This window comes from Pseudomonas piscis (genome assembly GCF_009380155.1).
Classification (GTDB): Bacteria; Pseudomonadota; Gammaproteobacteria; order Pseudomonadales; family Pseudomonadaceae; genus Aquipseudomonas; species Aquipseudomonas piscis.
This window is the reverse complement of sequence record NZ_WHUV01000009.1, coordinates 1-53,131: the sequence shown is the minus strand read 5'-3', so window position 1 is coordinate 53,131 and position 53,131 is coordinate 1. Positions and strand designations below refer to the sequence as shown.

Genomic DNA, 53,131 nt, shown 5'->3' with positions numbered 1-53,131 from the left:
GGGCCCAACCGGTGGAAAAACAGTACAACCTGTACCAGATGTCACCGACCCTGTATCGCAGCGCCCTGCCGGACCAAGACGCCGTGCCGTTGCTGGAAAAGCTCAAGGTGGGAACGGTGATCAACTTCCTGCCCGAATCGGACAGCAGTTGGCTGGCGGCGCCAGGCATCCATCAGGTACAGCTGCCTTATCGCACCAACCACGTGGATGACGCCGATGTGCTCAAGGCCTTGCGCGCGATCCAGAGCGCCGAAGCCCAGGGCCCGGTGCTGATGCACTGCAAGCATGGCTCGGACCGCACCGGGCTGATGTCGGCGATGTACCGGGTGGTGGTCCAGGGCTGGAGCAAAGAGGAAGCCTTGAGCGAAATGACCCAGGGCGGATTCGGCGACAGCGCCCATTTCAAGGACGGCATTCGCTACATGATGCAGGCCGATGTGGAGAAGCTGCGCACGGCACTGGCCAACGGCGACTGCAGCACCAGCGTGTTCGCCACCTGTTCGGTGAAGAGTTGGTTCGAGACGGTCAGCGCCGGCAAGCCGGCGAACTGATTGCGACGCGGGAGAAGGCTTTCCCGTAGGAGCCAAGCTTGTGCGCCGCGATGTGTCTGACACACCGCTATCGCGCGCAAGCTGCACTCCTACAGGGGTTCCCGGTTACTGGGGTTCGTCGGTTTTCTTCTTCAACTTGGGGTTGGGGAAGAACTGCACCGACTGCACCTTGGCATCCGCCACCTTGAGGGCCGCGGTGTTCACCCGCGTGCTCAATTCCTTGGGTACCGACAGTCCCTGCTCGTTCAAGGTGTCGGAGTAACCGCAGGCCACGCATTCGCGATGGGGCACGTCGTCTTCGCTCCACATCATCAGCTTGTCCTGCTCACTGCACGCCGGGCAAACCGCGCCGGCGATAAAGCGTTTCTTGGTCTTCACGGGGGCTTCACTCATGCTGCCGCGTCCTCGCTGAGGCCGCTGTGGCGCAAGAGTGCGTCAATCGACGGGGCCCGTCCGCGGAAATCGACGAACAGCACCATCGGCTCCTGGGAACCGCCACGGGCCAGGATCGCCTCGCGGAAAGCACGACCGGTCGCGGCGTTGAGCACACCCTCTTCCTCGAAACGCGAGAAGGCGTCGGCCGACAGCACTTCGGCCCACTTGTAGCTGTAGTAACCGGCGGCATAACCACCAGCGAAGATGTGGGCGAAGCTGTTGGCGAAGCGGTTGTAGGCCGGCGGACGCATCACCGAGACCTCGTCGCGCACGGACTCCAGCACCTGCAGCACGCTGCGGCCATCACCGTGGGTGGCGTGCAGTTCGAAGTCGAACAGCGAGAACTCCAGCTGGCGCACCATCATCATCCCGGACTGGAAGTTCTTGGCCGCCAGCATCTTGTCCAGCAGGTCCTGGGGCAGGGCTTCGCCGGTTTCGTAGTGACCGGAGATCAGCGCCAGGCCCTCGGGCTCCCAGCACCAGTTCTCCATGAACTGGCTCGGCAGCTCCACGGCATCCCAGGCCACGCCGTTGATCCCGGAGACGCCGGCATGCTCGATGCGGGTCAGCAAATGGTGCAGGCCGTGGCCGAACTCGTGGAACAAGGTGGTGACTTCATCGTGGGTCAGCAGCGCAGGCTTGCCAGGCGCGGCCGGAGTGAAGTTGCACACCAGGTTGGCCACCGGGCTCTGCAGGGTACCGCCGGCGGTGCGCCGACGGTCGCGGGCGCCATCCATCCAGGCACCGCCACGCTTGTTGGCGCGGGCGTAGAGGTCGAAGAAGAAACGCCCGACGTGCTGGCCGTTCTCCTTGATCTCGAACAGGCGGACATCCGGGTGCCAGGCATCGAAGCCCTTCTGCTCGGCGATCTCGATGCCGTACAGGCGCTGGACGATGGCGAACAGGCCGGACAGCACCTTGTCGATGGGGAAGTAGGCGCGCAGGGCTTCCTGGGACACGCTGTAGCGCTGCTCACGCAGCTTCTCGCCGTAGAAACCGCTGTCCCAGCTTTGCAGGTCAGGGCAACCTTGCTCGGCGGCATAGGCCTTGAGCTGTACCAGGTCCTGGGCGGCGAACGGCTTGCTGCGCTTGGCCAGGTCCCGCAGGAAACCCAGCACCTGGTCGCTGGACTCGGCCATCTTGGTGGCCAGGCTCAGCTCGGCGAAGCTGGCGAAACCCAGCAGCTTGGCCAGTTCCTGGCGCAAGTCGAGGATCTCCTGCATCACCGGGCCGTTGTCGTGCTGGCCGGCGTTGGGGCCCTGGTCGGAGGCCCGGGTGCAGTAGGCGGCGTAGACCTCTTCACGCAGGGCGCGGTCCTGGGCGTAGGTCATGACTGCGTAGTAGCTGGGGAACTCCAGGGTGATCAGCCAGCCGTCCAGGTCCTTGGCCTGGGCCGCGGCGGCCATCTGCGCCTTGGCCGAGTCGGTCAGGCCGGCCAGCGCCGCTTCGTCGGTGATGTGCTTGGTCCAGGCCTGGGTGGCATCGAGCAACTGGTTGGAGAAGCGACTGCCCAGCTCGGACAGCTTGCTCTGCACTTGCGCGTAGCGCTTCTGCTGCTCCGGCGGCAGGTCGATGCCCGACAGGCGGAAATCGCGCAGGGAGTGTTCGAGGATAGTCTTTTGCGCCACGTCGAAACCGGCCGCCTCCGGGCTCTTGGCCAGGGCGTCGAAGGCCTGGAACAGCTCGCGGTTCTGGCCCATTTCGGTGGAGTAGGCGCTCAATGCCGGCAGGCAGGCCTCATAGGCCTCGCGCAGGTCGGCGCTGTTGCACACGGCATTGAGATGGCTGACCGGGCTCCAGGCGGCGCCCAGGCGATCGTTGAGCTCGTCCATGGCCAGCACCAGGCCGGCCCAGGTCGGCGCAGTGGCCTGGGTCTTGAGGATCTCGGCGATGGCGGCGCGGTTGTCAGCCAGGATCTGTTCGATGGCCGGCTGTACGTGTTCGGCACGGATCGCCGAGAACGGCGGCAGGTCATAGGGCTGCAGAAGAGGGTTGTTCACACTCACGGTGGGCACCTTGGCTGGAAGAAACATGCTTGGGAAACGTAGCACCATCTTAATTACAATCGACAGCCATGGCAGCTATAGCCCCTATTAATAATCCTAGAGAGGGACCCGCACTTGGCCATCCGCACCTATCAGGACCACAGGCCGAAACTCGGCGAACGGGCCTTCGTCGACCATTCGGCGGTGGTCATCGGCGACGTCGAGATCGGCGCCGACAGCTCGGTCTGGCCCCTGACCGTGATCCGCGGCGACATGCACCGCATCCGCATCGGCGCCCGCACCAGCGTGCAAGATGCCAGCGTGCTGCACATCACCCACGCCGGCCCCTTCAACCCCGAGGGTTTCCCGCTGTTGATCGGCGATGACGTGACCATCGCCCACAAGGTCATGCTCCATGGTTGCAGCATCGGCAGCCGGGTCCTGATCGGCATGGGTAGCATCGTCATGGACGGCGCGGTGGTGGAGGATGACGTGATGGTCGGCGCCGGCAGCCTGGTGCCGCCGGGCAAGCGCCTGGCCAGCGGCTTCCTCTATGTCGGCAGCCCGGTGAAGCAGGTGCGCGCCCTGACCGACAAGGAACGTGCATTCTTCACTTACAGCGCCGGCAACTACGTGAAGCTCAAGGACCAGCACCTGGCCGAAGGCTACGACCGGCCCTGATCAACCGTTGCACAGCCCAGGAATTCCCATGCATTACCAAACCGTATTGTTCGACCTCGACGGCACTCTCACCGACCCTCGCGAAGGCATCACCCGCTCGATCCAGTTCGCCCTGGGCAAGCTGGGCATCGACGAACCGGACCTTGCCAAGCTCGAACACTTCATCGGCCCGCCGCTGCTGCAGGCCTTCATGCAGTTCTATGGCTTCGACGAAGCCCGGGCCTGGGACGCGGTGAATTTCTATCGCGAACGCTTCAAGGTCACCGGCCTGTACGAGAACCGTGTCTTCGACGGCGTCATGCCGCTGCTCGAGACCCTCGGCGGCCAGGGCCGGCAGCTGTACATCGCCACCTCCAAGCCCTGGGTGTTCGCCCGGGAGATCGCCCGCCACTTCGACTTCGCCAAGCACTTCAAGGTGATCTACGGCAGCGAGCTGGATGGCACCCGTACCGACAAGGTGGAGTTGATTGCCCACCTGCTGGAACAGGAACGCCTGGATCCGGCCGACACCCTGATGATCGGCGACCGCAAGCACGACCTGATCGGCGCGAGGCGCAATGGCCTGGACGCAGCGGCGGTGGGTTACGGCTTCGGCAGCCACGAGGAACTGAGCGCCGAAGCACCGGCCTATCACTTCCAGACCCTGGAGCAACTGCACCAGGCCTTCCTGCCGCGCTGAACCGAGCGCATCGCGGGCCAGCACGCCTACCCGTGGCCAACCCGTTACACGCGGGGCTGGTGAAGCGGGTTGGCGACTACACGCTTTGGGATGCGATCTGGATTTGACGATCCGGCCTCATCGCGGGCGAGCCTCGCTCCTACGAAAGCAAGCGTATTCCTTGGCGTGCTTCTAGAGGCCACCCATCAAGGCTGTCAGCGCCGCCTTGCGTTTTTCGACCGGCTGGCGGCCGAGCTTTTCAACCGCCCCATAGAAGGCCGGCCAGTCGCCGTGCACTTGCTTGAACAACGCGGCGAAGGCCGGCACCCACTGGTCGTACAGGCCGAAGGGCAAGAGCCGGGCGTTGTTCAAAGGGGTGTTGATCCAGGCGTCGTAGCGATTGGAGCCGGCCCACTGGCTGTCCCGTAGCTGGCGGTAGTCCTGGCGCATGCGCTCGAACTCCTGGGCCTTGCGCTGGCGCATCTGCTCAGCGGGCAAGGGCAGGGCATAGAGCTGTTCCAGGCGCTTGCGAGTGTCGAGCACCAGCTGGGTGAACTGGTCGCGCTGACGCAGCTGGCCATCGGTAGCCGGCGGCAAGCCGCGATAGGCCCGCCATTGCCGGGTGCCTTCCTGCTCGACGAAGGTGGCGAAGGACTCGTTGAACTCGGTGTCGTCCTTCACGTAGAAGCGCTGGTGGGCCAGTTCATGGAAGATCAGGGTCGCCAGGCGCTCATCGCCCCAGTGCAGCATCGAACTGATGATCGGATCATCGAACCAGCCCAGGGTCGAATAGGCCTCCACCCCGCCAACGGCCACGTCCAGGCCCTTTAGCTGCAACAGTGCGGCCTCGCCCCGGGCCGCGCCCTGGCTGTAGTAGCCGCGATAGGCCACGCAACCGGCGATGGGAAAGCAATGGGTTTGCGGGGCCAGGGAAAACTCCGGGGTAGCGAACACGTTCCATACCACGTAAGGCCGGCCGATATCGACGTACAACCGATAGCTGCGGTTGTCCGGCAGGTGCAGGTGCTCGCTGGCGAAGGTCCGGGCACGCTGCGACTGGGCCAGGTGGGCACGCAGGGTGGCATCACGGGATGGATCGGCCAGCACCTGGGTTACCGGTGTACGAGCCCGCAACAACTGTAATTGGCCACTGGCCAGCTGGCTGTAATAGCCGGCGCTGCTGCAACCGTTGAGCAGCAAAAGCACCAGGATCGGAAACCAAACGCGCAAAACGCGATCAAGTACCCCATGGCTTGGACACGGCCTAGTCAAATCGAATCATCCACAGAGAGTCTGCCCGCAAGACTATCTCGCCTGCCTGGAGTTTCGCCATGCGCGTGTTGCTGCTGACCACCGGATTGCTGGCCCTAAATGGCTGCGCCAGCCTGCCCGATCCCGACCCGGCGCAAGCCTGGATCGACCTCGCCCCACCCCAGGACACCACCTTGCAAGCCGTGGAAGTGGACGCCAAGGGCGCCGGGGACCCGCGCTACTTCCAGGTCCAGCCCGGTACCCATGAATTGACCCTGCGCTACCAGTTCGCCGTGGCCCCGGGCAACATCGGCGCCGATGTGGAGGAGCCGCTGTGGCGCGATTGCCAGTTGAACGTGAAATTCACCGGCTTCAGCGCTGGCCAGCGCTACCAGGTACGGGCCGGCAACATCGGCTTCCATCCCTGGGCCAGGCTCTACGACGAACAGCACACCCTGCTGGGCAAGGCGCAACCGGCAGGCTGCCAGCGCAGTTGATCGGCGCTATGCTGGAGCCCCTTCGCTGACCTGGCCCCTTGTTCATGCGCCTGCCACTGCTGATCCTCGCCCTTGCCACCCTCACTGCCTGCAGCACGCCACTGCCCAGCGTCGACCCGCAACAGGCCTGGATCGACCTGGCCACCCCAGCGCCAGGAGGCCGGCTGCTGATGGCCGAGCGCCTGGACAACCAGCGCCTGGGCGATGGCCGGTTCTTCCAGGTCACACCCGGCAGTCACGAGCTGATGGTGCGTTTTGACTTCGAGGTGTTCGCCGGCGGCATGGGCATGACCACCGACCCACAGGAGCGGCTGTGCTACCTGAGCCTGCGCTACGACCACTTCCAGGCCGGCCAGCGCTACCGGCTGGAAGCCCGCAACCTGGGGTTCACCCCCAGCGCCAGGCTGTACAACGCCCAGCGCGAGATCGTCGCCGAAGAGCGGATGATCAACTGCGTACCCTGAGCCGGTTCAGCGATCGTTCTTCTGGTAGATGATCTTCTTGGTGCCGTTCTCGCAGCTGCCGACCACCATGTTGTCGTCGTGGACCTCGTCATTGGTGACGATTTCCAGGGTGTAGGAGGAGACGCCCCGGGCCTGGATCTTGGCTTCGATCTCGGCCTTGAGTTCCTCGCAGGGCTTGGGCGCGGCCAGGGCCGATGTGGCCAGCGCACAACTTGCTACCGCCAAGGCAAAACGTTTCATGATTGCAAACTCCCTTGTTGCGGCGCGTGCGAACGCACACTCAAGCCGCAGTCAGGTATTCGACCACATTTTCCATGACCCGGTTCTGAACTGGCGCACAGCCTGGGCCCGCCGGCTCCCGATGCGGAAGCCGGCGGCCATGTTCAACCGACCAGGGTCGCGTCCAGCGTGATGCTGGCCTTGAGCACCTTGGATACCGGGCAACCTTCCTTGGCCTTGCGGCTCAGTTCGTCGAACTGCTGCTGGCTGGCCCCCGGGATCCTGGCCTTGAGGACCAGGTGCACGGCAGTGATGGCGAAGCCGCCGTCGACCTGGTCCAGGGTCACTTCGGCCTGGGTATCGATGCTTTCGGCCTTGAGCCCGGCCTCGCCGAGGATCATGGAAAATGCCATGGAGAAGCAGCCGGCATGGGCCGCACCGATCAACTCCTCGGGGTTGGTGCCCTTGCCGCCTTCGAAGCGCGCCGTGAAGCCGTAGGGGGCGTCGCGCAGGACTCCGGTTTCGGTGGAGATCGACCCCACGCCGGTTTTCAGGTCGCCTTGCCAATGGGCCGAAGCCTTCTTCTTGATAGCCATGTATCTCTCCTCGAGGAAGCGGTGCAGGGGAATTCCCGGACCTCAAGGGTTCTGAGGACAGATCCGCAAGCAAAGTTCAGCTGGTCTGCTGCGACCATTTACCCCAAAAATTTACTCTGGCTATTGAAACTCGGGTATATGCCCACATTGCATAGACCTGACTGACAGATTTCGGCAGGTTTTGCGCGTGTAAAAAGCCTGCACACCCCAAGGAGAAGCAGGCTTATGCAATCGCTGTCCGCTGTGAAATTCTCGACCCTCGACCTGGTGCCCGTGCGTGAAGACGCCAGCCCGGCCCAATCCCTGCGCAATTCCCTGGACCTGGCCCAGCACGTGGAGAAGCTCGGCTATACCCGGTTCTGGGTCGCCGAGCACCACAACATGGACGGCATCGCCAGCTCCGCCACCTCGGTGCTCATCGGCTACCTGGCCGGCGGCACCTCGACCATTCGCATCGGCTCTGGCGGGGTGATGCTGCCCAACCACGCACCACTGGTGATCGCCGAGCAGTTCGGCACCCTGGAGAGCCTGTATCCGGGACGCATCGACCTGGGCCTGGGCCGGGCTCCGGGCTCGGACCAGATGACCGCGCGAGCCCTGCGCCGGGAACGTTCCGGCAGCGCCGACGACTTCCCCGAGGATGTGGCCGAGCTGATGGCCTACCTGGGCCCACGTTCCCCGGAACAGCGGGTGATCGCGATGCCCGGCACCGGCAGCAACGTGCCGGTGTGGCTACTGGGTTCCAGCCTGTTTAGCGCGCAGCTGGCCGGGGAGCGGGGCCTGCCCTACGCCTTCGCCTCGCACTTCGCACCGCGCTACATGCATGAGGCGATCCGCGTGTATCGCAATCACTTCAAGCCTTCGGCGGTACTCGACAAACCCTACGTGATGCTCGGCGTACCGCTGGTGGCCGCCGATACCGACGAACAGGCCGATTACCTGGCGACCTCGGTGTACCAGCGCATCCTCGCCCTGATGCGCGGCCAGAGCCTGGTCCAGCGCAAGCCGGTCACAAGCATGGATGGACTGTGGCTGCCCCATGAGAAGGAAGCGGTGGGGAGTTTCCTCGGCCTGGCGATGATCGGCAGCCCGGCGAAGATCCGCGCCAAGCTGGAAGTGCTGGTGGATCAGACCGGCGCCGACGAACTGATCTTCACCTGCGACCTCTATGAGCACGCCGACCGCCTGCACTCCTACGAGCTGCTGTCCCAGTTGATGAAGGGCTGAACGAGCCTGGATCCCGGGCACAAAAAAGCCGACGCCTGGCGTCGGCTTGGTTCTTTCCGGAGGCTACAAGGGATCAACCGCGCTTGTAGACGATCTCCTTGGTACCGGCTTCGCAGGAGCCGACCACCTTGCCATCCGCCGCGGCGCCCTTGTCGACCACTTCCAGCGAGTAGTGGGCGACGCCCTTGGCATCGAGCTTCGCGGCGATTTCGCCCTTGAGCTCCTCGCATGGCTTGCCGGCGGCAAGGGCAGTTCCCGCAAGACTGAACAAAGCAGCAGCTAAAACTAGTTTTTTCATCGGTCACATTCCCTGGTCGGATCAAAAGAGGCGGCGTGGACGCCAGCCTGACAGAGGCTCAAGACAGTTGTAGCGCTTTGCCATTTCCTATGGCACTCGGCCAGCGCACAAGTTCCAGAGCCTAGCTCAAGCCCTCAACTATTGGCAATGCGGAAGCCGACCTTGAGGGTGACCTGGAAATGCGCCGCCTTGCCGTCCTTGATATGGCCACGGGTTTCAGTCACTTCGAACCACTCCAGATGCTTGATGCTCTTGTGCGCCTCGGCCAGCGCGTTGTTGATCGCGTCTTCGATGCTGTTGGGCGAAGAACCGACCAGTTCGACCTTCTTGTAGGTGTGATGATCACTCATGGCACTCTCCTTTTCCGGTGATGAACTAAAGCCTAGCAGTGATTGCCCGCTGCACTTGTGGCGCCTTGTCTCAGGGGGAAGTTCAGATTTTCTGCACTTTCCCAAGGCCGTGCAGTCGGAACCTACACACTTCATCACCACGTTGCAGGAGAGCCCACATGGCCAATTCGTCGTTACGCAAAGCCTCGCTGGAAAGTATGGAAGCCGAGATCGAGAGCCTGCTCAAATCCCTGGAAAGCCTCAAGGATGATGCTTCCGAGGAGTCGCGCAAAACCCTCAAGACGCTCAAGAGCAATGCCGAAAGCGCGCTGAAACATTCGCGCAGCCTGCTCAGCGATGCCTATGAAGAGGTCAAGGTTAAAACCCGCGAAACCGGGATCGCCACCCGTGACTACGCCCAGGAACACCCCTGGACCACCGCCGGCGTCGCCGTCGGGGCCATCGGCCTGCTGGCCGCCTACCTGCTGTGCAAGCGCAACAACTGAGTCCGGCTCTTCACAGCAGAACTCAAGCCGGCTGGCGCAGCTCGGTCTTCAGCCACTGCGCCAGCTGCCGGGCGCGCCCGTCGGCGGCGCGCTTGGGCGACCATAACGCCAGCTGCCCCGGGGTATCGCAAAAGCCCCACGGCGCCACCAGCCGCCCCGCCAGCAAGTCCTCGGCCACCAAGGGTTCCGGGGCGATCGCCACTCCCAGCCCCGCCACCGCCGCCTCCAATAAGTAATACAGATGCTCGAACCCCTGGCCGTATTTCAATGCCTCGGGAGCGATGCCGTTGCGCCGTGCCCAACTGGGCCAGGCCTGGGGCCGCGAGGTGGTATGCAGCAACGGCTCGGCCACCAGCGCCGTCGCCGGCGCCTGGTGCAGGCGCGGATAACCGGCGTAGCGCGGGCTGAGCACCGGGCCGATGCGTTCGTTGGCCAGCTCATGTACCTGCATATCCGCCGGCCATGGCGGCTCGGCGAATACCAGCAGGGCATCCAGCCCCGGCCGCCGTGGGTCCAGATCGCCTTCGCCGGCGGACAGGTGCAGGCGCAGGTCCGGCAGGTCGGCATTCAGCCGCCCCAGGCGCGGAATCAACCAGCGCGCCAACAGGCTGCCGGAGCAACCGAGGACGAAAGGTGCATCGGCGCTGCCTTGAGTGAGCTCGGCACAGACATCCCGCAAGCGTTCGAAGGCCTCGCTGCTGGCATCCCGCAGACGCACCCCGGCATCTGTGAGTTTAATGCCTCGTCCATCCTTGCTGAAAAGGCTCAGCCCCAAGTGTTCCTCAAGCACCTTCAATTGCCGGCTGACCGCGCCATGGGTGACATGCAGCTGCTCGGCGGCCTGGCTGACGCTGTTCAACCGGGCGGTGGCTTCGAAGGCCCGCAGGGCATTCAGGGGGGGCAGGTCGCGGCTCATTTGACTTGTGAGTTTTCCTGACAGGTTGCGGCGATCTTATCGGTTTTCAGGGCCCGGTGGCAGGGGTAGAGTGAGGTCCATTGTTTCCACGCTTTCTTCCACGAATCCATCCGGGAGCGCTCCAATGACCCAGTCCCAATTGCGTAATGGTCCTGACGAAAACGGCCTGTTCGGCGGGTTCGGCGGCCGTTATGTCGCAGAAACCCTGATGCCGCTGATCCTCGACCTGGCCCGTGAATACGAAAAGGCCAAGCAGGACCCCAAGTTCCTCGAAGAGCTGGCCTATTTCCAGCGCGACTACGTGGGCCGTCCCAGCCCGCTGTACTTCGCCGAGCGCCTGACCGAACACTGCGGCGGCGCCAAGATCTACCTCAAGCGTGAAGAGCTCAACCACACCGGCGCGCACAAGATCAACAACTGCATCGGCCAGATCCTCCTGGCCAAGCGCATGGGCAAGCAGCGCATCATCGCCGAGACCGGCGCCGGCATGCACGGCGTGGCCACCGCCACCGTGGCCGCGCGCTTCGGCCTGCAATGCGTGATCTACATGGGCACCACCGACATCGAGCGCCAGCAGGCCAACGTGTTTCGCATGAAGCTGCTGGGCGCCGAGGTGATCCCGGTCGTGGCCGGCACCGGCACCCTCAAGGATGCGATGAACGAAGCCCTGCGCGACTGGGTGACCAATGTCGACAACACCTTCTACCTGATCGGCACCGTGGCCGGCCCCCACCCGTACCCCGCCATGGTCCGCGACTTCCAGGCAGTGATCGGCAAGGAAACCCGCGAGCAGATGCAGGCCCACGAAGGGCGCCTGCCGGACAGCCTGGTGGCGTGCATCGGCGGCGGCTCCAACGCCATGGGCCTGTTCCATCCGTTCCTCGATGACCAGGGCGTGCAGATCATCGGCGTCGAGGCCGCAGGCCACGGCATCGAGACCGGCAAGCACGCCGCCAGCCTCAACGGCGGGGTGCCTGGCGTACTGCACGGCAACCGCACCTTCCTGCTGCAGGACGACGATGGCCAGATCATCGACGCCCACTCGATTTCCGCCGGCCTGGACTATCCCGGCATCGGCCCGGAACACGCCTGGCTGCATGACATCGGCCGGGTCGAGTACACCTCGATCACCGATACCGAGGCCCTCGAGGCATTCCACCAGTGCTGCCGCCTGGAAGGCATCATCCCGGCGCTGGAGTCCTCCCATGCCCTGGCAGAAGTATTCAAGCGCGCACCCAACCTGCCCAAGGACCACCTGATGGTGGTCAACCTCTCGGGCCGTGGCGACAAAGACATGCAGACCGTGATGCACCACATGCAACAGTCCCAGCAGGAGAAACACTGATGAGCCGCCTGCAAACGCGCTTTGCCGAACTCAAGGAACAGAACCGCGCCGCCCTGGTGACCTTCATCACCGCCGGTGACCCGAACTACGACACGTCCCTGGCGATCCTCAAGGGCCTGCCGGCCGCTGGCGCCGACGTGATCGAACTGGGCATGCCCTTCACCGACCCCATGGCCGACGGCCCGGCGATCCAGCTCGCCAACATCCGAGCCCTCGGGGCCAAACAGAACCTGGCGAAAACCCTGCAGATGGTCCGCGAGTTCCGCGTGGACAACAGCGACACGCCGCTGGTGCTGATGGGTTATTTCAACCCGATCCACCACTACGGCGTACCGCGCTTCATCGCCGATGCCAAGGCCGCCGGGGTCGATGGCCTGATCGTGGTGGACATTCCGCCCGAACATAACAGCGAGCTGTGCGACCCGGCCCAGGCCGCGGGCATCGACTTCATCCGCCTGACCACGCCAACCACCGACGACGCGCGCCTGCCCAAGGTGCTCGATGGCAGCTCGGGGTTCGTCTACTACGTATCGGTGGCCGGGGTGACCGGCGCCGGCGCCGCGACCCTGGAACATGTGGAGCAAGCCGTGGCTCGCCTGCGCCGGCATACCGACCTGCCCATCAGCATCGGTTTCGGCATCCGCACCCCGGATCAGGCCGCGGCCATCGCCCGCCTGGCCGACGGCGTGGTGGTGGGTTCGGCGCTGATCGATCACATCGCCGGCGCCGAATCCCCCGCCCAGGCGGTGGATGGCGTGCTGAGCCTGTGTTCGGCGCTGTCCGAGGGCGTGCGCAAGGCCCGCGCCAACTGAAGGTAAAGTTCCTGATACAGAGGAATCTCACCCTCTGGACGCAGACTAAACTGGCAAGACCGAGGGTTTCGGGACCACAGTCCTGAAACCCTTTTTGCTGTGTGTGCTGCGAGGAACACCTGATGAAAATCTCCAAGCGTCTGATTGCCGGTGCCGCGTTGCTGATGTTCAGCGCCGGGCTGCAGGTCATGGCCGATGACCGCTATGACCATGAGCGTGGCGGACCACAGCAGGAGCATTGGGACCACCGCGGCGAAGAACACCGTGAGGGCCCGGGCTACGATCACCGTGGAGGACCTCCCCGGGATTTCGGCCCGGTTCGCCAGACCATCCGCGACAATCGAGGCTATTTCGTACGGGGCGCGCCACCACCGCGCGGTATCCACCTGGTACGCGGCGAGCGCCTGCCCCGGGGCTACTACGGCGAACGCCTGGACAGTCGGGCACTGGCGCACCTACCGGTCTACCCCGGTTATGAATGGCGACGCATGGGCGCCGATGTCTTCCTGATCGAGGTGGGAACCGGCATCGTCTATGACATCCTCGACGGCGTGCTCTACTGAATGTCCCATCACTAAGCCGGCTCCCTCGGGGCCGGCTGCTCAGAACACGCTCAGGTCCAGAGGCCGCAGCGCCCCCATCCAGATCGCATGGTCAGTGTGGTCCTTTAGCTCGTCGCCGGTTTCCGGGTGCAGGAACACCACCAGTCCCTGGCGATTGAGCGCCAACCAGGGCACCACCTGGCCGAACAGTTCCGGTCCGAAGGCCAGCTGGCAACTCCAGTCCGGATGTGGCCCGACTTGCCGCTCGTGGACCCGGCCCATGCGCAGGTCGAACAACTGCGCCGCCTGCTCGCACAGGGCCCGGGCCTGCTCGATGGTGCTGGCGTCAAAATAGACGTGGGCGTGGTAGCCCTTGATTCGTTGCATGCAAACCCTCGCGATATAAGACGAACCCTCAGGGCCCGCCACAGGTCACAAGCCTACCTGTAGGAAACAAGAGGAGGCCCGGCCATGAAAAATGCCGAAACCCCAGTGGTCAAGCTGGCGCTCTATGGTGCCACGAGCAGCCTGGGCAGTGCGCTGATGGCGGAAAGCTTGAGGCGCCAGCACGAAGTCATCGCCATTCTCGACGATCTCACCGCCCTGGCCCCGCGCCCTGGTTTGCGCACCAAGGGCGGCAACCTGTTCGATGCCGACGGGGTGCAGCAGAGCGTGGCCGGCTGCTCGGCGGTGATCTGCCTGCTGGATGCTCCCGGCCTGCCGGGCAGTGCGATGCCGGGCCGGGTCGCCGACCCGCTGGCCCAGGTGCAGGCAGCCGATGCGCTGGTTGCAGGCCTGCAAGCAGCCAAGGTCCAGCGGCTGGTCCTGGTGGGCAATTTCGCCATTCTCGACGACCCGCCCGTCTATACCAGCCTGCCCCATCACGCTGCCGAGGAGATCCGCGAAGCCCTGCACAGCAGCCCGCTGGACTGGACCCTGGTCAACGCCCCGCGCTCCGTGGCCGGGCTGGGTATCGAACACTTCAACCAGGTGGGCGACAACCTCGAGCCCGGGCTCGCCGAGCCCCTGCGGCGGCTCAATGGCGTGGCCGTGGGCATCAACGACGAACTGCGCCTGAATCTGCACCTGCGCGAGCATGTGGAGTTCGTCGGCATCCACGAAAACGGTTGACCCTCAGGGCTGGCAGGCCAGGGTCGCCGCCACGTCCAGCAACTGCCGGCGCAACCACAGGTGGGCCGGATCGGTGTCGTTGCGTCCATGCCAGATCGCCAGCAGCGGCGATGGCTCGAGCGCCAGCGGCAAGGGCCGCTGGCACAGGCCGAAGCGCTGCTCAAGATCCCGGGCCAGGGGTTGCGGCACGATCGCCACCAACGGCGACTGCTCCAGCAACTGCGGTAGCACCAGGGAATGGGGCAGGGTGAGCTTGTACCGGGGCCGGCGACCGATCGCCGCCATGGCCTGTTCCAGCTGCTGGCGGTGGAACATCTCCGATTGCCGGGCGATGCCGCGCTCGAGGATGTAGCCGTTGACCGCGCCTTCCTCCTGGCCACCGACCGAAAGGATGACCAAGGGGCAGTCCGCCAGGGCCGGCAGCGTCACCTGCGGCACATCGAGCAGCGGGTGACCGGGGCACATCAGCAATACATCGCGCTGCTCCCACAGGCAGGCGCTGTGCACCCGCCGCGGCAACTCGGCGAACATGCCGATGGCGAGGTCGATGCGCCCGACATCGATCTGTTCGGCCAGGTCCAGGCGGGTCGAGGGCCGGACCACCAGGTCCACTCCCGGTGCCTGCCGGGCCAGGCGCTGCAGCAATGGCGCCAGCAGCACCGAACTCAGGTAATCGTTGCTCGCCAGGGTGAAAGTGCGCACGGCACTGGCCGGGTCGAAAGCCTCCACGCCCACGGTGCGCTGGATGCTCAGCAACGCTTCGCGCAAAGGGCCGGCGATCGCCTCGGCCCGGGCCGAGGGTTGCATGCCCCGGGCAGTCCGGATGAACAGCTCGTCCTGCAGGGATTCGCGCAGCCGGGTCAGGGCATGGCTGACCGCCGACTGGCTCAAATGCAAGCGCTTGCTGGCCAGGAGGATGCTGCGGTCCTCGTAGATGGCAGCGAAAACCCGCAGCAGGTTGAGGTCGAAACGCGGGAGGCCGGGCACTTCGTCACGGAGCATATTGCATATCCTGCAGGAGGCTATTGCGGATTGTTCGCTTGCCGCCGGGGGCGGGCGCGGGCAACTTTAGCAGCATCCGACCCGCACCCAGAACGCCCCGCGACCACGCCCGGCGATCACGCCGGCGGCTTGCCCGAAGTTCGCTGAAAGCCCGCTGCGCCCCCTGGATTGCAGGGCGCTGCAGCGGCCATGGAAGACCACCCTGGAACCGAACATGAACGCCCCCGATCTCAACGACATCCCGGCCCGGGACTGGGTCGCCACCCGGCTGCCCCGCACCTGGCAACCCTACGCCCGGCTGATGCGCCTGGACCGGCCCATCGGTACCTGGCTGACCCTGCTGCCGGCCCTGGCTTCGCTGGTGCTCTCTGCCGGGCAGGTGCCCCCGGCCTGGCTGGTGCTGGTGTTCTGCCTCGGCTCGCTGCTGATGCGCAGCGCCGGTTGCAGCATCAACGACATCCTCGACCGGCGCTTCGATGCCCAGGTCAACCGCACCCGCCAGCGCCCCCTGGCCAACGGCTCGTTGAGCCTGCATCAAGCCCTGGCCTGCCTCGCGATCCAGCTGTTGTTGGCCGCCGCCTTGTTGTTGACCCTGCAGCCGCTGACGGTGCTGCTGGCCCTGTGCTGCGTGCCCCTGACCCTGGTCTATCCGCTGCTCAAGCGATTCACCCACTGGCCCCAGGCGTTCCTCGGCGCGGTGTTCAATTGGGGCGTGCTGATGGCCAGCGTGGAGACCACCGGCGCCCTGCAACCCGGCGCCCTGGCGTTGTGGCTCGGTTGCCTGTTCTGGCAACTGGGCTACGACACCTTGTATGCCTACAGCGACCGTGAAGACGACCTGAAGATGGGACTGCGCTCCACCGCGACCCTGTTCGCTGGCCAAGGCAAGGCCTGGATCGGCGCTTTCTACACCATGACGCTGTTGTGCTGGGGCGCGGCAGGGTTGCTGGCCGGGGCCAATCCCGGATTCTTCATCCTGCTGCTGCCGATCGGGCTATCCCTGGCCTATCAGCTCAGCCTGTTCAGACCCGACGATCCGGGGCCCTGCAACCACCTGTTCCGCAGCAACTGCCATATCGGCGTCCTGCTGCTGGCCGGGGCCTCGGTGGCCATCGTCTAGCCACGGCTTGCGCCATACCCGCAACAACCACGACCTCCAACTACACAAGGATTTGTCATATGCCTGCCCGTTCGTTCGCCCCCGCAATGCCCTCGTCAACCTCCGGCAACCCGCCGCAACAGTGGGCGACCCTGCTGCTGCGCCTGGCCCTGGGGGCCATGTATTGTGCCCACGCGCTATTCAAGATCCTGGTGCTGGGCTGGCCGGGGACGATCAAGCTGTTCAGCCTCACCGGCATGCCCGAGTGGCTGACCTACCCGGCGGTGGCAGCGGAACTGCTGGGCGGCTTGCTGCTGATCCTGGGGATTGGCGTGCGCTGGGTGGCCCTGGCGCTGCTGCCGATGCTGCTGGGGGCCATCGCCTTCGTCCATGGCGCCCACGGCTGGATCTACACCAGCCCGGGCGGTGGCTGGGAATACCTGGCCTTCCTGGCCGTGGTGTCGCTGGCGTTGGTCTGCCTGGGCAACGGCGCGCTGTCCCTGGCCGGATTGTTCAAGGCCCCGGTCAAAGGGCAATGGACGGCAACGCCAACCCCTTGAGGGTCTGGGCGCTGGTGGCTTGCTCGGCCATCAACCAGTCGACGAAACGCTGGATCAATGGCCCCCGGCGCTTACGCTGGGGCAGCACCACGTAATAGCCGTAGCTGGAGATCACCGTCTCGGCGATAGGCCGGCACAACAGGCCCTGGGCCAGCAGGTCGTCCACCAGGTGGCGCCAGCCGATGGCTACCCCCTGGCCACCGATCGCCGCCTGGATCAGCAGGGTGTAGTTATCGAAGCGCAACTGCCCCGGCGCTGGCGCGGAGGCGATGCCCAGTTCGCGAAACACTCCGCTCCAGTCGAACCAGTGGCTGCTGGCCTCGCCGCGCAAGTGCAGCAATGGCAATTGCAAAAGCGCTTGGGCGGGCAGGGGCAACGTGCGCTCCTTGAGCAATGCCGGGCTGCACACTGCGAACACTTCTTCGTTGAACAGCCAGCAGCTTTGCCCATGCTTGAAGCGGCCATCGCCGAACAGCACCGCCACGTCGATATCGCTGCGCAAGGTGGCGTGGCTGCGTTCGCTGGTCACCAGGCTGACATCCACCTGCGGGTTGGCTTCATGGAAGCGGTGCAGGCGCGGCATCAGCCAGTAGGCTGCGAAGGCAAAGTCCGTCGCCACTTGCAGCACCTCATGCTGGTGCTGCTGGCGCAGGGCACCCAGGCCGGCGTCGATGCTCTGCAAGCCGACCTGGACCTGCTCCAACAGCAGGCTGCCGGAGTCGGTCAGCTCGATGCCACGGTAGATCCGGTCGAACAGCCGCACCCCCAGCTGTTCTTCCAGCCGCTTGACCTGCTGGCTGATGGCCGGCTGGGTGGTACCCAGCTCCAGGGCGGCGGCAGTGAAGCTGCGCAGGCGGGCTGCCGCTTCGAACACCCGCAGCAGGTCCAGGGACAGGTCACCCAGGGCTTCATACATAAGCTGTGCTTATCCTAGTCATTGTCGTGCATGGGCTTTACCGCCACCGGCATGGAATCCATCCTCGATCGCAGCAATCTCGCATAACCATCGACTATGGAATGCCGCGATCCCATGAAGCGCAAGAACATTCTTTTCATCATGGCCGACCAGATGGCCGCGCCCTTGCTGCCGTTCTACGGTCCATCGCCGATCCGCTTGCCGCACCTTGCGCGCCTGGCCGCCGAGGGCGTGGTGTTCGAGGCGGCCTACTGCAACAGCCCGTTGTGTGCCCCCTCGCGCTTCACCCTGGTCAGCGGGCAGTTGCCCAGCAAGATCGGCGCCTACGACAACGCCGCCGACTTTCCCGCCGATGTACCGACCTACGCCCACTACCTGCGGCGCCTGGGCTACCGCACGGCGCTGTCGGGCAAGATGCACTTTTGCGGCCCGGACCAGCTGCACGGCTATGAAGAGCGCCTGACCAGCGACATCTACCCCGCCGACTACGGCTGGGCGGTGAACTGGGACCAGCCAGGCGTACGCCCCAGTTGGTACCACAACATGTCCTCGGTATTGCAGGCCGGTCCCTGCGTGCGCACCAACCAGCTGGACTTCGACGAGGAGGTGCTGTTCAAGGCCCGGCAATACCTGTTCGACCATGTCCGCGAGGCCGGCGACCAGCCGTTCTGCCTGACCGTATCGATGACCCACCCCCACGATCCGTACACCATCGCCAAGGCCTACTGGGACCTGTATCGCGACGAGCAGATCCCCATGCCCCAGGCGCTGCCCCAGGACCAGCAGGACCCGCATTCCCAACGCCTGCTCAAGGTCTACGACCTGTGGGACAAACCACTGCCCGAGGACAAGATCCGCGATGCCCGGCGGGCCTACTTCGGCGCCTGCAGCTACATCGACGATAACGTTGGCCGGTTGCTGCAGACCCTGGAGGAGACCGGCCTGGCGGACGACACCATCGTGGTGTTCTCCGGCGACCACGGCGACATGCTGGGCGAGCGTGGCCTCTGGTACAAAATGCACTGGTTCGAAATGGCCGCCCGGGTGCCGCTGCTGATCCATGCCCCCGGGCAATTCGCCGCCGGCCGGGTCAGCCAGGCGGTGTCCACCGCCGACCTGCTGCCGACCCTGGTGGAACTGGCCGGTGGCGCCCTTGAACCTGACCTGCCCTTGGACGGGCGCTCGTTGCTGCCGCACCTGCAAGGGCAGGGCGGGCATGACGAGGTATTCGGCGAATACATGGCCGAAGGCACCATCGGCCCGCTGATGATGATCCGCCGCGGCGCCTACAAGTTCATCTACAGCGAGGACGACCCATGCCTGTTGTTCGACGTGGCCAACGACCCACACGAACGCGAGGAACTGTCCCGCTCAGCGGAGCATCGCCAGCTGTTCGCCGACTTCCTCCAGGAGGCCCGCAACCGTTGGGACATGCCTCGGATCCACCAACAAGTGCTCGCCAGCCAGCGGCGCCGGCGTTTCGTCGCCACGGCCCTGGGCATCGGCAAGCTCAAGAGCTGGGACCACCAGCCGCTGGTGGACGCCAGCGCGCAGTACATGCGCAACCATATCGACCTCGATGACCTGGAGCGCAAGGCTCGTTATCCACAACCCTGCCAAGACCAATGACAAAAACCCAAGGGGAAGAGCATGCAGAAGTTATCCACAGCAGCGATCGCCACGCTGGTGCTTTTGGCCAGCGCACCGGCCTGGGCCGAGCCTGGATGCGAGACGGTGAAGATGGCCGACCCGGGCTGGAGCGACATCGCCGCCACCAACGCCATCACCGGCTTCTTGCTCGAGGGCCTGGGCTACAAACCCAAGGTCGATACCCTGGCGGTGCCGATCATCTTCGGCGGACTCAAGGACGGCCGGGTAGACGTGTTCCTGGGCAACTGGATGCCGGCGCAGCAGGGCTTCCATGACAAGTTCGTGGCCAACGGCGATGTCACCCGGCTGGCGCAGAACCTGGAGGGCACCCAGTTCACCCTGGCCGTGCCGGACTATGTATGGGACGCCGGGGTACATGACTTCAACGACCTGAACAGATACGCCGAACAGCATCCCCGGGAAGTCGACAAGAAGCTCTACGGCATCGGCTCCGGAGCTCCGGCCAACCTGTCGTTGCAGGAGATCATCAAGCACGACGACTTCGCCCTCGGCCAGTGGAAGCTGGTGGAATCCAGCGAGCAGGCGATGCTCGCCGAGGTGTCGCGGGCAGTGAAGAAACACAAGTTCGTCACCTTCCTCGGCTGGACGCCGCACCCGATGAACGTGCAACTGAACATGCGCTACCTCACCGGGGGCGAGAAGTACTTCGGCGCCAGCGGCAGCGTCTACACCCTGACCCGCAAGGGGTATGCACAGGCTTGCCCGAACGTCGGCAAGCTACTGGGCAACCTGCGGTTCACCCAGGACATGGAGAACGGCATCATGGCCGAGGTGGCCAACCGCAAGGTCAGCTATGCCGAGGCCGCCCGGGCCTGGATCAAGGCCAACCCGGCGGTGCTGGGCCAATGGCTGGACGGTGTGACGACCCTCGATGGCAAGGATGCGCTGCCAGCCGTGCAAGCCCGCCTCTAGCACCCATCGTAGGAGCGAGGGTTGGGCGCCCCCTTGCTCCTACAGGGATGGGGTAAGCCCTGCGGCAATGCTTTACCCTGACGCCTCTGAACACGCTGAACGCGAGGACCCATGGCCTGGCCCGACCGCCATTCACTGCTGCCGTTCCTGAGCTGGCTGCCACGCCAGACCCGCGCCAGTGCCGGCCGCGACCTGCTGGTGGGCCTGAGCGGGGCGATCCTGGCGCTGCCGCAATCGATCGCCTATGCCCTGATCGCCGGGCTGCCGCCGGAGTACGGGCTGTACGCGGCCATAGTCCCGGTGCTGGTGGCCTGCCTGTGGGGCTCGTCCTGGCACTTGATCTGCGGCCCCACGGCGGCCATTTCCATCGTTCTCTACACCAGCGTCAGCCCCTTGGCGGTGCCGGCTTCGGCGGACTACATCACGCTGATCCTGCTCTTGACCCTGCTGGCCGGGATCTTCCAGTGGCTGTTGGGGATGCTGCGCTTCGGCGCCCTGGTGAACTTCGTCTCGCATTCGGTGGTACTGGGCTTCACCCTCGGCGCGGCAGTGGTCATCGCCCTGGGCCAACTGCCCAACCTGATGGGCCTGGACCTGCCGAACCAGGCCACCGCCCTTGGCAGCCTGGGCCTGCTGTTGCAGCACCTGGGCGACCTAGACCGGCCGTCCCTGCTACTGGGGCTCGGCACCCTGGCGCTGGGGGTCGGCTTCAAGCTGCTGGCCCCGCGCTGGCCAGGCCTGCTGCTGAGCCTGGTGCTCAGTGCGCTGGCGGTCTGGCTGCTGCCGGGACTGTTCGGCCAGGTACGGCTGGTGAGCGCCTTCGCCGGCCACTTGCCGCCCCTGAGCCCTCTGCCGCTGGACCTGGAGCTGGTCCTGCGGCTGCTGCCCAGCGCCGTGGCGGTGGGCATGCTGGGGCTGGTGACCAGCCTGTCGATCGCCCGCTCGCTATCGGCCCGCTCGGAGCAGCTGCTCGACGCCAACCAGGAAGTGCGCGCCCAGGGCCTGTCGAACATCGTCGGCGCCTTCTTCTCCGGCTATCTGTCCTCCGGCTCCTTCACCCGCTCGGGGCTGAGCTACGAGGCCGGCGCCCGTTCGCCCCTGGCCGGGGTGTTCTCGGCGCTCTGGGTGGCGCTGTTCGCAGTGGCCGGCGCCGGGCTGATCGCCCATATCCCGATCCCCGCCATGGCCGGCAGCATCCTGCTGATCTGCTGGGGCCTGGTGGACCACCGGGCGATTCGTGCGTTGTTCCGGGTCAGTCGCGCCGAGTTCGCCGTGATGAGCCTGACCTTCGTCGCCACCTTGCTCCTGGAATTGCAGACCGCGATCTATGCCGGGGTCCTGGCGTCGCTGTTCTTCTACCTCAAGCGCACCTCACAACCCCGGGTGCAGTACAGCCGCGAAGGCGACGAGGACGTCCTGCGGGTCGGCGGCTCGATCTTCTTCGGCGCCAGCCATTACCTGCAGGTACGCATGCAGCGCTGCCACGGGGCGAAACTGGTGATCGACGCGCGGCAGATCAACTTCATCGACTATTCGGGAGTGGCGATGCTGCATCAGGAGGCGCGCCGGCTCAGGCGCCAGGGTGGCAGCCTGACCCTGCGCCGGGCGCGAGCCTCGGTGATCGAGGAATTGCGCAAGCTCGAAGGCGCGGAGCAATGCCCGATCCGCTTTGAGGATTGAGCATGGGTTGCGGTGGGGTCATAGCGACGAGCCCATCGCCAGCCGGCTATCGCTATGAACGATGAGGCGATCGGTCAGAGCGCCAGCTGGCGCCGCAGCTCGGCCAGTACCGGGGCGCTGTCCGGGCGCACGCCACGCCACAGGAAGAAGGCTTCTGCCGCCTGCTCGGCGAGCATGCCCAGGCCATCGAGCACCTGGGCCGCGCCCTGTGCGCTGGCCCAACGGCAGAAGGTGGTCGGCTCTTTGCCGTACATCATGTCGTAGCACACCGTCCTGCCCGGCTCGACCAGACTGCCGGAGATCGCCGGCAACTCGCCCGAAAGACTGGCGGAAGTGGCGTTGATGATCAGGTCCACCGACTCTTCCAGCCAGTCGTAACCGCTGGCCGATACCGGCCCCAGGTCGGCGAAGGCCGCGGCCAGTTGCTCGGCCTTCTCCACGGTGCGGTTGGCGATCACCACCGAGGCCGGTTGCTCGGCCAGCAACGGCTCCAGGGCACCACGCACCGCGCCACCGGCGCCCAGCAGCAGGATGCGCTTGCCCTTGAGGCCGACCCCGGCGTTGACCGTGAGGTCGCGCACCAACCCGGCACCGTCGGTGTTGTCTCCCAGCAAGCTGCCATCGGCCTGTTTGCACAGGGTGTTCACTGCGCCGGCGCGCTGCGCTCGACGGGTGAGGCTGTCGCACAGGCGATAGGCTTCTTCCTTGAACGGCACGGTGACGTTGGCCCCGCGCCCGTGGGCGAAGAAGCGCCGGGCGGTGCCGGCGAAATCGTCCAGGGGCGCCAGCAGGGTGGCGTATTCCAGCTGCTGGCCGGTCTGTTCGGCGAACAGCCGGTGGATCAACGGCGACTTGCTGTGGCCGATCGGATTACCGAAGACAACGTACTGGTCCATCTCTTCCCCCTTTGTGCAATGCCGATTCATCCGCCCGGTCCGCTCAGTTGGCGCCGGCCAGCCAGTCGCGATCCTTGAGGAAGTACTCGGTCAGGCGCGCTTCCTCGCTGCCCGGCTCGGCCTTCCAGTCATAACCCCAGCGCACCTGCGGCGGCAGCGACATGAGGATCGACTCGGTGCGGCCGCCCGATTGCAGGCCGAACAGGGTGCCACGGTCGTAGACCAGGTTGAATTCCACGTAGCGGCCCCGGCGGAACTCCTGGAATTCGCGCTGCTGCTCGGTGTAGGGGGTGGCCTTGCGGCGCTGGATGATGGGCAGGTAGGCCTCGATGTAGGCATCGCCGATGGCGCGCATGAAGGCGAAGCTGGTGTCGAAGTCCCATTCGTTCAGGTCGTCGAAGAACAGGCCGCCGATGCCCCGCGGCTCGTTGCGGTGCTTGATGTGGAAGTAGCTGTCGCACCAGGCCTTGTAGCGTGGATAGACATCGGGCCCGAAGGGCGCACAGGCGCGTTCGGCGACCCGGTGCCAGTGCACGCAGTCTTCCTCGTTGGCGTAGTAGGGGGTCAGGTCGAAGCCGCCGCCGAACCACCAGACCGGTTCCTCGCCTTCTTTCTCGGCGATGAAGAACCGCACGTTGGCGTGGGAAGTCGGTACATGGGGGTTATGCGGATGGATCACCAGGGACACGCCCAGGGCCTCGAAACCGCGACCGGCCAGTTCAGGCCGGTGAGCACTGGCCGATGGCGGCAGGCCGCTGCCGAACACATGGGAAAAGTTGACCCCGCCTTTTTCGATCACCGCGCCATCGCCGATCACCCGGGTACGACCGCCACCGCCGGCAGGGCGGGTCCAGGCGTCCTCGATGAAACGGGCGCCGCCGTCTTCGGTCTCCAGTGCGGCACAGATACGGTCTTGCAGGTCGAGCAGGTAGGCCTTCACGGCCTCGGTGCGGGTAGTCATGGCATCACCTTGGGTCGGGCAAAGCTACGCGGCGCTAGGGATGACGCGCAGGCCGGCGCAAATGGGCGCGTAGCATAACACCGCGCCGGGGCCTGCCGCAGTTGACGAAGGTCAAGCAGAGGAGTCCGATAGGGCACTTTTAACAGGCCGTTCAAAAATGTAGGCGAGGCAGCCAGCGCAAGGCGAAAACAGACGAAAAAACGCAGTTTACAAGTGTAAATGAGCATTTTGACCGGGCTGGCGCACCAGCCTGTTTTCAACGCAGCGATGGCAACGCAGGTAGTTTTTCAACGCCCTGTTCAACATGCGATCGAGGAGAGAGGAAAGATGGCCAAACGTATCCAGTTCCGCGCCCATGGCGGCCCCGAAGTACTTGAGTATGTGGATTACCAGCCGGCCGAACCGGGTCCGCAGGAAGTGCGGGTCAGCAACCGGGCCATCGGCCTGAACTTCATCGACAACTACTACCGCAGTGGCTTGTATGCGCCACCGGCCTTGCCCTCGGGCATGGGTTTCGAAGGCGCGGGGGTGGTCGAGGCGGTGGGCAGCGCGGTGACCCGCTTCAAGGCCGGCGACCGAGTGGGCTACGGCAGCGGCCCGCTGGGCGCCTACAGCGATGTGCATGTACTGCCCGAAACCAACCTGGTGCTGCTGCCTGAGGGCATCAGTTTCGAACAAGCGGCGGCGGTGATGCTCAAGGGCCTGACCGTGCAGTACCTGCTGCGCCAGACCTACGAACTCAAAGGTGGCGAGACCGTGCTGTTCCACGCGGCGGCAGGTGGCGTCGGCGCCCTGGCCTGCCAGTGGGCCAAGGCCCTGGGGGTGAAGCTGATCGGTACCGTCAGCTCGCCGGAAAAAGCCGCCCTCGCCAAAGGCCTCGGCGCCTGGGAAACCATCGACTACAGCCATGAGAACGTGGCCCAGCGGGTGCTGGAGCTGACCGGCGGACGCAAATGCCCGGTGGTTTATGACGGCGTCGGCAAGGACACTTGGCTGACTTCCCTGGACTGCCTGGCGCCACGCGGCCTAATGGTCAGCTTCGGCAATGCCTCGGGGGCGGTGGAAGGGGTGAATCTGGGAATCCTCGCGGCCAAGGGCTCGCTGTACGTGACCCGGCCGACCCTGGGCAGCTACGCCAATAGCGCCGAGAACCTGCAACGCATGGCCGACGACCTGTTCGGCATGATCACCAGCGGCCACATCAAGGTCGAGATCAACCAGCGTTTCGCTCTGGCGGACGCGGCCAAGGCCCACGTCGAGCTTTCGGCGCGGCGCACCACCGGCTCCACGGTACTGCTGCCCTAGTAAAGGGAAACAGTGGGCGAGGGTGGCGCGCTCCAATCGGCGCCGCAGCCCTCGCCAGCGCGGCTCAGGAAGGCCGGATCACCTTGCCGGTGGCCAGGTCGCGGATCAGGCTGGGGTTCTTGCGTCCACCCAGGCTGCCGCTCAGGACCAGGTCCAGCTGCCCCCGGAAGTACTGTTCGACCCGCAACCGGGTCCGCGCCGCCGGGCGCCCCTGGGGGTTGGCCGAGGTAGAGATCAATGGCCCCACCAGGGCACAGAGCTCACGCACCAACGGATGGTCGCTGACCCGCAGGGCCACGGTGTCGTGGAGCCCGGTGACCCATTCGGGCAACAGGTTCTGATGGGGCACCAGCCAGGTATTGGGACCCGGCCAGGTGCTGGCCATGCGTTCGATCCAAGTGTCGGGGAAATCCTCGAACAGGAAGTCGAACTGGTGGATATTGTCGGCGATCAGGATCAAGCCCTTGTCCACCGACCGCGACTTGATCGCCAACAGGCGATCCACCGCCTCTTCGTTCCACGGATCGCACCCCAGGCCCCAGACCGCTTCGGTTGGATAGGCAATCACCGCCCCTGCGCGAATCTCTCGTGCGGCTTGTTGCACACGCCAACTGCTGACCATTGCCGACTCTCCAGATAAAAGCTGTGCGCAGTTTACCGATCCTGCTTATAAAACCTAGCTCAGGCGCGCAAACCAGCGCCCGTTTTCATTGACCGCGCGACCATCGACCTCCAGCTCGGTCAGGCTCGCCAGCACCCGGGGCAGGGGCCAGCCACTGGCCAGCGCCAGGGCCTCGCTACCCTGGGGAGCGGCTTGCAGCAGGATCAGCAGCGGATGGGAATCGGTGGCGACCGGCTCGACTGACGGCGGCAAGCGTTGCCAGCCCTGCAACGTCTCGAGGATGTGCTGGACGCTTTCCACCAGTACCGCGCCATCGCGGATCAGCTGGTGACAACCGCGGGCCCCGGGGTGATGGATCGAACCGGGAATGGCATACACCTCGCGTCCCTGCTCCGCCGCCAGCCGGGCAGTGATCAGCGAGCCGCTGGCGACACTGGCCTCGACCACCAGCACCCCCAGGGACAGGCCGCTGATGATCCGGTTGCGCCGGGGAAAATGCTCCGGGCGCGGCCCGGTATCCAGGGCGAACTCGGACACCAGCGCACTGCCTTGCTCGACCATCGCCCGGGCCAGCTCCCGGTGACGCTGTGGATAACAATTTTCCAGGCCGGTGCCGAGCACCGCCACGGTGCGCCCGCCGACCTCCAGCGCAGCCCGGTGCGCGGCCCCGTCGATGCCCAGGGCCAGGCCGCTGGTGATGACGAAACCGGCCTCGGCCAGGCTCCTGGAAAACGCCGCCGCAGTATCCAGGCCGGGCCGCGAGGCACGCCGGCTGCCCACCAGCGCCAACTGCGGCGACTCGAGGATCGTCGGATCGCCGGCCACGAACAGCAGGGGCGGGGCATCCTCCAACTGGGCCAGCAACGCCGGGTAGCCGGGCTGGTCCCACATCAGCAAGTGCCTGGCCTGGCCGTCTATCCAGGCCAACGCGCGCCGAGCGCCCTCGCGCACCGTAGCGCTGCGCCGGGCCTCGGCACAGGCCGCCGGCAGCCCCAGGGACTGCCAGGCAGCGGCCGGGGCGCTGAGGGCCTTGGCCGCACCACCGAAAGCCTGGAGCAGGCGCTTGAAACGCATGGGGCCAAGGCCAGGCAGGCCATGCAAACGTAGACGAGCCTCCAGTTCCGCAGGGGAAATGGCGCCAATGGTCGGGTGCGACATGGATCATCCTTGATCGTCATGGCTCCGGCGAATGCCGGAACAACCTGTGGATAAGTCTGTTGGTAACTTGTTGAGGAACGCCTTCCCTCAAGACCCCGGGCGCTTGCCCTGGCACTCTTGGCCAAGCCAGGCCGGCACGGATGCGCATGGATGGGGAAAAGCGCCGACGATCCGCCTGCAGCCCAGGGACAGCAAGGCGAACAGTGATTTCCTCAGGGGCTGAATCCCTTTATCATGTGCGTTCGCGTGAAACGCCAGAGCCTGCACGGCTCGCTCCCTTGCAGAGCACGTTTTACATCGGCGGCCCAGGTCCAGGACCTGCCAGGACGCCGGATCCGCCCTCATTTCACACGTGTAGCAATTACGCCTATGGCCATTTTAAACATCCTCGAATTCCCCGATTCGCGCCTGCGCACTATCGCCAAACCCGTGGCCGTAGTGGACGACGAAGTGCGTCAGTTGGTCGACGACATGTTTGAAACAATGTATGAGGCCCCGGGCATCGGCCTGGCGGCGACCCAGGTCAACGTGCACAAGCGCGTCGTGGTCATGGACCTGTCCGAAGACCGTAGCGAGCCCCGGGTCTTCATCAACCCCGAGTTCGAACCCCTGACCGACGAGATGGACCAGTACCAGGAAGGTTGCCTGTCGGTACCCGGCTTCTACGAAAACGTCGACCGCCCGCAGCGGGTCAAGGTCAAGGCCCTGGACCGCGACGGCAAGCCCTACGAGTTGATCGCCGAAGGCCTGCTGGCGGTGTGCATCCAGCACGAGTGCGATCACCTGAACGGCAAGCTGTTCGTCGACTACCTGTCCACGCTCAAGCGCGACCGGATCAAGAAGAAGCTGGAAAAGCAGCATCGCCAGCAGGCTTGATGGCCGTCTTGCAAAGGCTTGCCATGGCAAGCCTTTTTCTTTTTCGCATCTTCAGCAAGCGAGATTCTCCATGACTGAGCCATTGCGCATCGTCTTTGCCGGCACCCCCGAATTCGCCGCCGAACACCTCAAGGCCCTGCTCGCCAGCCCCTACGAGATCGTGGCCGTCTATACCCAGCCCGATCGCCCGGCCGGCCGTGGGCAGAAGCTGATGCCCAGCGCGGTCAAGGCCCTGGCCGTGGAGCATGCGATCCCGGTCTATCAGCCGCAGACCCTGCGCAACGCCGAGGCCCAGGCCGAACTGGCCGCACTCAAGCCGGACCTGATGGTGGTGGTGGCCTACGGCCTGATCCTGCCCCAGGCGGTGCTGGATATCCCACGCCTGGGCTGCATCAACAGCCATGCCTCGCTGCTACCACGCTGGCGTGGTGCGGCGCCGATACAGCGCGCCGTGCAAGCCGGCGATGCCGAGAGCGGCGTGACCGTGATGCGCATGGAAGCGGGCCTGGACACCGGGCCGATGCTGCTCAAGGTAGTCACCCCGATCAACGCCGAAGACACCGGCGGCACCCTGCACGACCGCCTGGCCGCCATGGGCCCGGGCGCCGTGGTGCAAGCCATCGCCGGCCTGGCCGCCGGCACCCTGCAAGGCGAAGTGCAGGACGATAGCCTGGCCACCTACGCCCACAAGCTGAACAAGGACGAGGCACGCATCGACTGGAGCCGTCCCGCCGTGGAACTGGAACGCCTGGTCCGTGCCTTCAACCCATGGCCGGTGTGCCATAGCACCCTCGATGGTGAAAGCGTGAAGGTACTGGCCGCCAACATATCCACAGGCCAGGGCACCCCAGGCGAAGTCCTATCCGCCAGCAAGGACGGCCTGGTCGTCGCTTGCGGTGCCGGCGCTCTGAGCCTGACTCGCCTGCAATTGCCCGGTGGCAAGGCCCTGGCCTTCAGCGACCTGTTCAACAGTCGCCGCGAGAAGTTCGCCAGCGGCAAGGTACTCGGCCAATGAATCCACGCCTGGCTGCCGCCCGTGCCCTGGCCGCCGTACTCAGCGGCAAGGCCTCGCTCAACAGCTCACTGCCCGCGCAGCTGGACAAGGTCGAGGAGCGTGATCGCGGCCTGACCCAGGACCTGGCCTTCGGCACCGCCCGCTGGCAACCGCGCCTCGAACTGCTGGCCGCGCAGTTGCTGCAGAAGCCCTTCAAGGCTACCGACGCCGATGTCCAGGCGCTGCTGCTGGTGGGCCTGTACCAGCTGTTCTACAGCCGCATCCCGGCCCACGCCGCCATCGGCGAGACCGTCGGTTGTGCCGACAAGCTCAAGAAACCCTGGGCCAAGGGCCTGCTCAATGCCGTGCTGCGCCGCGCCCAGCGCGAGGGTGAGGAACTGCTCGCCGGCATGGAGCGCGACCCGGTGGTGCGTACTGCCCACCCGCGCTGGCTGCAGAAATCGCTCAAGGCCTTCTGGCCCGAGCAGTGGGAAGCCATCTGCGCCGCCAACAACGCCCATCCGCCGATGATCCTGCGGGTCAACCGCCGCCACCACAGCCGCGATGCCTACCTGGCGCTGCTGGCCGAAGCGGGCGTTGGCGCCAGCGCCTGCCAGTACAGCCCAGACGGCATCGTGCTGGCCGAAGCCTGCGACGTGCGCGGCCTGCCAGGCTTCGCCGATGGCTGGGTGAGCGTGCAGGACGAAGCCGCGCAACTGGCCGCCGACCTGCTGGACCTGGCCCCCGGGCAGCGGGTGCTGGACGCCTGCTGCGCCCCTGGTGGCAAGACCTGCCACATCCTCGAAGCCGAGCCGGCCCTGGCTGGCGTGGTGGCCGTGGACCTGGAAGCCAAGCGCCTGGTCCGCGTGCGGGAAAACCTCGAGCGCCTGGGGCTGGACGCTCAATTGATCGCCGCCGACGGCCGCGACACCCAGGCCTGGTGGGACGGCAAGCCGTTCCAGCGCATCCTGCTGGACGCACCCTGTTCGGCTACCGGGGTGATCCGCCGGCATCCGGACATCAAGCTGACCCGCCAGCCCGACGACATCGCGGCCCTGGCGCAGCTGCAAGGCGAGCTGCTGGATACCCTGTGGCAAACCCTCGAGGTGGGCGGCATCCTGCTCTACGCCACCTGCTCGACCCTGCCCACCGAGAACACCGAGGTGATCGGCGCCTTCCTCGCCCGTACCCCGGGCGCCCGGGAGCTGGACCTGGCCACTGAAGCCGGCCTGCGCCAGCCCCACGGCCGCCAGCTGCTGGCCCAGGAGGGCGGCCACGACGGCTTCTACTATGCCAAGCTGATCAAGATCGCCGCATCGCGCGGGTAAGCACAAGAATCTAGGGAGTAGTGGATGAAGATCATCATCCTCGGCGCCGGCCAAGTAGGCGGCACGCTGGCCGAACACCTGGCCAGCGAAGCCAACGACATCACCGTGGTGGACACCGATGGCGAACGCCTGCGCGATCTCGGCGATCGCCTGGACATCCGTACCGTGCAGGGCCGCGGCTCCTTTCCCACGGTGCTGCGCCAGGCCGGGGCGGACGATGCCGACATGCTGGTGGCCGTGACCAACAGCGACGAAACCAACATGGTGGCCTGCCAGGTCGCCCACACCCTGTTCCACACCCCGACCAAGATCGCCCGGGTACGCGAGGCCGCCTACCTGACCCGTGCCGGCCTGTTCGACAACGATGCCATTCCGGTGGACGTGCTGATCAGCCCGGAACAGGTGGTGACCAACTACATCAAGCGCCTGATCGAACACCCCGGTTCGCTGCAGGTGATCGACTTCTACGAGGGCAAGGCCCAGCTGGTGGCGGTGAAGGCCTACTACGGCGGCCCGCTGGTCGGCCAGCAGCTACGCCAACTGCGCGAGCACATGCCCAACGTCGACACCCGGGTGGCGGCGATCTTCCGCCGCGACCGGCCGATCATGCCCACCGGCGACACGGTGATCGAGGCCGACGACGAAGTGTTCTTCATCGCCGCCAAGGCCCACATCCGTGCGGTGATGAGCGAGATGCGCCGGCTCGAGGAGTCCTACAAGCGCATCGTCATCGCCGGTGGCGGGCAGATCGGCGAGCGCCTGGCCGAGGCCATCGAAAGCCGCTACCAGGTCAAGATCATCGAGATGAACCCGGCCCGCTGCCGCTATCTCTCCGACACCCTGGACAGCACCGTGGTCCTGCAAGGCAGCGCCTCGGACCGCGACCTGCTGCTGGAAGAGAACATCGCCGACGCCGACATCTTCCTGGCCCTGACCAACGACGACGAGGCCAACATCATGTCCTCGCTGCTGGCCAAGCGCCTGGGGGCGAAGAAGGTCATGACCATCATCAACAACCCGGCCTACGTCGACCTGATCCAGGGTGGCGATATCGACATCGCTATCAGCCCACAACTGGCCACCATCGGCACCCTGCTGGCCCACGTGCGCCGTGGCGATATCGTCAGCGTGCATTCCCTGCGCCGGGGCGCGGCGGAAGCCATCGAGGCCGTCGCCCATGGCGACGCCAAGTCGAGCAAGGTGATCGGACGGGCCATCGGCGACCTCGGCCTGCCACCGGGGACCACCATCGGCGCGGTCATCCGTGATGAAGAGGTGCTGATCGCCCACGACGATACGGTGATCGAGGCCGGGGACCACGTGATCCTGTTCCTTGTGGATAAAAAACATATCCGCGATGTGGAGAAGCTGTTCCACGTGGGCCTGAGCTTCTTCTGATCGAACGCTGTCTTGTCCACAGGAGTGACGACAATGCTGGAATCGCTGGAAAAAATGCTCGCCAAGGGTGTGGATAACCCACTGCTGCGCTTCGGCCTGGGCAAGGGTTACCTGGACCAGGGCGAACACGCCCGGGCCGCCACCCACCTGCAACAGTGCGTGGCCCTGGACCCGAAGTATTCCGCGGCCTGGAAGCTGTTGGGCAAGGCCCTGCAAGGGCAGGGCGAGCTACAAGCGGCGCGCCAGGCCTGGGAGCAGGGCCTGGAGGCGGCCCGGAGCCAGGGCGACAAGCAGGCGGAAAAGGAAATGACCGTGTTCCTGAAAAAACTCGACCGCCAGTCCCAAGGCTGACCATCACCCTGTAACCGCTGCCGCAGGCTGCGAACGAGCGCAACGCTCGCGAGGCTCTGAAGACCAGCGAGGCTCGACAAGAGACCGCCAAGCGAGGCCCTGCGGTCCTTTTCGCCGCCTCGCGGGATCGGCAGCGGCTACAGGGCCGGGCTCAGAGATAACGCAGGGCGATGCCCTCGGCGTCCACCTGCACCACTTCCATGCGCACCCGCGGCGCGGCCACCGGCAAGCCCTGCACCTGGCCATAGACCACGGCGCCCTTGGGCAACCGCGCCAGCTGCGGGCTTTGCACATAGACCCCGCTGGCCGAGAGGTTGCGGGTCTGCCCCAGGCATTCGCCGATGCTCTCGTGGGAAATCTTGATACGGAACGACTTGCGGTGATCGGACATCTTCTGCGCCCTTGTCCAGTGTCCTGTGGATAATCCTCGAGCGAGGTTATCCACAGATCGTGCCAGCTCTGTCAGTACCAGCGCGCCTCGCCAGGAGGGCGCTTCTTGAAACGCTTCATGCTCCACATGTACTGGCTCGGGTAGGCCGCCACGTAACGCTCGACCACCTTGCTCATGGCCGCGCAGGAGACTTCGGTGTCGGTGCTGTACATGTCCTCCGGAGCCGCCTCGAGGATCACCTTGTAGCCCGAGCCGTCGGGCAGGCGCAGGGCATGCAGGAACACGCCAACGGCCTTGCCGCCGGCCAGCATGTTGGGCACGAACTTGCTGGTCAGGGCCTGGGTGGCGAAGAAGGGCACGAAGATCCCGGCGGATTCGGCCGGTTCCGGGTCGGCGGGAATGCCCACCGAGCCGCCCTTGCGCACTTCCTTGATGACGCTGAGGATGCCTTCCTTGGTGGAGGCTGCCACGCGGTTGCCCAGTTGCACCCGCTGCTTGCGCAGCAGTTCGTCCACCGCCTTGAGCTTGGGCGGACGATAGAAAATGATCGGTTTGCACTGGCTGCAATAGAAGTGGTTGAGCACTTCCCAGTTGCCCAGGTGGCTGGTGATGCCCACCACGCCCTTGCCCGAGGCCAGGGCCTCCTGGAGCACTTCCAGGCCCTGGACTTCGCGCACCAGGGCAATGGAGCGTTCGGCCGGCCAGATCCAGGCACAGGCGCTTTCGGTCAGGGACTTGCCGATGTCCTTCAGGCTCTGGCCGACCAGACGCTCGCGCTCGGCGGGGTCCATCTGGGGAAAACACTTGGCGAGGTTGATCCGCACCACGTCGCGGGAGCGGTTGGGAGTCTTCCACATGATCCAGCCGATGGCCGCGCCGACCGCCTGCACCGCGCGCCAGGGCAGCAGGGCAAACAACCGCAGGGCTCCCACCAGCAGGGCGCCTTTGAACTTATCCACAGATGACTCCTGATCTCTTGGTCATGGCCTAGTCGCAGCCGGCTATTCTAACCGGCCATCGGCGCCTGTGCGAAAGCGCCTGCCGTGGCGCTCATGGCGCCGGCGAGCCCAGGCTGGAGTAGCGATCGCAGTCGCGGGTGTGGTCCATGACCATGCCCGAAGCCTGCATCAGGGCGTAGCAGATGGTCGGGCCGACGAAGGTGAAACCAGCCTTGCGCAGGCCACGGCTCATGGCCTCGGCCTCGGGCGTCACCGCCGGGACCTCGCTGCGATCGGCGAAATGGTTGATCTTCGGCACACCGCCGACGAAGGACCAGAGGAACGCCACCGGATCGTCCAGCTCCAGCCAGGCCTGGGCATTGCGCCGCGCGGCCTCGAGCTTGAGGCGGTTGCGGATGATGCCCGGATCGAGCATCAGCTCGTCGATCTCGGCATCGCTCATCTGTGCCACCCGCTGCACATCGAAGCCGAACAGCACCTGCCGATAGCGCTCGCGCTTCTTCAGCACGGTGATCCATGACAACCCGGCCTGGAACCCTTCGAGCAATAACAACTCGAACAAGCGCTGCCCATCGCGCAGCGGTACGCCCCATTCCTGATCGTGATAAGCCATGTACAACGGATCTTCGGTACACCAAAAGCAGCGTGGCATAAGGCTCCAGGGGGCGTGCACAGGACCGAATCGGGTATACTCCCGCTCCTTAAATCGCAGCCCAAGTAACAGGTGAATTTCGTGAGCCAGCCTACGCCAGCCGTGCGTACCTTCCAAGACTTGATCCTCGCCCTCCAGCAGTACTGGGCCGAGCAAGGTTGTGTGGTACTTCAGCCCTACGATATGGAAGTAGGCGCCGGCACTTTCCACACCGCCACATTCCTGCGGGCCATCGGCCCGGAAACCTGGAACGCCGCCTACGTGCAGCCAAGCCGCCGCCCCACTGACGGCCGCTACGGCGAGAACCCCAACCGCCTGCAGCACTACTACCAGTTCCAGGTGGTCCTCAAGCCCAACCCGGAAAACTTCCAGGAGCTGTACCTGGGCTCGCTCAAGCACGTGGGCCTGGACCCACTGGTGCACGACATCCGTTTCGTCGAGGACAACTGGGAATCGCCGACCCTGGGTGCCTGGGGCCTGGGCTGGGAAGTCTGGCTCAACGGCATGGAAGTGACCCAGTTCACCTACTTCCAGCAGGCCGGCGGCATCGAGTGCTACCCGGTGACCGGCGAAATCACCTATGGCCTGGAACGCCTGGCCATGTACCTGCAGGGCGTGGACTCGGTCTACGACCTGGTCTGGGCCGACGGCCCGTTCGGCAAGGTCACCTATGGCGATGTGTTCCACCAGAACGAGGTGGAGCAATCGACCTACAACTTCGAGCACGCCAACGTCGACAAGCTGTTCGAACTGTTCGATTTCTATGAAAGCGAAGCCAAGCGCCTGATCGAACTGGACCAGCCGCTGCCGTTGCCGAGCTATGAAATGGTCCTCAAGGCCTCGCACACCTTCAACCTGCTGGATGCACGCCGGGCCATCTCGGTGACCGCGCGCCAGCAGTACATCCTGCGTGTGCGCACCCTGGCGCGTTCCGTCGCGCAAGCCTACCTGCTGGCCCGGGCCAAGCTGGGCTTCCCGATGGCGACCCCGGACCTGCGTGATGAAGTGTTGGCTAAGTTGGAGGCGGCACAATGAGTGCGCAAGATTTTCTGGTTGAACTGGGCACTGAAGAACTGCCACCCAAGGCCCTGGCGACCCTGGCCGAAGCCTTTCTGGCCGGCATCGAAAAAGGCCTGCAGAGCGCTGGCCTGAGCTTTGAAGCCAAGCACGTCTACGCCGCGCCACGGCGCCTGGCGGTACTGATCACCCAGCTGGCCACCCAGCAGCCGGACCGCAGCATCAACCTCGACGGCCCGCCACGCCAGGCGGCCTTCGATGCCGAGGGCAACCCGACCCAGGCCGCTCTGGGCTTCGCCAAGAAGTGCGGCGTGGACCTGAGCGAGATCGACCAGAGCGGTCCGAAACTGCGCTACAGCCAGAGCATCAAGGGCAAGCCTACCGCCAGCCTGCTGCCGACCATCGTCGAGGATTCGCTCAACGACCTGCCGATTCCCAAGCGCATGCGCTGGGCCGCGCGCAAGGAAGAGTTCGTGCGTCCGACCCAGTGGCTGGTCATGCTCCTGGGCGATGAAGTCATCGACTGCACCATCCTGGCCCAGAAGGCCGGCCGCGACTCCCGTGGCCATCGTTTCCACCACCCGGAAAACGTGCGCATCACCGCGCCGGCCAACTACCTGGCCGACCTGCGCGCTGCCTACGTGCTGGCCGATGCCAACGAGCGCCGCGAGCTGATCAGCAAGCGCACCGAAGAGCTGGCGCGCATGCAAGAAGGCACCGCCATCGTCCCGGCCGACCTGCTGGACGAGGTCACCGCCCTGGTGGAATGGCCAGTGCCGCTGGTGTGCTCGTTCGAGGAGCGGTTCCTGGAAGTGCCCCAGGAAGCCCTGATCACCACCATGCAGGACAACCAGAAGTACTTCTGCCTGCTGGACGTGGATGGCAAGCTGCTGCCGCGCTTCATCACCGTGGCCAACATCGAGAGCAAGGACCCGCGCCAGATCATCGAGGGCAACGAGAAAGTCGTGCGCCCACGCCTGACCGACGCCGAGTTCTTCTTCAAGCAAGACAAGAAGCAGAAGCTCGAGGACTTCAACCAGCGCCTGCAGAACGTGGTTTTCCAGGAGAAGCTGGGCAGCGTCTACGACAAGGCCGAGCGCGTTTCCAAGCTGGCCGCCTTCATTGCCCCGCGCATCGGTGGCGACGCCCAGCGCGCAGCCCGTGCCGGCATCCTCTCCAAGTGCGACCTGGCCACCGAGATGGTCGGCGAGTTCCCCGAGATGCAAGGCATCGCCGGCTACTACTACGCCCTCAATGACGGCGAGCCGCAAGACGTGGCCCTGGCCCTCAACGAGCAATACATGCCTCGTGGCGCCGGTGCCGAGCTGCCCAGCACCCTGACCGGTGCCGCCGTAGCCATCGCCGACAAGCTCGATACCCTGGTGGGCATCTTCGGCATCGGCATGCTGCCTACCGGTAGCAAGGACCCTTACGCCCTGCGCCGTGCGGCCCTGGGCGTGCTGCGGATCCTGATCGAGAAGAAGCTCGACCTGGACCTGAACGAAGCGGTGGCCTCTGCCGTCAGCGCCTTCGGCAGCAAGGTCAAGGCCGCCGGCCTGGCCGAGCAGGTGCTTGAGTTCATCTTCGACCGCCTGCGCGCACGCTACGAGGACGAAGGCGTGGACGTGGCCACCTACCTGTCGGTACGGGCCCTGAAACCGGGCTCGGCCCTGGACTTCGACCAGCGCGTACAGGCCGTGCAGGCCTTCCGCAAGCTGCCGGAAGCCGCGGCGCTGGCAGCGGTGAACAAGCGCGTGTCGAACCTGCTGAGCAAGATCGAAGGCAACGTGCCGACCACCATCGAAGCCAAATACTTCGACAATGCCAACGAGTTCTCCCTGTACTCGGCGATCCAGCAGGCGGACCAGGCTGTCCAGCCAATGGCCGCAGCCCGCCAGTACAGCGAGACCCTGGCCCGCCTGGCCGCCCTGCGCGAGCCGGTGGACGCCTTCTTCGAGGCGGTGATGGTCAATGCCGAGGACGCCAACGTACGGGCCAACCGCTATGCGCTGCTGGCGCGCCTGCGTGGCCTGTTCCTGGGCGTGGCCGACATTTCGGTACTGAGCTGAGCGGATAGGGAACTGCTGTGAAACTGCTGATACTCGATCGCGACGGCGTGATCAATCACGACTCCGATGCCTATATCAAATCGGTGCAGGAGTGGATACCGATCCCCGGATCGATCGAAGCCATTGCGCAGTTGAGCAAGGCCGGCTGGACGGTGGCGGTGGCCACCAACCAGTCCGGCATTGCCCGCGGCTACTACGACCTGGCCACCCTCGACGCCATGCACGCGCGCCTGCGCGAGCTGGTGGCGGAGCAGGGCGGCGAAGTCGGGCTGATCGTCCATTGCCCCCATGGTCCGGATGAAGGCTGCGACTGCCGCAAGCCCAAGCCGGGAATGCTGCGGACCATCGCCGAACACTACCAGGCCGATCTCGGCCATCTATGGTTCGTAGGCGACAGTCTCAGTGACCTGGAGGCGGCAAGAGCCGTCGACTGTCAGCCCGTATTGGTAAAGACCGGAAAAGGCGAAAAGACCCTGGGGAAAACCCTGCCGGTAGGCACCTTGATTTTTGACGACTTGGCGGCCGTTGCCGCTGAACTTATCCACAATTAGGCCCCTTCTGGCATCCTGACCAAGGACCGTTCGGGAGAGCGCTTTTTAAAGCGGGCATGCCCGCAATGGTAAACGCCGCTATGTCGATCCTGCAGGCCATCAGAACCTTCTTCTTTTACCTGCTGTTGAGCACCAGCGCCTTGCTGTGGTGCTCCCTGAGCTTTTTCATCGCGCCGTTCCTGCCTTTCAAGGCGCGCTATCGCTTTATCAATGTCTACTGGTGTCGCTGTGCCCTGTGGCTGACCAAGGTATTGCTCGACATCCGCGTGGAAGTGAAGGGCGCGGACAATGTTCCGGAACGCCCTTGCGTGATCGTCTCGAACCACCAGAGCACCTGGGAGACCTTCTTCCTCTCGGCCTACTTCCAACCCTTGAGCCAAGTACTCAAGCGTGAACTGCTGTATGTGCCGTTCTTCGGTTGGGCCATGGCCATGCTGCGCCCCATCGCCATCGACCGGGACAACCCCAAGGCCGCCCTCAAGCAAGTGGCGAGCAAGGGCGATGAGCTGCTCAAGGACAATGTCTGGGTGCTGATCTTCCCCGAAGGCACCCGCGTGCCCTATGGCCAGGTCGGCAAGTTCTCCCGCAGTGGCAGCGCCCTGGCGGTGAACGCAGACTTGCCAGTCCTGCCGGTGGCCCACAATGCCGGCAAGTTCTGGCCCAAGACTGGCTGGAGCAAGCGCCCTGGAACCATCACCGTGACCATTGGCGCGCCCATGTACGCCGAAGGCAGCGGCCCACGGGCAATCGCCGATCTCAACGACCGGGTGGCAGCCTGGAACGAGCAGGCCCAGCGGGAAATGGGCTCATTGCCACCATTGGACTCTGCCACGGATAAGGTTGCTGTATGAGCAACTGTGGATAACCTGTGCACGAATTTTCCTAGGACGCTTGAAACAAAGATATAAATCACTGATTTATATGCATATTTCAGAAGCTCATAAAATATGGAAAAAGGTGCATAAGTTTTACGCCTAAAGAAAAAAACCGGCTTTTGTGCCGGTTTTTTCGTCTCGTTATTTCCTCCGGTGCTATTCCTCCAGCAGAGGCAGCTCGAGGATGAAGCAGGAGCCTTGGCCCACCACGCTTTGGCAGCTGATCCGCCCCTGGTGGCGGTCCATCACCGCCTTGACCATCGACAAGCCCAGGCCCAGCCCGTCGATGCCCCGGGCCGAGGCAAAGCGCTGATACTGGCCGAACAGCTGGGGCAAGTCCGCGGCAGCGATACCCTGGCCTTCATCACGGACTTCACAACGCAGCCAGCCTTCGGCGCAACTGACCCCGACGCTCACGGTGGAACCTTCCGGGCTGTACTTGATGGCGTTCTCCAGCAGGTTGAACAATGCCCGGGTCAACAGCGACTGGTCCGCCAGCACCAGGCTTTCGGCCTGCTCGTCCAGGCTATGGCGTAGCTGGATGTGCTTGAGCTGGGCCAGGGTATTGGCCTGGTCGAAGGCATCCAGCACCAGCATGGCGAACATGCTCGGCTCGAACTGATAGACCTCCGACTCGGCCTTGGCCAACTGCACGAAAGCCTCGGTCAGGGTCAGGGCCCGGCGCACCTGCTGCTCGATCTGGCCGTAGACCTGCTTGGGCAGCGACGGCTGGCGCTGCTGCACATCCAGCAAGGCGAGGATCGCCGAGTGGGGCGCACGCAGGTCATGGGACAGGAACCGCAGCAACACCCCGCGCTGCTGTTCGGCATCGCGTTCGACGCTCAGGTCGGTCAAGCTCAGCAGCCAGCCTAGCGGCGTCTCGCTGTCCACCGGCAACAACGGCGCCAGTTCCACCCGCAGGCTGCGTTGCTGAATATCGCGGAACTCCACGATGGGCAACTGCCCCAGGCCGGGATACTGCGCCGGCTCGGCCAGCCCCGGATACCCCAGGGCCGCCAGTTGTTCCAGCAACGAATGCCCCACCAGCGAATGCGCGAACACTTCGCGGGCATTGCGGTTGGCCAGCAGGATCCGCCCCTCCGGATCACTGATCAGGGTCGCCACCGGCAGGCATTCCAGGCCGTCGGCGATAAAGCGCCGGGTGTCCCGGGTCCGGCCCAGGGCCTGTTCCAGGGCGACGATCTGGCCTTGCAGCACATCGCCCACCGGTTCCTGGGGGCGCCGGCGTTCGGGCAACACCTTGGGTTCGCTGTCCAGGCGCTGCAACTCCCAGCCGAAGTAACTCAAGATGACCTGCAGGCGCCGCCAGTTCCAGATCAGGTACGCCAGCAACATGCCCAGCAAGCTGGCCACCGGCGACCACCAGTAGCCAAGGCGCAGCATCGATACCGAGCCCAGCAACGCCAGCCCCATGCAGCCCAGGGTTATCCACAGGGCATGACGCGGGCGCCAGAGCAGCAGGCCGAGCAAGGCGGCGGTCAGGATCACCGACAGCAGCACTCCCGACCACTGCCCCAGCGCCACCACGGTGCGGTGTTGCAACAGGCCATTGAGCAGGTTGGCCTGGATCTCGACGCCCGGGGTGGTGCCCTGGCTGCCGGATTGCGCGGTCACGTAGCGATCCCCCAAGCCCGGGGCCGTGGACCCCACCAGGATCAGCCGATCCCGCAGCAGCTCCGGCGGGACTTCACCGCGCAACACGCTGACGTAGGGCACGCTGGGAAACCCCGCAGCCTTGGCGATGAAAGGGATGCGCACCGGGTTGGCCCGCAACCAGCCCCGGGTCAGCTCCGGCTCGCCGCTGCCCGGCATCCGTGGCACCAGCGAGTCGGCTTCGGTGAGCTGGTACATCAGCCAGGTCAGTTGCGCCCGGGGCGCCTGTTGCGGCCCTTCGCGCAGGTAGACGCTGCGCACCGTACCGTCGGGGTCGGCCTCGGCGTTGATATGGCCCAGGCCACGGGCGCAGTTGCGCAACGGCGCCACCGGCAGCAGCTCGCCCAGGTCCTGGCCATAACGGGCCACGCCTTCGCGCAGTACCGGCAGGAACACGTTGCCGGCACGGCACAGGGCCGCGGCCAGGCGGGTGTCGTTTTCCACGGTGCTGCCAGGTTCGCTGAGGATCACGTCGAACAACACGCCCTTGGCTCCGGCCGTCGTCAGTCGGTCGAGCAACTGGCCATGGATCGCCCTTGGCCAGGGCCAGCGCCCCAACTGCTGGAGGCTGTAGTCGTCGATGGTCACCAAGAGGATCCGCGAATCCACCGCCAGCGGGGTAAAGCGGCGCAACTGGTCATAGAACAGGTTGTTCAGCGCCAGCCCATGGCTCAGGGACAGTGCCGCCGTCAGCGGCAACAAGAGCAGGCTGACCCACAGCCACTCGCGCACCAGGCGATGGAACAGCTGCTGGGCCAGGGACAGTTCACGACCGTCGCGACGACGGCGCCGCAGGCTCATCGGTAACCCGTTGGCGGGTTACTGGACACGGCTGCTCCTGGGGTAATAGAAAATGTCATAGACCCCGGTTTCTCCTTCCAGGCCATGCTCGTCGAATGCCGAGAGGCGTACATGATAGAAAAACGCCTGCAACCCAGTGAAGTTGACTTGCGGGGTACTGGAGAACTGTTCTTGCTTGATGTTCAGGAAATCCTTGTCGGTAGCCACCTGGGCCCGATAGCGCCGGGCACCGGGCAATGGCTCGAGGATCAGCTGCCAGGCGGGCAGGGCGCCGGTTTGCCCAGCCTGCCCCAGCAGCCGGGGGGCGGCCAGCAATTGCACCGGCTTGAGCTCACCCTCCTTGCGCACCCGCATGCCCTGGCGCGCCATCACCTGCACTTCTCCCGGCTGCGGGCCGGCCGGTTTATCCACAACCCGCTTGCGCGAACGAGGGGAGGGCGGGGTGATGGCTTCCTCGTCCCGGTTCACCGCCACCTGGCCATTGAGCACCTCCACCAGGGATTGCTGGTCGTCGTTGCGCACGCGGAAGTGGGTTCCGCGTACACCCAGCACTCCCACCGGGGTCACGATCTGGAAACGGTCGTGATCGCTGCTGCGCTTGATCACGTAGGACTCGATCTGGCCCTGCTCCAATACCAGCTGGGGAATGGCGTACTGCTCGTTCAACCGCAGGGTGACCTGGGAGCTGGATGGCAACACCACCCGCGAGCCATCGCCCAGGGACAGGCTGACGAACGCCGAGGGCGAAGTCTTCACGCTTTCCTTCTCGTCGATATCCATGCCTTCTTCCAGGGCGGTCTCGCGGCCCTTGGCGTCCAGCTTCCAGGCTTCGCCGGTCAGGTGCTCGACCGTCGCCGGCAACGGTTGGCCACGGCACTGCTGGTTATCGTCGATATAGGGCAGGCGCTTGGCTGGAGAAACGGCGGCATTGGCCATCGAGTCGGACAAGGCCAGCACCACGCCGAACAGGAGCGGGACGAACATGGCCCGGTGGCGAATAGGTAAGTACGTCATGAAATCATCGGATCCGTGGTCGCGCTCTGCTGAAGTCCGTGACATTAGAACTAGATTGTTGGCGTGCTGGCCATAGCTCTCGACCGAAACCGGTCTATAGCCATTCATCCCTGTGGGAACGGCACAACCGCTCAAGAGCGGTTGTGCGTGCGTAGCCTTGGGTCACCGGTCGGGCCTGGGGCCCTCCGGCGCTACGGGTCAGTCCCGACCAGTAGCGATCAGACGATAGGCCAGGGCTCCCAGGCTCGCACCCAGCAGCGGAGCGACCCAGAACAGCCAGAGTTGGGACACAGCCCACTCGCCGGCAAAAAATGCCACTGCGGTACTGCGAGCCGGGTTGACCGAAGTATTGGTGACCGGAATGCTGATCAGGTGGATCAGCGTCAGGGTCAGGCCAATGGCGATCGGGGCGAAACCGGGAGCGGCACGCTTGGAGGTGGCGCCCAGGATGACCAGCAGGAACATCGCCGTCAGCACCACTTCACACAGCAGGGCCGCGAGCATCGAGTAACCACCGGGCGAGTGTTCGCCATAGCCGTTGGCGGCAAAACCGGCCGAAGCGTCGAAGCCAGCCTTGCCCGAAGCGATCAGGAACAATACCGCACCGGCTGCCAGGCCACCGAGCACCTGGGCGACGATGTACGGCAACAGGCGGTTACCTGGGAAGCGGCCGCCCAACCACAAGCCCAGCGACACTGCAGGGTTGAAGTGCGCGCCGGAAATCGGCCCCACAGCATAGGCCATGGTCAAGACGCTGAGGCCAAAGGCCAGGGCGACGCCCAGGTAGCCAATACCCAATTGTGGAACGCCGGCAGCCAGCACAGCACTGCCGCAGCCGCCCAGCACCAACCAGAACGTACCAAAGAATTCCGCGCCGAGTGTTTTCATCAGAGGCCTTCACAGATGTTCGAAATGAGAGGGAGAGTGTCGAGATCGCCGACAACCAGCGGAGGAGGGAGACACATCCTTGTGTCGAGCATTACGTCCTGAGGAGGCACTCCCTGTTTTCCCCTGTACGGTGAATCGAAGCGAGCTTCGGTCCGCAGCCGCCAAACCGGCGGATGACACTCCCTGTGTCGGAGCACTTCCGATTGCCCCCGTGTGCCACTCAGCGAGTGCGAATTTACCGGTAGGACGCAACCTGGTGTCGCTTTGCAATATTTCTTCAGAATGTTCGGCCCCATGGCTAGAACACCCACCGTTGCTGGTCCTGGTACACCACCGATGGCACCGACGGCGCAATGGTCGCGGGGGCGAAGCCCCGTGAGTCACTGAAGCCGACCTGATCCACCGAGGGACTGAAATAACGCTGCACCGGAAGGGTGTAGTGCGGGGGTGGCGGAACGACGGCAGCTGTAGAAAAAGCTTCGAAACCCAAGAGCGCAGCAAGAGACAGGGTGACGAACTTCGCCAGATCCGCTCCTTTGGAGATTTTTTCCCACCCCATATCCATCATCCCCGACATGTTGCCCATTGCCCTTTTCCTTGCTCGTTCGAGCCGGTATCGTCCTTCAAGGAGTTCGGCGCTGGGGATGCTCCCAACAGCTACCGGCTATTTGATATCAGCGTACCGAGGGAGCAGCGCCCCTAGAGCAATTCGCCACAATTGTTCAGATTCGTCCCCGGCGCCTAAACTTCTCCCCAGCCCGAGGCTTGCCTCGGACCGCATTCACACCCCTAAGGACCTGCCTCGCATGCGTGTCGCGATACTGGATGACGAACCCGCAGAACTGGCGCGGGTGGAACAGACACTGCGAGATATACCCGGGCCGGGCGAACAGCCCTGGACCCTGCACCGCTTCGAGCGCGGCGAAGACCTGCTGCGCCAGTTACGGCGGGAAACCTTCGACCTGATGATCCTCGACTGGCAAGTACCGGACCTCAGCGGCCTGTCGCTCTTGCGCTGGACCCGGGAGCACATGGACTCGCCACCGGCCGCCATCATGCTCACCAGCCGCGATGCCGAGAGCGATATCGTCCAGGCCCTCAACACCGGCGCTGACGACTACCTGAGCAAGCCCTTCCGTCCCAACGAGCTCAAGGCCCGGGTCAACGCGGTGCTGCGCCGCCATGGCCTGCAGCGCAGCAACAGCGAGGAAGTGCTGAACTTCAACGACCTTTCATTCGACGACGCCGAGCTGACGGTGACCCGCGCCGGGGTGCCCATCAGCCTCACCGAACGCGAGTACCGCCTGGCCCGTTGCCTGTTCGCCAACCTGGGCCGGCCGTTGTCCCGAGAATACTTGTACGAGCGGTTCTGGACCCATGAGGAAATTCTTTCCTCCAGGCCTCTGGATACCCACATCTACCGGCTGCGTAACAAGCTGGGGCTGACTGCGGAACGGGGCTGGCAGTTGTTGACCATCTACGGTTATGGCTACCGCCTGGAAAGCGTCACGTCCCCTGGCGAGCAGGACAACTGACTGCGGGCCGCCATAAGCGGCTCGATATCATTCCGGGTCCTGCCAGACATCTTCATAACCGGCGCGGTCGATGATGAAACACGTCCCGCTCGGCAGATACAGATAATCGATCACCTCCGGCAACAACTCGACCAGGTGTTCGGTACACAAGGGTTGGTAGAAATCCACAGCGGTGGAATGTTCGCCGCAGTGGATAAACCAACTGACCGTACCGTTCTGCGGCAACTCGATCCTTGTGCCATAGATAGGCGAGTGCGCAAGGGAGCCGGTGGCCAGCGCAATCATCGGCTCCGGCGCCTGGGGAGCAAGGTCGTAGCGTTCACAGATAAGCTGCTGTCTTTCGTTCATTGGCCCAACCATCAAGGGGAAATAGGGGAGGTCCTGCCCAGCGTAAAGACCTGTTCGAGTGTTACCTCGTCGTGGCTGTCACCGTCCTCGAAACATCTGAAACGGTGCCCCTGCATTACCCGGTCCAGGCACTTGTGCAATGCCGCGGTTCGGAACAGCAGCTCCATCCAGAGCGCCTGGTCGTTCTCGAAGGTCAGGCGCAGATCATAGTCGGCGCTGCTGCCCAGGCCAGGATCCTTGAACTCGACTACCTGCTCTGCCGCCTGCACACAGTCCGCTCTGCCGCGCAGCTTATCCATGACCTGCCGCGCGCCCAGCGGCTCATCAAACACCAACCGATATTCGTAGCTCATGCTCGCCTGCACTCCGTTCGCGATCAGCTATCCAGCCACCAATTGAGCAACGTCTCGTCATCGCTGTCATCGAGGTTCTTATAGATGTTGGCGTAGTACCACTCGATGCCCGTGACATCGCGGAAGCGGTTGAAGAACAGGGCGATCCTATCCATGCCGTTTCGAGCTGGCACCGACAATGTCAGATTGCCCTTGTAGCGCCCGTCGAGCATGCCGCCCAATTCGGTCGCCACATCTGCCTCCAGGGCACTGATGTGTTGTTCCGGAATGTAATCCGAATAAATGTGGATGCAGAAGTTGCCGCCACGCTTGAGTACCACCGCCGGGGCCTGTGGGTCCTTGATCGAAATAATGTCGCCCTTGGCCAGGTTGAGCGTGAGTCCCGGTGAGTAGAGAATCTCGTAACTGTGCTCATCAATCCGCCGTACATGCAGCGGTTCATAGACCGGGCCGCGGTCGTTTTGCCCCGCGACAACCCTGATCGATATTTCCTGGCTTTGATCATCCATAACAAATTTCCGAGCGATTACTGTTTTAAAAAAGGGTGACAAGGGCCGAGGCAGTACCTGCCAAGGTCGACGTCCATTATCTAATTAGTCTTCCACTTGCCAGGCCAGACCGGGATCAGTCGCGCCACAAGCCGAGAAATAAACCAGGGCCTGTCTCGCCTGCTCTTTAGTCACACACTGACACCGCGGGTAACTGCCGGATTGGCCGCCCGCGACCAAGTCCACCCACTGGTCGTCGGGGCTGTCTGCGCTGAACAGGGTCTGCAGCGATTGGTCGACACCCTGGGCAATGAAGAAGACATACCGATCGGCCGCACCGCCACCGATAGGCATCAGGGTCTCGTCGCTGAAGAAAAAACCGTCGAGCTGAAAGCTTTCCCGTCGAGGCGGTTGAACGCGGACAGCATCTGCGCCGAGTCGGGATTTAACCATTCCTGGGTGTGGCAACGGTTACCGGCATGTTCATCTTCAATGATTTTCTTGAGCATTCGCCATGCCTGCCTTGGCTGGATAAATGGATGTGGGATTGAACAACCTGCCAATAAAAAAGGCCAACGCAAGCGTCGGCCTTTTTATTTTCAGCTGCGTCCCCTGATGTAGGTGGGAAAAGTTAATTGACTTTGACAACTTTCAATATCAGCAGTATACAAAGGCTTCGGTCAAAGTTAATTTTCCTCTTGGCAAAAGTTAATCAGCCGAAACCTAGCTTCGGCTGAAGTTAAATTTACCCGCACAAATTAGCTACCCGCTAGTAGGAACTGTTCCTTAACTATAAAGGGTTTTGACAAATTGTCAAAATATGAGCGAGGTCGTTAGCCACTGTATCGCTCAGACAAGCATCAATTGTCGCCACAGCCATCAAGAGCTTGTCTCTGAGTGTGGGCAGGATCGCCGCAACCAAAGCCTGCCGCCGTTGGGCCATGTGTAGAAACGTGTCGAGGGCCAGGTCTGATTTTTAGATCTGCGCAGCAAGGACTTTCATGACCCACCTCCAGGCACCAGATCTAGTAGCCAGACCTGCAAGAGTTTCCTTACATTGAGTGTCAAAGGCCGGTTGTGCTCCAGTAATCACTACGCAATTGGCCAAGCGCAGAAAATGGCCATGTGCCATTCCTGGGTCAGTTGACGAAGGCAGTATGATTTTGTTCTGCGTCTTCTATTGGTTCTAACCGAATCAGATGACGTATACAGATCTCGCAACCTTCATGACTCGCATCAATGATGCCTGTCAGGATTGAAAGCCCTGACAGGCTCCACGTGGATCAATAGGAGGAGATGCTTCGCTTTGTCGTACTCTTTACCTTCCTCCCACCGGGGCGAACCCCAGTATTGCAATCGAGCAGTCGTCTGAAGTTTTCCGGGAAAAATTCTGCTCCAAGTTGAGGCGTATAACCTTTTTCATCCGACCAGAAGTAAGGGAGCTGTTCCAATCGAACAGCCTCTTCAATCCGTCTTTCGCCGGCGCCTTAGTTGATCGAAGATAAAGACTTTCTGCAGTACCATCACTCATAATAGCGAACGCTGAAAGATGACCACTTTCTCCTTTGTATAGTCGCATACGGCTGCTTGCTGAGCGATCAGTGACAAAGACAGTAGTATTTGCATACTCGCCATTATCTGGGTGCGCCAACGCAACAATAGAGCCATCATCTTTTAATTGCGCGATGAATCCATCTCCTAGATGACCAGCCAAAAAGCGCCCCTTAGAGTGTGCGACAAACAACAGGGTACTCGCAAGATCGTTCAACGTGCATTGCTGTTGTTTCGCTTCACGTTGCAATGCGATCAAACAGTGGGAAAGCACATCTTGTACGGCTCCTGCTGAGTCGGTTTCGGTCTTCGCCCATAGGTCATCAAATTTTTGAGCGAGAAGACGATTAACTGTTTTAACTACAGTTTGAGCGCCGTATTCTGATTTCGATCTTGAACCCGCGCCATCTGCCAGCGCTATACATCCAAACTCTGGGTGATTTCGTACTGCGGCATAGTCTTGGCACGGTGTATTGTCTTTAGCATGCGAGCTGCCTGCGATACGTCCATGAGAAGTTTTGTAGCGATACCTCTCAATAGTTTCGGCCATATTCAGACCTGCCCCCAGGCTTCGATACCAGCAACGTCAAGCTGTACCGCCTCCCCAGGTGTGGATTGCGATACACGCGACACGCTTCTGCTGAGCCAAAGGAAAAACTCCTTGAAGTTTAGCCCTTTCAAACGCAGTGGAGGGCGACCAGGAGAGAGAGCAGACAATGTCTCAAGGTTGGCACCCGCGCCAATAGCAATAGGAAAAACTGTCAGTTTTTTCGATCCTGCCAGACTTTTGATCCTCGAACTGGCAACAGAGATATCATCTGTAGGTTCGCCATCAGTCATGATGACCATCCAAGGTTGATAATAGTCCACGCCAGCTCGTCTGTACTCTTCCTTTCGAGCGTCCAGTAAATCGAGCGCCATATTAACGCCTTGCCCCATTGCAGTAGTACCGTCTGCAACTAGCGCTGGAACAGCCTGACGCTCAATAGACATGAAATCCACAGCGCGCTGGGCGGTGCTTCCGAACGTTACAACGCAGATCTCAGCAGCATATTGAGCAACATCGTCCTCTCGAATGGCGTCGAAGAACATCTGAACACCTGACTGGAGCTCCTGTATAGGCTCGCCACTCATGGAGCCACTCACGTCGAGTACCAGACAGATCGGGACTCGAGCAGTGGGGTTCTCAACAAGTTCTTCTTGCCGAATCAGAAATTCTTCCTTCATGTATTTCCTCTCTTAGCGAGCTAATTATTTACACTTAGTGTTACTTGAAAAAATTATTTAGAATGAAGCCCAAGATACTCATTCCAACACTCGATTGATCAACAGATCCTGAGTTAGATGGTTTCGGAGTTGGTTTTTGAGTTGCCGGACGAGCAGATGCAGGCTGTGGTCTCGGGGGAGCGCTAGAACGGTTCGTGCGGGCGTGGTTGGTGGTTGAAGCTTTAAAGCTTAACTGATCTGCTTCCCTTCGACTTTGATTGGCTAACCGTGTCAGCTTACTCTTTTGCGTACATTCCGGACACCAGGCCAACCGCCCCTGCTGTTTGAGCTTCTCTACCCAACTCTTAGAGTTGATGTGTTTACTTTGACACTTATCGCAAACTACTTCGATAGGATCACGGATCTTATAAAACGTCGACGGGAACAGGTCGTCCGACACGTGCCCTTTTTCTAGCGAATAGAGGTATTTTTTCATCAACGTAATCCATTCGCTGACTGAAACCCTTTCATTCAGCCGAAACGTTTTATGGAATGCCTCACGAAGACCGAAAGGCAGGTGATTCCAGATCAACTGCCAAGGGCCTTGCGGAGCATTTTTTCCAGTAAATTGCTGATCATCCTTAGTGAAGCGATACGGGAAGTCCATCGCTTTTATGTTGTCGGAGGGGGTGCCGCCACCTTGCTGAGAGTAGGGTGGTTTGCCTGGGTGCAGAATCATGAACAGCATGGTAGCGACAGCGAATAACTCATGCTCCTTCGTTCTCAGGTAGGCGCTATAACTCGTCCCTTGAATCTCCGGTGCAGTAAAATTCACGGTTCCGACGGGGCATGGGAATTCTTCAATTTGAAAGCTATCGGTATCAACCAGCCAAAGCTCGGAGCTATTATTTGTAACCAAGAAGTTCAATGGATTGATATCACCGACGATAATATTCAAGCTATGAAGAAAGCGCACATGTTCAAGGAAAGACATGCCGACCTTTGCAAGATCACGTCGCGTCCAATGTGGAAAGTTTTTCTCCAGGACTGGCTTTACGAACATAGAAGTCTGCATAGTTTTACCGTCCGCTCGTGGCATGGTGTAGCCAACGAATTCCTTGTGCTCATTTAGCACAAGATCGCTGGGCCAGCAGATACCACGCTGTATGATCTTACGGCTCGCCATCAGCTCAATTTTACGCCGCTTCAGCTCAGTGAGCTTGTTAGCGTGATAGATTTTGCAAACCTCAGCCGGCACGCCAGTTTCGTAAATGACCCCCTCACCACCCGAGCTAATCTGCTTACCAAGTATCAGCGTCCTGCCGGAACTCGTGGTGATGATGGATCCGCTGGCAGGGCGCGACCGCACTGCAATGGGAGTGTCAGCAGTGTTAGTTGGGGAAGCACAAAGCAGGAAAGGTTTGATCCTCCCTTTTTTAGAGGTGTTAGCATCCGGTGCTTTTTTTGGGATTTTTGGAGATTTTGACTCTATTGGGCCCGTCCATAGATATGTAGTAATACCTCTGGACTCTGCATACCGTTTAGTTTGATTATTGCTTGTTATTAAAACCATCCCATAGTCAGTGGCGATATCAATCAACCTTGCAGTCACTGAGCTGAGGTGTGCATTATCACGGTTGACCACATATACCGGGCCGCCCTCAAAGTGACCTCGATTGAGCTTATCACCGGGAACTAGTTGTTCGCCGCCGGGTAACATAGCTACGGTAGTTCTCTCCCCTGATCCTACTTCCCGGAGAAAATATCGAGCGTTCCTACCTTCCTCATTATCGCTACTCCGACGATCTAAGAGCGCCTGGAGGGTGAAGCCTGTGATGATCGGAATTCCGTTTTTTTGACGAATTCTAGTGATGACCTTTGGATCTGCGAACAATATGTCGCCATCAATCAGAATTTTTCTGCTTACTGTCATAGGCGCTCATCGTGTCCTTACTTTTAATTCAGCTTATGGGACTAATTAGGTACAGGTCAGATTGAGAGCTTGGCCTCCTGACCAACATTTGCTCCAAGGTCAGCAAGGTTGGGGATGCCAAGAAATACATTGCAACAGAACTGACACGCGTAAGGGTTCTGGTCGCCTTGATAGCCTCCTCGGCGACATCCCCAAAGCTCGTCATGCTACACCTGCACCTGTTTCCATCAGCTCCCTATCCCCACTTTACAGTCACCACGGACTAAAACGCATTCACCAAAAAGCTAGCGAGCAGAGGAACGCGACCATGTGTTCCAAGGGTCAGACCAAAAGCACAGTCTCAGAATGCCACTACAGAGCGTCCTATGGGAACACCTGTTTACATCAGAGCGCGCGTTGAGTTTCTGCAAAGGATGCCATGAAGGGAAACGCGGCGTGAATGCTAGGAGCAGATTAAAATTCCATTCAAAATGGAATATTCCATTGACAATGGAATTTTATGCTCCTACCCTACTGGATATTCCAAACGGAGTGGAACATATGCGAGTCGAAGACCTCTTCTGCAATCACGTCGAACCCGAAACCAAGATTTCTCCTGAGGACATCTCCAGGGAGGTCACGGCGGCCTATCTCGGCCACTTAAAGGCTGAGGCTGATAGGTACCGCTGCGATGCTGATGTGTTGGATAAGGTGTTAGGTGGGGCCGACCATTTCATCGACATTGCCAATAGCTGCTACGAGTACGCAGTGAACGGACGCCTAAAGACAACTAACCTAGGCATCCAAGACGATAATTGGCTGGATTTTGCGTCCTTTATCAACCAGGCCCGCTGGGATGAGGAATTCCATAGCGCCAACTCACTGGCACTGGGCCTGGAGAAGCTCTTCAAGTTGGGCGCCATAAGAGCACGGCTCGATCTGGACACTTTGGGTGACGCTGCCCACAAAGCACTGCCCACTGTCCTTCAGGGGGAGGAATGCGGTTATCTGACCCTTGCTGAAGTAGCGGTCTTAGCTCAAATGAACGAGAAATCTGTTCGTAACGCCACCCAACCAATAGCACCGGATCGCCTTAGCACCCGTAAGCAGGGTACCCGCACTGTCGTGGATTCGCAGGAGGCATTGCGCTGGTTGAAAGGCCGTCGCAATTTCAACCCAAGTGTTTTTGTCTGAGGTGTTTGTCATGCATTTGACCGAGCACGCAGCACAGCGCAGCCAGCAACGAGGTATCAGCCAAGAACAAGTGGACTGGCTGCTGGCCTACGGAAAAATCGGCCACAACAAAGGTGTATGCCTCTATTTTTTCGATCGCGTTGGCTTTGAGCAACTCATTCATGAAGTCGCCCCCGTTCACCAAACGCTGGCGCAACGTAGCCGTGACATCTTTGTAGTCGTGGCCGACGAGAGCGTCATCACCTTGGGCTATCACGATGAGCGGTTAAAGCCGCAGAAACCGCATAGGCGGCTGCGACGTGGCACACCATCAAATGCCGCAGCCCGTCGTATTCACCACAGAACTCATTAAATCAAGGAATGACCCATGAGCTATTTTGAGAAATTCAGCCCCCTGCTCGCTGATCCAACCTTCAACCTCTCGGGCCACCCACTGCCCAAAGATTTGCTGTTGGCATCCGAGGGTAACCTCGCAACTTTCTATGCGCCGTTTGACTACATCAACACTGAAGCCCGCATCACGATTTGCGGAATCACTCCCGGGTATCAGCAAGCGATGAATGCCCTGAATGAGGCTCGTAAGCAATTGACTGCCGGCGCCAGCCTTGATGAAGCCAAACGCCGTGCCAAGGAAACAGCTAGCTTCTCTGGCCCGATGCGAAACAATCTGATTGCCATGTTGGATCACATTGGACTCCACCAGCTAGTCGGGATTCACAGCTGTGCGCGTCTGTTCGACACCCACCAGCATCTGGTGCACTACACCTCGGCCCTTCGTTATCCGGTGTTCGTGGACGGCGAAAATTACAGCGGCAACCCGGCGATGCTCAGCCGCAGCTTGTTGCGCCAGCAAATTGATACCCACCTGGCCGAGGAAGTTCATGCCCTTGGCAAGACATGTATCTATGTCCCTCTCGGCCCGAAAGTAGCTGAAGTATTTCAGCGCCTGCAGAACAACGGGCTACTGCAGCCAGAGCAGCTGCTGGACGGCCTGCCACATCCCTCAGGCGCCAATGCCGAGAGGATCAGCTATTTCTTAGGCACAAAGTCCCGAGAGTCTCTCTCCATCAAGACCAATCCCACCGTGCTGGATAATGCCAAAACCCTTCTCATGGGAAAAATAAACAAACTGCAGGCGATGGTGTAAGCGCGATGATCACGATTGCCCAACAAGCTGAAGCGATTTGCGAGAAATTATTCGCCCGTATTGCCCCGCCCTCAAAGTACATAGCCGGCTTCTCCACCCGACAGGGACGACAGCTTGCCCTCCATCGCACTCAACAATCCATCTACTGTTGGAGCCAGGTCGTACCCCTGACTGGCGTACCAGCTTCACCCCTACGGCACTATCAATGATCGTGTCCCTAGAAGTGGTGTAACTGAACCAACCGAAGGCGCTCTGCTGGCGAGAGAGGTTGGTCATCGTGGTTCTTGGCTAACGTTGAGTTTGCGAAGACCTAACACTCACCAGAGAAACCACG

At 62.7% G+C, this 53,131-nt stretch carries 60 protein-coding genes and 1 pseudogene (1 of these 61 cut by a window edge); 32 read left to right on the top strand and 29 right to left on the bottom strand.

Annotated features, from left to right (window positions below; translation table 11 throughout):
- Nucleotides 1-551: the 3' portion of a phosphatase domain-containing protein gene (locus GDH07_RS31370; protein WP_152899806.1), read on the top strand. Its footprint begins 91 nt before the window's first position; only the last 551 of its 642 coding nucleotides appear in the window; its start codon lies off the left edge, out of view; the stop codon is at nt 549-551.
- 105 nt (nt 552-656) lie between these two features.
- On the opposite strand, the gene GDH07_RS31365 is transcribed toward GDH07_RS31370, so the two are convergent.
- Both GDH07_RS31365 and prlC read right to left on the bottom strand, forming a co-directional pair.
- Entirely contained in the window at nt 657-944 is a 288-nt protein-coding gene (locus GDH07_RS31365) for a YheV family putative zinc ribbon protein (RefSeq protein ID WP_022642248.1), read from the bottom strand.
- Complete coding sequence (gene prlC, locus GDH07_RS31360; RefSeq protein ID WP_022642247.1) at nt 941-3,019, bottom strand: oligopeptidase A; 2,079 nt, start codon at nt 3,017-3,019, stop codon at nt 941-943. The genes GDH07_RS31365 and prlC overlap by 4 nt, the downstream gene beginning before the upstream one ends.
- Nucleotides 3,020-3,106: 87 nt before the next feature.
- Between prlC and GDH07_RS31355 the strand changes: the two genes are divergently transcribed.
- From GDH07_RS31355 to GDH07_RS32615, 3 genes and pseudogenes are all read left to right on the top strand, one after another.
- Nucleotides 3,107-3,652: a gamma carbonic anhydrase family protein gene (locus GDH07_RS31355; protein ID WP_103324423.1), complete on the top strand. Its 546-nt coding sequence runs from the start codon at nt 3,107-3,109 to the stop codon at nt 3,650-3,652.
- 28 nt (nt 3,653-3,680) lie between these two features.
- On the top strand, nt 3,681-4,331 hold the full coding sequence (locus GDH07_RS31350) for an HAD family hydrolase (protein ID WP_053137882.1): 651 nt from the start codon (nt 3,681-3,683) through the stop codon (nt 4,329-4,331).
- Nucleotides 4,332-4,351: 20 nt separating this feature from the next.
- Nucleotides 4,352-4,438 (top strand): annotated as a pseudogene (locus GDH07_RS32615) (REP-associated tyrosine transposase); the annotation flags it as partial.
- A 64-nt stretch (nt 4,439-4,502) separates the two neighbouring features.
- Here the strand turns inward: GDH07_RS32615 and GDH07_RS31340 are convergent.
- Nucleotides 4,503-5,582 carry an aminopeptidase gene (locus GDH07_RS31340; protein ID WP_053137879.1) on the bottom strand — a complete coding sequence of 360 codons (1,080 nt, stop codon included), beginning with the start codon at nt 5,580-5,582 and terminating at the stop codon, nt 4,503-4,505.
- A gap of 59 nt (nt 5,583-5,641) precedes the next feature.
- On the opposite strand from GDH07_RS31340, the gene GDH07_RS31335 reads away from it, so the two are divergent.
- Entirely contained in the window at nt 5,642-6,058 is a 417-nt protein-coding gene (locus GDH07_RS31335; protein WP_053137875.1) for a PA0061/PA0062 family lipoprotein, read from the top strand.
- Nucleotides 6,059-6,102: 44 nt separating this feature from the next.
- Nucleotides 6,103-6,522, top strand: coding sequence for a PA0061/PA0062 family lipoprotein (locus GDH07_RS31330; RefSeq protein WP_022642241.1), 420 nt, complete (start codon nt 6,103-6,105; stop codon nt 6,520-6,522).
- A gap of 6 nt (nt 6,523-6,528) precedes the next feature.
- Here GDH07_RS31330 and GDH07_RS31325 read toward each other — a convergent pair whose 3' ends face one another.
- Complete coding sequence (locus GDH07_RS31325) at nt 6,529-6,762, bottom strand: DUF1161 domain-containing protein (protein WP_022642240.1); 234 nt, start codon at nt 6,760-6,762, stop codon at nt 6,529-6,531.
- Between the two features lie 143 nt (nt 6,763-6,905).
- A complete protein-coding gene (locus GDH07_RS31320) occupies nt 6,906-7,337 on the bottom strand; it encodes an OsmC family protein (RefSeq protein WP_022642239.1) in 432 nt (143 codons plus the stop codon).
- A gap of 225 nt (nt 7,338-7,562) precedes the next feature.
- On the opposite strand from GDH07_RS31320, the gene GDH07_RS31315 reads away from it, so the two are divergent.
- Nucleotides 7,563-8,564 (top strand): LLM class flavin-dependent oxidoreductase, encoded by a 1,002-nt coding sequence (locus GDH07_RS31315; protein WP_152899805.1) that lies wholly within the window; start codon nt 7,563-7,565, stop codon nt 8,562-8,564.
- A gap of 73 nt (nt 8,565-8,637) precedes the next feature.
- Here the strand turns inward: GDH07_RS31315 and GDH07_RS31310 are convergent, their stop codons facing one another.
- Nucleotides 8,638-8,862: a DUF1161 domain-containing protein gene (locus GDH07_RS31310; RefSeq protein ID WP_068578061.1), complete on the bottom strand. Its 225-nt coding sequence runs from the start codon at nt 8,860-8,862 to the stop codon at nt 8,638-8,640.
- Nucleotides 8,863-8,996: 134 nt separating this feature from the next.
- The gene (locus GDH07_RS31305) at nt 8,997-9,212 is read right to left on the bottom strand and encodes a dodecin (protein WP_022642236.1); all 216 of its coding nucleotides are present in this window, start codon (nt 9,210-9,212) and stop codon (nt 8,997-8,999) included.
- A 158-nt stretch (nt 9,213-9,370) separates the two neighbouring features.
- Between GDH07_RS31305 and GDH07_RS31300 the strand changes: the two genes are divergently transcribed.
- Entirely contained in the window at nt 9,371-9,697 is a 327-nt protein-coding gene (locus tag GDH07_RS31300; RefSeq protein WP_022642235.1) for an ElaB/YgaM/YqjD family protein, read from the top strand.
- Between the two features lie 22 nt (nt 9,698-9,719).
- Here GDH07_RS31300 and GDH07_RS31295 read toward each other — a convergent pair whose 3' ends face one another.
- The gene (locus GDH07_RS31295) at nt 9,720-10,613 is read right to left on the bottom strand and encodes a LysR family transcriptional regulator (RefSeq protein WP_152899804.1); all 894 of its coding nucleotides are present in this window, start codon (nt 10,611-10,613) and stop codon (nt 9,720-9,722) included.
- A 124-nt stretch (nt 10,614-10,737) separates the two neighbouring features.
- On the opposite strand from GDH07_RS31295, the gene trpB reads away from it, so the two are divergent.
- The 3 genes from trpB to GDH07_RS31280 all read left to right on the top strand — a co-directional run bounded on the left by trpB (nt 10,738) and on the right by GDH07_RS31280 (nt 13,333).
- Nucleotides 10,738-11,958 carry a tryptophan synthase subunit beta gene (trpB, locus tag GDH07_RS31290; protein ID WP_022642233.1) on the top strand — a complete coding sequence of 407 codons (1,221 nt, stop codon included), beginning with the start codon at nt 10,738-10,740 and terminating at the stop codon, nt 11,956-11,958.
- A complete protein-coding gene (trpA, locus tag GDH07_RS31285; protein WP_152899803.1) occupies nt 11,958-12,770 on the top strand; it encodes a tryptophan synthase subunit alpha in 813 nt (270 codons plus the stop codon). Before trpB ends, trpA begins: the two co-directional genes overlap by 1 nt.
- A 122-nt stretch (nt 12,771-12,892) precedes the next feature.
- Nucleotides 12,893-13,333: an RcnB family protein gene (locus tag GDH07_RS31280; protein ID WP_152899802.1), complete on the top strand. Its 441-nt coding sequence runs from the start codon at nt 12,893-12,895 to the stop codon at nt 13,331-13,333.
- 39 nt (nt 13,334-13,372) lie between these two features.
- Here GDH07_RS31280 and GDH07_RS31275 read toward each other — a convergent pair whose 3' ends face one another.
- Entirely contained in the window at nt 13,373-13,699 is a 327-nt protein-coding gene (locus GDH07_RS31275) for a DOPA 4,5-dioxygenase family protein (RefSeq protein ID WP_152899801.1), read from the bottom strand.
- 84 nt (nt 13,700-13,783) lie between these two features.
- On the opposite strand from GDH07_RS31275, the gene GDH07_RS31270 reads away from it, so the two are divergent.
- Nucleotides 13,784-14,443, top strand: coding sequence for an NAD(P)-dependent oxidoreductase (locus GDH07_RS31270; protein WP_152899800.1), 660 nt, complete (start codon nt 13,784-13,786; stop codon nt 14,441-14,443).
- 3 nt (nt 14,444-14,446) lie between these two features.
- Here the strand turns inward: GDH07_RS31270 and GDH07_RS31265 are convergent, their stop codons facing one another.
- Entirely contained in the window at nt 14,447-15,445 is a 999-nt protein-coding gene (locus GDH07_RS31265; RefSeq protein ID WP_152899799.1) for a LysR family transcriptional regulator, read from the bottom strand.
- Nucleotides 15,446-15,659: 214 nt separating this feature from the next.
- Between GDH07_RS31265 and ubiA the strand changes: the two genes are divergently transcribed.
- Entirely contained in the window at nt 15,660-16,565 is a 906-nt protein-coding gene (gene ubiA, locus GDH07_RS31260; RefSeq protein ID WP_152899798.1) for a 4-hydroxybenzoate octaprenyltransferase, read from the top strand.
- Nucleotides 16,566-16,624: 59 nt separating this feature from the next.
- Nucleotides 16,625-17,104 carry a DoxX family protein gene (locus tag GDH07_RS31255; protein ID WP_152899797.1) on the top strand — a complete coding sequence of 160 codons (480 nt, stop codon included), beginning with the start codon at nt 16,625-16,627 and terminating at the stop codon, nt 17,102-17,104.
- On the opposite strand, the gene GDH07_RS31250 is transcribed toward GDH07_RS31255, so the two are convergent.
- Nucleotides 17,070-18,020, bottom strand: a complete 951-nt coding sequence (locus GDH07_RS31250; RefSeq protein ID WP_152899796.1) for a choline sulfate utilization transcriptional regulator — start codon at nt 18,018-18,020, stop codon at nt 17,070-17,072. The genes GDH07_RS31255 and GDH07_RS31250 overlap by 35 nt on opposite strands.
- 114 nt (nt 18,021-18,134) lie before the next feature.
- On the opposite strand from GDH07_RS31250, the gene betC reads away from it, so the two are divergent.
- The 3 genes from betC (at nt 18,135) to GDH07_RS31235 (ending at nt 22,283) form a co-directional block, all read left to right on the top strand.
- The gene (gene betC, locus GDH07_RS31245; protein ID WP_152899795.1) at nt 18,135-19,649 is read left to right on the top strand and encodes a choline-sulfatase; all 1,515 of its coding nucleotides are present in this window, start codon (nt 18,135-18,137) and stop codon (nt 19,647-19,649) included.
- Between the two features lie 21 nt (nt 19,650-19,670).
- The gene (gene choX, locus GDH07_RS31240; protein WP_031320860.1) at nt 19,671-20,603 is read left to right on the top strand and encodes a choline ABC transporter substrate-binding protein; all 933 of its coding nucleotides are present in this window, start codon (nt 19,671-19,673) and stop codon (nt 20,601-20,603) included.
- 111 nt (nt 20,604-20,714) lie between these two features.
- On the top strand, nt 20,715-22,283 hold the full coding sequence (locus GDH07_RS31235) for a SulP family inorganic anion transporter (protein ID WP_152899794.1): 1,569 nt from the start codon (nt 20,715-20,717) through the stop codon (nt 22,281-22,283).
- Between the two features lie 74 nt (nt 22,284-22,357).
- Here GDH07_RS31235 and aroE read toward each other — a convergent pair whose 3' ends face one another.
- Together aroE and hemF are read right to left on the bottom strand one after the other, a co-directional pair.
- Nucleotides 22,358-23,179, bottom strand: coding sequence for a shikimate dehydrogenase (gene aroE, locus GDH07_RS31230; protein ID WP_022642224.1), 822 nt, complete (start codon nt 23,177-23,179; stop codon nt 22,358-22,360).
- Between the two features lie 43 nt (nt 23,180-23,222).
- Nucleotides 23,223-24,140 carry an oxygen-dependent coproporphyrinogen oxidase gene (gene hemF / locus GDH07_RS31225; RefSeq protein ID WP_022642223.1) on the bottom strand — a complete coding sequence of 306 codons (918 nt, stop codon included), beginning with the start codon at nt 24,138-24,140 and terminating at the stop codon, nt 23,223-23,225.
- 327 nt (nt 24,141-24,467) lie between these two features.
- Between hemF and GDH07_RS31220 the strand changes: the two genes are divergently transcribed.
- Nucleotides 24,468-25,445, top strand: a complete 978-nt coding sequence (locus GDH07_RS31220) for an NADPH:quinone reductase (RefSeq protein WP_152899793.1) — start codon at nt 24,468-24,470, stop codon at nt 25,443-25,445.
- Between the two features lie 64 nt (nt 25,446-25,509).
- On the opposite strand, the gene tsaC is transcribed toward GDH07_RS31220, so the two are convergent.
- Nucleotides 25,510-26,067 (bottom strand): L-threonylcarbamoyladenylate synthase type 1 TsaC, encoded by a 558-nt coding sequence (gene tsaC / locus GDH07_RS31215; protein WP_022642221.1) that lies wholly within the window; start codon nt 26,065-26,067, stop codon nt 25,510-25,512.
- 54 nt (nt 26,068-26,121) lie between these two features.
- Complete coding sequence (gene dprA / locus GDH07_RS31210) at nt 26,122-27,225, bottom strand: DNA-processing protein DprA (protein WP_152899792.1); 1,104 nt, start codon at nt 27,223-27,225, stop codon at nt 26,122-26,124.
- A gap of 369 nt (nt 27,226-27,594) precedes the next feature.
- On the opposite strand from dprA, the gene def reads away from it, so the two are divergent.
- The 5 genes from def (at nt 27,595) to GDH07_RS31185 (ending at nt 32,172) form a co-directional block, all read left to right on the top strand.
- The gene (gene def, locus GDH07_RS31205; protein WP_022642219.1) at nt 27,595-28,101 is read left to right on the top strand and encodes a peptide deformylase; all 507 of its coding nucleotides are present in this window, start codon (nt 27,595-27,597) and stop codon (nt 28,099-28,101) included.
- A gap of 70 nt (nt 28,102-28,171) precedes the next feature.
- Entirely contained in the window at nt 28,172-29,116 is a 945-nt protein-coding gene (gene fmt, locus GDH07_RS31200) for a methionyl-tRNA formyltransferase (RefSeq protein ID WP_031320859.1), read from the top strand.
- Nucleotides 29,113-30,423: a 16S rRNA (cytosine(967)-C(5))-methyltransferase RsmB gene (gene rsmB / locus GDH07_RS31195; RefSeq protein ID WP_152899791.1), complete on the top strand. Its 1,311-nt coding sequence runs from the start codon at nt 29,113-29,115 to the stop codon at nt 30,421-30,423. Before fmt ends, rsmB begins: the two co-directional genes overlap by 4 nt.
- 24 nt (nt 30,424-30,447) lie before the next feature.
- Nucleotides 30,448-31,821, top strand: a complete 1,374-nt coding sequence (trkA, locus tag GDH07_RS31190) for a Trk system potassium transporter TrkA (protein WP_053137831.1) — start codon at nt 30,448-30,450, stop codon at nt 31,819-31,821.
- Nucleotides 31,822-31,854: 33 nt separating this feature from the next.
- Nucleotides 31,855-32,172, top strand: a complete 318-nt coding sequence (locus GDH07_RS31185; RefSeq protein ID WP_152899790.1) for a tetratricopeptide repeat protein — start codon at nt 31,855-31,857, stop codon at nt 32,170-32,172.
- Nucleotides 32,173-32,323: 151 nt separating this feature from the next.
- Here the strand turns inward: GDH07_RS31185 and GDH07_RS31180 are convergent, their stop codons facing one another.
- From GDH07_RS31180 to tag, 3 genes are all read right to left on the bottom strand, one after another.
- On the bottom strand, nt 32,324-32,563 hold the full coding sequence (locus GDH07_RS31180; protein ID WP_022642214.1) for a PilZ domain-containing protein: 240 nt from the start codon (nt 32,561-32,563) through the stop codon (nt 32,324-32,326).
- Nucleotides 32,564-32,634: 71 nt separating this feature from the next.
- Nucleotides 32,635-33,522 (bottom strand): lysophospholipid acyltransferase, encoded by an 888-nt coding sequence (locus GDH07_RS31175; RefSeq protein WP_263013792.1) that lies wholly within the window; start codon nt 33,520-33,522, stop codon nt 32,635-32,637.
- A 91-nt stretch (nt 33,523-33,613) separates the two neighbouring features.
- Nucleotides 33,614-34,174: a DNA-3-methyladenine glycosylase I gene (gene tag, locus GDH07_RS31170; RefSeq protein ID WP_022642212.1), complete on the bottom strand. Its 561-nt coding sequence runs from the start codon at nt 34,172-34,174 to the stop codon at nt 33,614-33,616.
- Between the two features lie 81 nt (nt 34,175-34,255).
- Between tag and glyQ the strand changes: the two genes are divergently transcribed.
- The 4 genes from glyQ (at nt 34,256) to GDH07_RS31150 (ending at nt 38,662) form a co-directional block, all read left to right on the top strand.
- Nucleotides 34,256-35,209, top strand: a complete 954-nt coding sequence (gene glyQ, locus GDH07_RS31165; protein ID WP_022641565.1) for a glycine--tRNA ligase subunit alpha — start codon at nt 34,256-34,258, stop codon at nt 35,207-35,209.
- Nucleotides 35,206-37,260 (top strand): glycine--tRNA ligase subunit beta, encoded by a 2,055-nt coding sequence (glyS, locus tag GDH07_RS31160; RefSeq protein ID WP_022641564.1) that lies wholly within the window; start codon nt 35,206-35,208, stop codon nt 37,258-37,260. Before glyQ ends, glyS begins: the two co-directional genes overlap by 4 nt.
- 17 nt (nt 37,261-37,277) lie before the next feature.
- Nucleotides 37,278-37,811 (top strand): D-glycero-beta-D-manno-heptose 1,7-bisphosphate 7-phosphatase, encoded by a 534-nt coding sequence (gene gmhB / locus GDH07_RS31155; RefSeq protein WP_053137825.1) that lies wholly within the window; start codon nt 37,278-37,280, stop codon nt 37,809-37,811.
- Between the two features lie 80 nt (nt 37,812-37,891).
- Nucleotides 37,892-38,662: a lysophospholipid acyltransferase family protein gene (locus GDH07_RS31150; protein WP_152899789.1), complete on the top strand. Its 771-nt coding sequence runs from the start codon at nt 37,892-37,894 to the stop codon at nt 38,660-38,662.
- A gap of 180 nt (nt 38,663-38,842) precedes the next feature.
- On the opposite strand, the gene GDH07_RS31145 is transcribed toward GDH07_RS31150, so the two are convergent.
- From GDH07_RS31145 to GDH07_RS31130, 4 genes are all read right to left on the bottom strand, one after another.
- A complete protein-coding gene (locus tag GDH07_RS31145; RefSeq protein ID WP_152899788.1) occupies nt 38,843-41,161 on the bottom strand; it encodes a CHASE2 domain-containing protein in 2,319 nt (772 codons plus the stop codon).
- Between the two features lie 18 nt (nt 41,162-41,179).
- Nucleotides 41,180-42,175 carry a FecR family protein gene (locus tag GDH07_RS31140; protein ID WP_152899787.1) on the bottom strand — a complete coding sequence of 332 codons (996 nt, stop codon included), beginning with the start codon at nt 42,173-42,175 and terminating at the stop codon, nt 41,180-41,182.
- Nucleotides 42,176-42,373: 198 nt separating this feature from the next.
- Nucleotides 42,374-43,063, bottom strand: a complete 690-nt coding sequence (aqpZ, locus tag GDH07_RS31135; RefSeq protein WP_022641560.1) for an aquaporin Z — start codon at nt 43,061-43,063, stop codon at nt 42,374-42,376.
- Between the two features lie 298 nt (nt 43,064-43,361).
- Complete coding sequence (locus GDH07_RS31130) at nt 43,362-43,649, bottom strand: hypothetical protein (protein WP_152899786.1); 288 nt, start codon at nt 43,647-43,649, stop codon at nt 43,362-43,364.
- 220 nt (nt 43,650-43,869) lie between these two features.
- Between GDH07_RS31130 and GDH07_RS31125 the strand changes: the two genes are divergently transcribed.
- Nucleotides 43,870-44,598, top strand: a complete 729-nt coding sequence (locus GDH07_RS31125; RefSeq protein WP_053137814.1) for a response regulator transcription factor — start codon at nt 43,870-43,872, stop codon at nt 44,596-44,598.
- A 27-nt stretch (nt 44,599-44,625) separates the two neighbouring features.
- Here the strand turns inward: GDH07_RS31125 and GDH07_RS31120 are convergent, their stop codons facing one another.
- The 4 genes from GDH07_RS31120 to GDH07_RS32610 form a co-directional block, all read right to left on the bottom strand.
- The gene (locus GDH07_RS31120) at nt 44,626-44,946 is read right to left on the bottom strand and encodes an immunity protein Imm33 domain-containing protein (protein ID WP_031320652.1); all 321 of its coding nucleotides are present in this window, start codon (nt 44,944-44,946) and stop codon (nt 44,626-44,628) included.
- A gap of 11 nt (nt 44,947-44,957) precedes the next feature.
- Nucleotides 44,958-45,299: a hypothetical protein gene (locus GDH07_RS31115; protein ID WP_152899785.1), complete on the bottom strand. Its 342-nt coding sequence runs from the start codon at nt 45,297-45,299 to the stop codon at nt 44,958-44,960.
- A 23-nt stretch (nt 45,300-45,322) separates the two neighbouring features.
- Nucleotides 45,323-45,808 (bottom strand): DUF4265 domain-containing protein, encoded by a 486-nt coding sequence (locus GDH07_RS31110; RefSeq protein WP_085593997.1) that lies wholly within the window; start codon nt 45,806-45,808, stop codon nt 45,323-45,325.
- Nucleotides 45,809-45,892: 84 nt separating this feature from the next.
- Nucleotides 45,893-46,141 (bottom strand): Imm1 family immunity protein, encoded by a 249-nt coding sequence (locus GDH07_RS32610; RefSeq protein WP_246196065.1) that lies wholly within the window; start codon nt 46,139-46,141, stop codon nt 45,893-45,895.
- On the opposite strand from GDH07_RS32610, the gene GDH07_RS32605 reads away from it, so the two are divergent.
- On the top strand, nt 46,079-46,408 hold the full coding sequence (locus GDH07_RS32605) for a hypothetical protein (RefSeq protein WP_246196067.1): 330 nt from the start codon (nt 46,079-46,081) through the stop codon (nt 46,406-46,408). The genes GDH07_RS32610 and GDH07_RS32605 overlap by 63 nt on opposite strands.
- A gap of 697 nt (nt 46,409-47,105) precedes the next feature.
- Here GDH07_RS32605 and GDH07_RS31100 read toward each other — a convergent pair.
- Genes GDH07_RS31100 through GDH07_RS31090 form a run of 3 tightly spaced genes read right to left on the bottom strand, consistent with a single transcriptional unit; the run spans nt 47,106 to nt 50,477 of the window.
- Complete coding sequence (locus GDH07_RS31100; protein WP_152899784.1) at nt 47,106-47,888, bottom strand: PP2C family serine/threonine-protein phosphatase; 783 nt, start codon at nt 47,886-47,888, stop codon at nt 47,106-47,108.
- Nucleotides 47,889-47,890: 2 nt separating this feature from the next.
- On the bottom strand, nt 47,891-48,565 hold the full coding sequence (locus GDH07_RS31095; RefSeq protein ID WP_152899783.1) for a VWA domain-containing protein: 675 nt from the start codon (nt 48,563-48,565) through the stop codon (nt 47,891-47,893).
- Nucleotides 48,566-48,605: 40 nt separating this feature from the next.
- Nucleotides 48,606-50,477: a hypothetical protein gene (locus GDH07_RS31090; RefSeq protein ID WP_152899782.1), complete on the bottom strand. Its 1,872-nt coding sequence runs from the start codon at nt 50,475-50,477 to the stop codon at nt 48,606-48,608.
- A 540-nt stretch (nt 50,478-51,017) separates the two neighbouring features.
- Here GDH07_RS31090 and GDH07_RS31085 point away from each other — a divergent pair.
- Genes GDH07_RS31085 through GDH07_RS31075 form a run of 3 tightly spaced genes read left to right on the top strand, consistent with a single transcriptional unit; the run spans nt 51,018 to nt 52,797 of the window.
- A complete protein-coding gene (locus GDH07_RS31085; protein WP_152899781.1) occupies nt 51,018-51,650 on the top strand; it encodes a hypothetical protein in 633 nt (210 codons plus the stop codon).
- A gap of 10 nt (nt 51,651-51,660) precedes the next feature.
- Nucleotides 51,661-52,002, top strand: a complete 342-nt coding sequence (locus tag GDH07_RS31080; protein ID WP_152899780.1) for a DUF4258 domain-containing protein — start codon at nt 51,661-51,663, stop codon at nt 52,000-52,002.
- Between the two features lie 15 nt (nt 52,003-52,017).
- Nucleotides 52,018-52,797, top strand: coding sequence for a hypothetical protein (locus GDH07_RS31075; protein WP_152899779.1), 780 nt, complete (start codon nt 52,018-52,020; stop codon nt 52,795-52,797).
- Nucleotides 52,798-53,131 lie beyond the last annotated feature (334 nt).

What these genes read in the sequence shown, in the direction of transcription:
- GDH07_RS31365 (WP_022642248.1), bottom strand. Translation starts at nt 944, where the DNA reads ATGAGTGAAGCCCCCGTGAAGACCAAGAAACGCTTTATCGCCGGCGCG.
- prlC (WP_022642247.1), bottom strand. Translation starts at nt 3,019, where the DNA reads ATGTTTCTTCCAGCCAAGGTGCCCACCGTGAGTGTGAACAACCCTCTT.
- GDH07_RS31350 (WP_053137882.1), top strand. Translation starts at nt 3,681, where the DNA reads ATGCATTACCAAACCGTATTGTTCGACCTCGACGGCACTCTCACCGAC.
- GDH07_RS31335 (WP_053137875.1), top strand. Translation starts at nt 5,642, where the DNA reads ATGCGCGTGTTGCTGCTGACCACCGGATTGCTGGCCCTAAATGGCTGC.
- GDH07_RS31330 (WP_022642241.1), top strand. Translation starts at nt 6,103, where the DNA reads ATGCGCCTGCCACTGCTGATCCTCGCCCTTGCCACCCTCACTGCCTGC.
- GDH07_RS31325 (WP_022642240.1), bottom strand. Translation starts at nt 6,762, where the DNA reads ATGAAACGTTTTGCCTTGGCGGTAGCAAGTTGTGCGCTGGCCACATCG.
- GDH07_RS31320 (WP_022642239.1), bottom strand. Translation starts at nt 7,337, where the DNA reads ATGGCTATCAAGAAGAAGGCTTCGGCCCATTGGCAAGGCGACCTGAAA.
- GDH07_RS31315 (WP_152899805.1), top strand. Translation starts at nt 7,563, where the DNA reads ATGCAATCGCTGTCCGCTGTGAAATTCTCGACCCTCGACCTGGTGCCC.
- GDH07_RS31310 (WP_068578061.1), bottom strand. Translation starts at nt 8,862, where the DNA reads ATGAAAAAACTAGTTTTAGCTGCTGCTTTGTTCAGTCTTGCGGGAACT.
- GDH07_RS31305 (WP_022642236.1), bottom strand. Translation starts at nt 9,212, where the DNA reads ATGAGTGATCATCACACCTACAAGAAGGTCGAACTGGTCGGTTCTTCG.
- GDH07_RS31300 (WP_022642235.1), top strand. Translation starts at nt 9,371, where the DNA reads ATGGCCAATTCGTCGTTACGCAAAGCCTCGCTGGAAAGTATGGAAGCC.
- GDH07_RS31295 (WP_152899804.1), bottom strand. Translation starts at nt 10,613, where the DNA reads ATGAGCCGCGACCTGCCCCCCCTGAATGCCCTGCGGGCCTTCGAAGCC.
- trpB (WP_022642233.1), top strand. Translation starts at nt 10,738, where the DNA reads ATGACCCAGTCCCAATTGCGTAATGGTCCTGACGAAAACGGCCTGTTC.
- trpA (WP_152899803.1), top strand. Translation starts at nt 11,958, where the DNA reads ATGAGCCGCCTGCAAACGCGCTTTGCCGAACTCAAGGAACAGAACCGC.
- GDH07_RS31280 (WP_152899802.1), top strand. Translation starts at nt 12,893, where the DNA reads ATGAAAATCTCCAAGCGTCTGATTGCCGGTGCCGCGTTGCTGATGTTC.
- GDH07_RS31275 (WP_152899801.1), bottom strand. Translation starts at nt 13,699, where the DNA reads ATGCAACGAATCAAGGGCTACCACGCCCACGTCTATTTTGACGCCAGC.
- GDH07_RS31270 (WP_152899800.1), top strand. Translation starts at nt 13,784, where the DNA reads ATGAAAAATGCCGAAACCCCAGTGGTCAAGCTGGCGCTCTATGGTGCC.
- GDH07_RS31265 (WP_152899799.1), bottom strand. Translation starts at nt 15,445, where the DNA reads ATGCTCCGTGACGAAGTGCCCGGCCTCCCGCGTTTCGACCTCAACCTG.
- ubiA (WP_152899798.1), top strand. Translation starts at nt 15,660, where the DNA reads ATGAACGCCCCCGATCTCAACGACATCCCGGCCCGGGACTGGGTCGCC.
- GDH07_RS31255 (WP_152899797.1), top strand. Translation starts at nt 16,625, where the DNA reads ATGCCTGCCCGTTCGTTCGCCCCCGCAATGCCCTCGTCAACCTCCGGC.
- GDH07_RS31250 (WP_152899796.1), bottom strand. Translation starts at nt 18,020, where the DNA reads ATGTATGAAGCCCTGGGTGACCTGTCCCTGGACCTGCTGCGGGTGTTC.
- betC (WP_152899795.1), top strand. Translation starts at nt 18,135, where the DNA reads ATGAAGCGCAAGAACATTCTTTTCATCATGGCCGACCAGATGGCCGCG.
- choX (WP_031320860.1), top strand. Translation starts at nt 19,671, where the DNA reads ATGCAGAAGTTATCCACAGCAGCGATCGCCACGCTGGTGCTTTTGGCC.
- GDH07_RS31235 (WP_152899794.1), top strand. Translation starts at nt 20,715, where the DNA reads ATGGCCTGGCCCGACCGCCATTCACTGCTGCCGTTCCTGAGCTGGCTG.
- aroE (WP_022642224.1), bottom strand. Translation starts at nt 23,179, where the DNA reads ATGGACCAGTACGTTGTCTTCGGTAATCCGATCGGCCACAGCAAGTCG.
- hemF (WP_022642223.1), bottom strand. Translation starts at nt 24,140, where the DNA reads ATGACTACCCGCACCGAGGCCGTGAAGGCCTACCTGCTCGACCTGCAA.
- GDH07_RS31220 (WP_152899793.1), top strand. Translation starts at nt 24,468, where the DNA reads ATGGCCAAACGTATCCAGTTCCGCGCCCATGGCGGCCCCGAAGTACTT.
- tsaC (WP_022642221.1), bottom strand. Translation starts at nt 26,067, where the DNA reads ATGGTCAGCAGTTGGCGTGTGCAACAAGCCGCACGAGAGATTCGCGCA.
- dprA (WP_152899792.1), bottom strand. Translation starts at nt 27,225, where the DNA reads ATGTCGCACCCGACCATTGGCGCCATTTCCCCTGCGGAACTGGAGGCT.
- def (WP_022642219.1), top strand. Translation starts at nt 27,595, where the DNA reads ATGGCCATTTTAAACATCCTCGAATTCCCCGATTCGCGCCTGCGCACT.
- fmt (WP_031320859.1), top strand. Translation starts at nt 28,172, where the DNA reads ATGACTGAGCCATTGCGCATCGTCTTTGCCGGCACCCCCGAATTCGCC.
- rsmB (WP_152899791.1), top strand. Translation starts at nt 29,113, where the DNA reads ATGAATCCACGCCTGGCTGCCGCCCGTGCCCTGGCCGCCGTACTCAGC.
- trkA (WP_053137831.1), top strand. Translation starts at nt 30,448, where the DNA reads ATGAAGATCATCATCCTCGGCGCCGGCCAAGTAGGCGGCACGCTGGCC.
- GDH07_RS31185 (WP_152899790.1), top strand. Translation starts at nt 31,855, where the DNA reads ATGCTGGAATCGCTGGAAAAAATGCTCGCCAAGGGTGTGGATAACCCA.
- GDH07_RS31180 (WP_022642214.1), bottom strand. Translation starts at nt 32,563, where the DNA reads ATGTCCGATCACCGCAAGTCGTTCCGTATCAAGATTTCCCACGAGAGC.
- tag (WP_022642212.1), bottom strand. Translation starts at nt 34,174, where the DNA reads ATGCCACGCTGCTTTTGGTGTACCGAAGATCCGTTGTACATGGCTTAT.
- glyS (WP_022641564.1), top strand. Translation starts at nt 35,206, where the DNA reads ATGAGTGCGCAAGATTTTCTGGTTGAACTGGGCACTGAAGAACTGCCA.
- GDH07_RS31150 (WP_152899789.1), top strand. Translation starts at nt 37,892, where the DNA reads ATGTCGATCCTGCAGGCCATCAGAACCTTCTTCTTTTACCTGCTGTTG.
- GDH07_RS31145 (WP_152899788.1), bottom strand. Translation starts at nt 41,161, where the DNA reads ATGAGCCTGCGGCGCCGTCGTCGCGACGGTCGTGAACTGTCCCTGGCC.
- GDH07_RS31140 (WP_152899787.1), bottom strand. Translation starts at nt 42,175, where the DNA reads ATGACGTACTTACCTATTCGCCACCGGGCCATGTTCGTCCCGCTCCTG.
- aqpZ (WP_022641560.1), bottom strand. Translation starts at nt 43,063, where the DNA reads ATGAAAACACTCGGCGCGGAATTCTTTGGTACGTTCTGGTTGGTGCTG.
- GDH07_RS31130 (WP_152899786.1), bottom strand. Translation starts at nt 43,649, where the DNA reads ATGGGCAACATGTCGGGGATGATGGATATGGGGTGGGAAAAAATCTCC.
- GDH07_RS31125 (WP_053137814.1), top strand. Translation starts at nt 43,870, where the DNA reads ATGCGTGTCGCGATACTGGATGACGAACCCGCAGAACTGGCGCGGGTG.
- GDH07_RS31120 (WP_031320652.1), bottom strand. Translation starts at nt 44,946, where the DNA reads ATGAACGAAAGACAGCAGCTTATCTGTGAACGCTACGACCTTGCTCCC.
- GDH07_RS31115 (WP_152899785.1), bottom strand. Translation starts at nt 45,299, where the DNA reads ATGAGCTACGAATATCGGTTGGTGTTTGATGAGCCGCTGGGCGCGCGG.
- GDH07_RS31110 (WP_085593997.1), bottom strand. Translation starts at nt 45,808, where the DNA reads ATGGATGATCAAAGCCAGGAAATATCGATCAGGGTTGTCGCGGGGCAA.
- GDH07_RS32610 (WP_246196065.1), bottom strand. Translation starts at nt 46,141, where the DNA reads ATGCCTATCGGTGGCGGTGCGGCCGATCGGTATGTCTTCTTCATTGCC.
- GDH07_RS31100 (WP_152899784.1), bottom strand. Translation starts at nt 47,888, where the DNA reads ATGGCCGAAACTATTGAGAGGTATCGCTACAAAACTTCTCATGGACGT.
- GDH07_RS31095 (WP_152899783.1), bottom strand. Translation starts at nt 48,565, where the DNA reads ATGAAGGAAGAATTTCTGATTCGGCAAGAAGAACTTGTTGAGAACCCC.
- GDH07_RS31090 (WP_152899782.1), bottom strand. Translation starts at nt 50,477, where the DNA reads ATGACAGTAAGCAGAAAAATTCTGATTGATGGCGACATATTGTTCGCA.
- GDH07_RS31085 (WP_152899781.1), top strand. Translation starts at nt 51,018, where the DNA reads ATGCGAGTCGAAGACCTCTTCTGCAATCACGTCGAACCCGAAACCAAG.
- GDH07_RS31080 (WP_152899780.1), top strand. Translation starts at nt 51,661, where the DNA reads ATGCATTTGACCGAGCACGCAGCACAGCGCAGCCAGCAACGAGGTATC.
- GDH07_RS31075 (WP_152899779.1), top strand. Translation starts at nt 52,018, where the DNA reads ATGAGCTATTTTGAGAAATTCAGCCCCCTGCTCGCTGATCCAACCTTC.